Raw genomic sequence first — 48,347 nt, 5'->3', positions numbered from 1 at the left:
CCCCGCTCTCCACCACGACCTCGAAGCCAAGCCCGACAAGGCGTTTCACCGTCTCCGGCGAAGCCCCAACCCGGCTCTCAATCGCGTCAATCTCTCTCGGTATGAATATCGTCTGGCCCACCGCTAGATCCTTTCGGCTGGAACCTTACCAAACGTAAGGTGCCGGACGCAGATAAACGCGTCGGCGCCTTACCAACGAAAAATACTCTGGACACTAACGGAGGCTGAAACCGCCGACGCACCCGTCCCTTTGGCTATGCCAAAGCCTGCCCTTGCCAGACAAATGACCGGCAAGGCTGCTGCGTGCGGCGCGTTCGCGTCTGTATTATCTGAAGCGAAAATCACCGGTTCCAACTCCCCCTAGGCTGGAACTATGACGACCGCGAAGGCCTCGCTGCCGTAGAAATCAGAATCAGCTGATATGGGCAGGCAGGTCGCGGAGCAGGAAGCCGCCAACGGCGACGAGCACCAGGAACAGCACAGTCGAGGAGAAGAAGCCGGCCGGGGTAAAGAAGCCGAACGCCATGGCGACCATCAGCGCGACGCAAACGAGCGTGGCGTATTTGGAGAGTTTGATGAAAAGATTGTAGGTGCCTTCATGCTCGGCGTAGTCCATCTGCGCGCCAAGTTCGACCGGGCCGGTCGGCGTGTTGTCAGCCATGAGAGTCCCTCCGGAAAACAAGTTCAAGCGCACATAGCGAAATGCGCGCTGCAGGGCAATGGTAAGATTGCCCACAGGCTGCGACAAGATAATCAATCAAAAGAGAAATCGGCCGCGCCACCCCAATCCGTCATGGCGCGTCGACCGCACGGCATCGGCCTGTGTTTCGATTCGCTGCTTCCGTCCGGCCTCCCGCGTTCCCCGGAAGAGCGTTCCGCCTTACATCTTGCACTCTTCGTTCATCGCCCACGGCGCGTGGGCCTCGGCGTACTTCCTTGCCTCCAGATCGGCCAGCGGCGCGATCATCTCGCGATCTGCGGTCAGCGGGTCGGACGCCTTGACGAATTTTGCGCCATCCCACGACAGCATCCATGCGGAGGCATGGCCGGCATGGTCGCCGCATGAGGTCGAGAACGTCCCGACCATCCCTTCCACGCCGATCGAGGCGAGCCTGTCGGCGTCGAGCTTCAGGTTTTCCAGCCCCCAGCGCAGCTGCTCGGCAGTGATGATCCTGGCGTCGAAGTGCTCCTGGGCCGCCTTGATCGCCTCGACCGACAGCATCGAGATCAGCACGCCGCGCTGGTAGAACAGTTGGTCGAGCTGTTCCGGCGGCGTCGGCGACTTGCCGGCCTCGACGACATATTTGCGGATGTCCTGCATGGCCCCGGCGTTCGGCGCCGGCAGGTTCCATGACAGCGTGCGATACCCCTTGCCGGCGTCGCCGATCGCCTTCAGGTCCTCGTCATGGCCCGCCCACCAGATGCCGACCAGCCTATCCATCGAAAAGCCGGTCTTGATCGCCTCGGCGAAGGCACCGGCATTCATCGCGCCCCAGCCCCACAACAGCACGAAATCCGGACGCTCGCTTTCGATCTTCTGCCATTGGGCCGACTGGCTCTGCATCTCCTTCACGCCGACCGGGATCGGCAGCAGGGTGAAGCCGAACGTGTCGGAATATTCCTGCAGCAACGGGATCGGCTCTTCGCCATAGGAGGCATCGAGGTGGAGAAGCACGATCTTCTTGCCGCGCAGACTGTCGAGATCGCCCCCCGAAATGCTCTTCAGCATCATCGAAGCGCCGTCCCAATAGGTGACCGGCGGGTTGAACGCCCAGGGAAACACCTTGCCCTCGGACAACGCCGAAAAGCCGTAGCCGGGGGCGAGCAGCGGCCGCTTGTCGGCGGCTGCCTTCGGCAGGATCGCCAGCGTGGCGCCGGGCGACGAGGGCTGGGTGAGGATGCTGGCAGCCTTGGTGCGCTCGTAGCACTCGGCTGCCTTGTCGGTGTTGAAGCCGGTCTCGCACTCGCTGTAGTCCAGCCTGATGCCGTTGACGCCGCCGTCGCGCTCGTTGAGCATCAGCATGTAGTCGCGCTGGCCGTCAGCCAGCGGCGTGCCTGCGGCGGCGTACGGGCCGGTGCGGAAGGCAAGGTTGGCGATGCCGATGGCGTCCTCGGCGAATGCCGGCGCTGCCAGCCCCGCCGCCAGCAGGATCGCGGGAAGAAGGGACCTGTGTCTCGACGTCGTCATTCTTCCCTGCTGTCGGTCTCGCCTGCCCGGCGACCTTACGCGAAGCTCAGGCGGCTTCGCGAAAATATTTCGCCGTCGGCAGGATGGTCAGCGGCGCCAGTTCGCCCAGCGGTGGCTTGCCGAACATCAGCCGCTGCTCCATCGGCGTCGACTTGAAGAAGGGGAAGCGCTGGAACGAGCGTTCGCGGATGGCGTTCACGTCGGCTCGATACAGAACCACCTTGTTGAACACGCCCGGATACGAGCGCGGCTCACTGATCCGCTCGGAATAATAGATGCGCTTGTAGAAGCCGGCGTGATCTTCACGAACTGTCGACAGGCAATAAGGCGCGTTGAAGTGGAAACACGCCATGCCTGCGAGGCGAAGCGTGATGTAGGGGATCTGAGGGTAGACGCGCGACCATTCGGGGTCGGATGCGAAACGGCTGGGGCAGATGAACGTCAGCCCCTTGGCCAGCATCGGCATGACAATGTCGCCGAATGCCTTGGTCGACGGTGACAAGGGCGTCGCCAGGGTGACGTGATGGATGCGTAGTGTGCTTACCAGGTGCTGGTCGACATAGACTCCGAAACGATACGCGTTGGGGGTCTCGTCCAACTCATCGTTGATCGTATGGCTCTCGTTGTCCGGGACCATATCGTTGGACCGGTACGATTTGTACCTCAGACGGTAGATGTCTTCGAGATCCTCGCCCTTGTCGCAACGGCGGTACTCGGTGCGCTCGAGCAAGCTCGAAACGTGCCGTGCAAATGACGACCCCGGTTCGGACGCACTGCTACTCTTGACGTCAGCGTCGCCGCCGGACGTCGCCTGATGAATGGTCATGGTATTCCCCGTAATTCCGCCCGACTTAAGGGTAGCGGAGGCCGGAGTTATGTAAAGATGAAAATCAAACTGTTCCTGTTTACCTTCCGTTAAGGTTAATAATTAACGGAAAATTAAGAAGTTTCGCGATTTCGGCGATGTATCCGCAGCCATTTTAGCGAGTGGCGGTGATCCGGGCGAGACCGATATCCTTGGCGAAGGGCCAGACGGTGTTCGACATCGTCTCGATACCGGACGAGGACAGCGCCGATCCGAACAGGAAACCCTGCACGAGGTCCGGCTGCACCTCGACGGCCAGGATCTTGAGCTGCTCGAAGGTCTCGACCCCTTCCACGGTGACGGTCAGCCCGAGCGGGCGCGACAGGTCGACGATGCCCTTCAGCAACTGCAGCGAGCGCGGGTTCTGACCGACGTCGGCGAGGAAGCTGCGGTCGATCTTGACCTTGTCGAGCGGCAGCTTGTGCAGATAGCTCAGGCTGGAATAGCCGGTGCCGAAATCGTCGAGCGCGATGCGCACGCCGATGCTCTTCAGTTCCTCGACATAGCTGCGCGTCAGCGACTTGTCGTCGAGCAGCGCGGTCTCGGTGACCTCGATCTCCAGCCGATGCGGCGCAAGGCCCGAGGCCGCCAGCGCGTCCCTCACCTTGTCGATGACGTCGCGGCTGCGGAAGTCCTTGGCAGACAGATTGACCGAGACGCTGATCTTGGCCGGCCATTTGGCGCATTCCGCACATGCCGCATGCAGCACGAACGTGCTGATGTCGGAGATGATGCCCATCTCTTCGGCGAGCGGAATGAAGGTGGCCGGCGAAACCGGCCCGAGCTCGGGGTGATCCCAGCGGCACAACGCCTCGCAGCTGGCGATCCGCATCGTGGCCATGGAAACGATCGGCTGGTAGACGACGCGCAGCGCGCCGGCCTCGACGGCGTTGCGCAGATCGGCCTTCATCAGCTGGCGGCTGCGGAAGGCAGCGTCCATCACCGCCTCGAACAGGTGCCAGCTGTTCTTGCCAAGGTCCTTGGCCTTGTAGAGCGCGAGATCCGCCTTGACGATCATCCCGTCGACCTCGGAGTCGCGCACCTGTCCCAGGACGGCGCCACCGCTCGCCTGGATGCGCAGGGCATGGCCGGCGACGTCGACCTCGCCCTGCATCTCGGCGAAGATCCGGTCGAGCTCCGCCGTTAGGTGCGCCTCGTCGTCGACCCTGTCGAAATAGATCATGAATTCGTCGCCGCCGAAGCGACTGACCTTGATATTGTCGCTGGCAAACGCTGCAAGCCGTTCCGCCACGGCATAGATCAATCCATCGCCGACGGGATGGCCGAGCGTGTCGTTGACGCTCTTGAAGTCGTCGAGGTCGAGGACGGCAAGGGCGCAGAGCCGGTCGCGGTCGCCGGCATGGATGCATTCCGCGACGACCTCGTGGAAATAGGCCCGGTTGGGCAGGCCGGTCAGGCTGTCGTAGCGCGCCATGAACCGGATCTTCTCCTCCGCCGCGACGCGGGAGGTCACGTCCTCGAAGGTGATGACGCCGAGCTCCTGGCTGCCTTCGCGGGCGGAAAACTCCAGGCATTGGCCATTGGCTAGAGCAACCAGGACCTTGCGGTCCTTGCCTTCGCGCAGCGCCCTCGTCAGCTGGGCCTCGATGTAGCGGCAATCCTTCAGCGCAAGCTGGCCGCCGGCCACGCCGCGCATCAGCAGGCCATGTATCGAGCGGCCGAGCAGCGCCTCCGGCGACTTGACCGACATCAGATGCGCGGCCTCGGCATTGGCGACCGCCACGCGTCCGTCCGGGCCAAGCATGACCAGCCCATGCGACATGGTGTTGAGCGCACGGTTGAAGCGCTGCGCCAGGCGATTGGCCTTCTTCTCTTCCGAAACGGCGGTGAACAGCACGTCTCGGACCGTATTGGCGAATTTTCGGATCGCAAAGAGGAACGGCGCCGACAGCAGGCCCAGGAAGACATGGTAAGCGTCGCCGCGCAGCAGGAACCCGAGCGAGATTGGCCACGTCAGGGCGATGATCAGGATGATCACCATACGCGGTGAGCCGTAGTTGCGACCGGCGATGGACGTAGCCGTGGCGAGCGTCACGCAAACTGAGGCGATTTCGGCAAATGTGTCATACGCAAAGTAAATGCCCGCAAGACAAAATGCGCCCAGCGTTGCGCCGTGAAGCGAGCCGTAAAGAATGTAGTCGTTCTCGCGCTGGTGCGCTTCTTCCCACGTCGTTGGAGACGGCAGCCTGTTGTATTTGCGGAAGTTTCGCAGCCGCAGGGTGGCAACCAGCACCATCAGCAGCGCCACCACGAGATAGAGCGGATGAGCGGTCTTCCACCACACGACGCCGATCAGCAGCGTCTGCGCAACCATACCGATAGCCAGCGTCGAGCCGTCGCGGAAAAGCGTTTCCACGAATGGTATGTAGACGTCGACCGGTATCTCGTTGTTTCTTCTGCGCATCCGAGGCCTGCCTAGGAGGCCAAGGACTGCCACATCCGCCTTAAGAAAGGCTTAGAAACCCCGCGCTGCCAGCGTCTGCTTGCGCATCGGGCGCCGAATAGAGCTGCTACCTTAGGTTCAGGTAAACAAGTGGTATCAACTATTCGGCGGCTTGAAGCTCAGTTCTTGCCGGCGGCGTGTTCAATCTTGCGACCAGACGCTCGCGCTCGCCCGCAGCCTTTTCGACGCTGGCGTGCTTGACGTGGCCATAGCCGCGGATCAGTTGCGGCACCGACGCGAGGCCCGTTGCCGCCTCGATGTTGTCGCCCGTCAGCGCGCCCCGGATCATCTCCAGATCGGCTTCGTAGCGGTCGAGCAGCTGCCGCTCCATGCGGCGCTCGGCGGTGTAGCCGAAGATGTCGAACGCGGTGCCGCGCAGCCACTTCAGCGCCGAAAGCAGCCTGAAGCCCTTCATCATCCACGCACCGAAATTCGACTTGCGCGGCACGCCGTCCGCCCCCTTGCGGCCAAGGATCGGGGGCGCGAGATGGAACTCGAGCCGGTCGTAATCCTGGAACTGCCTGGCCAGTTCGCGCTTGAACGAGCCGTCGGTATAGAGCCGCGCGACCTCGTATTCGTCCTTGATCGCCATCAGCTTGAACAAGGAGCGCGCTGCCGCTTCCGCGACAACGGTCGATCCGGGTCTGGCCCTGTCCTCGGCAGCGCGGAGCGACGCGATGCGCCCGACATAGCGTTCGGCGTAGGCGGCGTTCTGATAGGCTGTCAGGAATTCGGCGCGGCGCGCAATCACCTGGTCGAGGGTTTGCGCCACCGCAGGTTCCGCGCCACGGCCGGAACGGTCGATCATCGCGCGGACGAACTCCGGCTCATGCGCAGCACGTCGGCCCCAGCGGAAGGCGGCAACGTTCATCGCCACCGCTTCGCCGTTGAGCCCGATCGCCTTTTCGATCGCCTCGGACGACAGCGGCAAACCGCCATGCTGGAAGGCGAAGCCGAGCATGAACATGTTGGCGCCGAGCGAATTGCCGAACAGGGCGGCGGCCGTGCGGGTGGCGTCAAAGAAGTGCGCCCTGGTATCCCCTGCCGCCTCCTTGATGGTCTTCTTGAGCCGCTCGGTGGGCAGCGAGAAATCGGCCGACCGGGTGAACTCCCCGGGCATGATCTCGGCGGTATTGGCAACGAAGATGGTGTGATTTTCGCGGACCGCCGCCAGCACCTTCTTGGCGCCCGAAACGACGAGGTCGCAGCCCAGGATCAGGTCTGCCTTGCCGGCCGAAACGCGGATGGCGTTGATGTCTTCAGGCGTGCGCGCGATGCGGACATGGGTGAACACCGAGCCGCCCTTCTGGGCGAGGCCGGCCATGTCGATCATGCCGCAGCCCTTGCCTTCGAGATGGGCGGCCATGCCGAGCACGGCACCCACGGTCACGACGCCGGTGCCGCCGACGCCATCGATGATCGCCGCCCAGCCGTCGCGGTCGAGCGTGAACTCCCTCGCCGCCGGCACTCCCTCGAGCGGGTCGCTGGTGCCGGCGATGCCGTCGGCCTTGCGGATCTTGGCACCATGGACCGTCACGAAGGACGGGCAGAAGCCGTTGACGCAGGAAAAATCCTTGTTGCAGCTCGACTGGTCGATCTTGCGCTTGCGGCCGAACTCGGTCTCGACGGGCTGGATGGAGACGCAGCTCGACTTGACGCCGCAGTCGCCGCAGCCTTCGCAGACCAGTTCGTTGATGAACACGCGCTTGTCGGGATCGGGGAAGGTGCCGCGCTTGCGCCGGCGCCGTTTTTCCGCGGCGCAAGTCTGGTCGTAGAGCAGGACGGTGACGCCCTTGATGTCGCGCAGTTCGCGCTGGACGAGGTCGAGATCGTCGCGGTGATGGAAGGTGGCACCGACGGGAAACTGCGAACGCCCGTCATATTTACCCGGCTCGTCGGTGACCACCGCGATGCGCTCGACGCCCTCGGCGCGCACCTGGCGGGCGATCATGTCGACGGTCAGGCTGCCCTCGTGCGGCTGGCCGCCGGTCATGGCGACGGCATCGTTGTAGAGGATCTTGTAGGTGATGTTGGCATCCGACGCGAGCGCGAAGCGGATCGCCAGCGTGCCCGAATGGTTGTAGGTGCCGTCGCCGAGATTCTGGAAGATGTGCCCGCGCTTGGTGAACGGCGCCTGGCCGACCCACTGCGCGCCCTCCCCACCCATGGCGGTGAAGCCGATGGTGCTGCGGTCCATCCACAAGGACATGAAGTGGCAGCCGATGCCGGCGCCAGCGATCGAGCCCTCCGGCACTTTGGTCGACGTGTTGTGCGGGCAGCCCGAGCAGAAGAACGGCGTCCGCGAGGCCACGTCCTTGGTGTCGGCAAGCATCGCCTGGTACTGGCGCAGCCGGCTGACGTGGGCGGCAATCTCTTCCGACGGGCCTATAACCTTGAGGATGCGCTCGCCCAGCGCGATGGCGATGTCGTTGGGGTCGAGCGCGCCCTTGGCCGGAAACAGCCAGTCGCCGCGCTCGTCGCGCTTGCCGACCACCTTCGGCTGCATCGAGGTGCCATACAGCTCCTCGCGCACCTGGGTCTCGAGCAGCGAGCGCTTTTCCTCGACGACGACGATCATCTCGAGGCCGCTGGCGAAGTCCCTGATGTGCTCGATGTCGAGCGGCCAGGGACAGCCGACCTTGAACAGCCGGATGCCGAGCTGGTTGGCCCGCGCCTCGTCGATGCCGAGGTCGTCGAGCGCCTGGCGCACGTCGAGGAAGCTCTTGCCGACGGTCATGATGCCGATCTTCGGCTTGCGGCCGCCGGAATAGACGAGGCGGTTGATGCCGTTGGCGCGGATGAAGGCAGCGGCGGCGGCCCGCTTGTATTCGTGCAACCGCGCTTCCTGGCCGAGCTGGTCGAGCTCGTGGCGGATGTTGAGCCCGCCGGGCGGCATGTCGAATTCAGGGATGACGATGTTGAGGCGACCGAGCGAGGCGTCGACGGAAGCTGTCGATTCGATGTTGTCCTTGACGCATTTGATCGCCGCCCAGGTGCCTGCGAAACGCGACAGCGCAAAGCCGTAGAGGCCGTAGTCGATGAGTTCCTGCACCCCGCCCGGATTGAGGATCGGGATCATCGTGTCGACGAACAGGAACTCGGTAGCATGCGCGTTGGTCGAGGATTCGGCGGTGTGGTCGTCGCCCATCAGCGCCAGCACGCCGCCCTTCTTCGACGATCCCGCAAGGTTGGCGTGGCGGAACACGTCGCCCGAACGGTCGACGCCCGGGCCCTTGCCGTACCAGATCGAAAAGACGCCGTCATGCTTGCCCTCGCCGAGCAGTTCGGTCTGCTGCGAGCCCCACACGGCAGTCGCCGCCAGCTCCTCATTGAGGCCGGGCTGGAAGACGATGTTGGACTGGGCAAGCTGCTTCTTGGCCTTCCACAGCTGCAGGTCGAGGCCACCGAGCGGCGAACCGCGATACCCTGAGACGAAACCCGCCGTGTCGAGGCCGGCAAGCCGGTCGCGCTCTCGCTGCATCAGCAGCATCCGGATGACCGCCTGCGCGCCGGAGAGGAAGATCCGCTCCTTGCCGAGATCGAACTTGTCATCGAGAGCGACGTCGTGAAGCGTCATCAGCATTTCCTGTGCCCGAACCGGCCCCCGATTCGGGCGGCTGACCTTGGGTAGCTTAGGGATAGCTTTTCCGGGCACGGCTGTCGCGTCAAACGAATTTCTTTGCACGGGGAAAAGAACAATCAAAGATGCTTTTGGCGGCTTGCCGCGAAGCAATCTGAACGCAACGGGCTACCGCGCGCGAATATTAGAGCTGCCGCCCCGGCTCAGGCCGGAGGTGGGCAGTTCACGCCGCGCCCCTGTGGCAGGCGACCGTCCGGATGTCCCTTGACCTCGGGATTGAGATCGTAGAACGGGCCGACGACCAGCGGCTTGTCGGGCACCATCGACTGGTCCTGAGACGAGACCATCGTCGTCTCGATCAGTTGCATCTGCTCGCCCTTCGCGCCCTCGATGACGATCGACACCTTGTAGGGCCGGTCCTTGACCACGCATTCGAGCGGCGGGCTTTCGATCGTCACCTTCTCGCTCAGCGGCCAGATCTTCTGGCGCACGGCGATCGCCTGGCCGCCTGCGGGGTTTTCGAAACTCGCCACCGCGACTTCGCCCTCGCCGGCCGGTTTGAGTGGCCTCAACGTCACCATGTAGCGCACGGTGGCGACACGGTAGTTGAACACGAACAGGCGGCCGGACAGTTCGAAATGTTCGCCCTCGCCGCCGCTGTCACGGCAACCGGCCAGCGCCAAAAGTGCCAATCCGGCAAGCGCTGCGGCACTGCGCAAGAATTTTCGCTCAGACATTCTCCACCTCCTCCTTGCGCCGGCTGTAGTGACGCCTGGCCTTCTGGCGGTTGCCGCAGACGGCCATGTCGCACCACAGCCGGCTGCCGTTGCGACTGCGGTCGACGAACAGCCAGTTGCAGTTCGGACATATCCTGAGCCGGGAAAGCGCATCGGACGACATCAGCGACAGCGCCGAAACGGCAATTGCGGCCTCGAAGGCAAGCGGTTCCGCAGCGAGGCCAAAGGGCGCAGCGGAACTCAGGATCTCATGCGATCCGGCGAGCCCTTGGGCACAAGCGTCGAGGAACGCGGGCAAATCGGCTGATGCCAGCGTGCCCGCCGCGGCAGCGCCGCGGAAAAGCCGGTCGGTTGTCTCGCGGATGGCGATGACCTTGCCGGCGATCGCGTGCGGGTCGACTGCGGCAAGCGCCCTGCCCTTCAGTTCGTCGGCGCGAAACGTCGTCGCCGCGACTGCGAAGCGGGCGATCTCGACCGGATCGTCGAAGCGATCGAAGCCGCGCTCGGCGTCGCCGCGCAGCACGACCGTGTTGGCGGTATCGAGCGCAAGCACGCCGCCGGAAAACCGATGTCGGGTCCAGGAAACTGACATGCCTCAAATCTAACTGGTAAAGCCAGTTTGACAAGTTAGATTCGAGAGCGCAACGTCTGGCCGGTGCGGAACCTACCGCCCGGCCGGACAGCGCATGCTCTATTTCCTGCAGCAACTCCTCAACGGCGTGCATTCGGCAGCGATCTACGCCTTGCTGGCCTTCGGCTATGCGCTCGGCAACGGCCTGCTCCGGCGCACCAACCTCGCTTATGGCGGCATCTTTGCCTTCTGCGGCCAGACCATGATCCTCGCCGCCGTCTATGGCTGGCAGGTACTGTGGCTGACCCTGCCGGCGACAATCGCATTCGGCACCCTGGTGGCAATTGCCTATGCCGGTTTCGTCACCCGGCTGCTGTCGCGTTCCGTGCTTGCCCCCCTTGCCAACCGTTCGCCCAATGCGGTCGTCGCCGCCACGCTCGGCCTGCTCATCGTCCTGATGGAGGTCAGCCGCATCGCCGCCGACACCCACGACTACTGGCTGCCGCCGATGCTGGCGACGCCGGTTGTCTTCGCCGCCCAGGGCGGGTTCCTGGCGACCCTGACGGTCATTCAGCTGGTCAACACGGCGATTGCAGCCACGATCGTCACCGGCGGCGCGATCCATCTGGCGCGTTCGCGCTTCGGCCGCCACTGGCGCGCGGTATCGGACGATCCGCTCGCTGCCGAGCTTTGCGGCATCCACACCGGCCGCATCTTCCATCGCGCGCTACTCTATGGCGGGTTCTGCGCCGGCGCGGCCGGCATCCTGGCCGCGCTCTATTATGGCAATATCGGTTTCGGCGCCGGCCTCGTCTACGGCCTGAAGATCCTGTTCATCACAGCCGTCGGCGGCTACTACGCACCCGGCAAGGCAGCACTCGGTGCCGCCGCCTTCGGCATGGTCGAGGCGCTGTGGGCCGGCTATTTCCCGATCGAATGGCGCGACGCCTGGATGTATGGCCTGCTGGCCGCCATGCTGGTGCTGGCCGGCGATCGCCGGGACGCGCCCGGCACGGTCTGAAAGCGCCGGATTTCGCCTGCGACTTTGGTTGTATGCCGCAGCGTCACGGAAGCTTTTCCCCTGTTTTCACGCCTTCGCGGCGGTTGACGCCATAGCGCTGTTATGTTGACGCGGCCCCCATGACCGGCATACCCATGGACAACGGGAACGCCGGAAAAAGAACGTCGGGGGACAACGGCTGCCCCATCAAAAATCAGGGAGGAATGCATGGCAGGGCTGCTCGCTCTATCCAGAGCCATTGACCGCATAAACGAGGCGATCGGCAAGATGGTCGCCTGGGCGATCCTGGTCGCCATCCTCGTCAGTGCGGGTAACGCAATCGTCCGCAAGGCGTTCAACATGTCGTCCAACTCCTGGCTGGAGCTGCAGTGGTACCTGTTCGGCGCCGCCTTCATGCTGGCCGCCGCCTACACGCTCAAACAGAACGAGCACATTCGCATCGACGTCGTCTACGGCATGTTCTCGCGCCGCGTGCAGCACTGGATCGACCTGCTCGGCCACCTGCTATTCCTGATGCCCTTCGTGCTGCTGATGATCTTCTACTTCGTCCCCTATGTCAGCCTGTCGTTCCGCTCCGGCGAGGTGTCGTCGAGCGCCGGCGGCCTGATCCTGTGGCCGGCCAAGGCGCTGCTGCTGATCGGCTTCGTGCAGCTCGGCTTCCAGGGCATTTCGGAGATCATCAAGAAGATCGCCATCATGCGCGGCGACATGGAAGATCCCAACCCCTTCATCTCCGCCCACGAGGCCGCCGAGCTCGAAGGCAAGGCGCTCGCCGACGAGGTGCGCTCATGATCGAATTCATCGCCCAGAACATGGCGCCGATCATGTTCTTCTCGCTGATCATCTTCATGCTGCTCGGCTATCCCGTCACCTTCTCGCTTGCCGCCAACGGGTTGCTGTTCTTCCTCATCGGCGTCGAGCTGGCGCCGATCTCCAACGGCACCATCAACCTGTCCTGGCCGCTGCTCTACGCCCTGCCGGAACGTTTCTGGGGGGTGATGTCGAACGAGACGCTGCTGGCGATCCCGTTCTTCACCTTCATGGGCATCGTGCTCGAACGTTCCGGCATGGCCGAGGACCTGCTTGACACCATCGGCCAGCTGTTCGGACCGATCCGCGGCGGCCTGGCCTATGCGGTGATCTTCGTCGGCGCCCTGCTCGCCGCGACCACCGGCGTGGTTGCCGCCTCGGTCATCGCCATGGGCCTGATCTCGCTGCCGATCATGCTGCGCTACGGCTATGACCGTCGCCTCGCCTCGGGCGTCATTGCCGCGTCGGGCACGTTGGCACAGATCATCCCGCCCTCGCTCGTGCTCATCGTGCTCGCCGACCAGCTCGGCCGCTCCGTCGGCGACATGTACAAGGGCGCGCTGATCCCCGGCCTGGTGCTGACCGGCCTCTACATGCTCTATATCCTGATCATGTCGATCGTCCGGCCGAAGTCGATGCCGGCCCTGCCGCTGGAGGCCCGCACGCTCGGCCATGGCGTGATGTCGCTGTTCGTGGCCCTGGCGGTCGCTGCCGTCATCGCCTATGCGGCGCACGTCTATCTGTCGCCCACCCACGGCGCCAACGCCGACATCCTCGGTGCCTGCGTCGGCGTCATCTTCATCTATGTCGTCGCCATCGCCGACCGCGGCCTGAAGTTCAACATGATGTCGCGGCTGGCCCAGCAGGTCATCATCGTGCTGATCCCGCCGCTGGCGCTGATCTTCCTGGTTCTGGGCACCATCTTCCTCGGCATCGCCACCCCAACGGAAGGCGGCGCCATGGGTTCGGTCGGCGCGCTCATCATGGCCGCCGTCAAGGGCCGGCTCAACTTCGACGTCGTCAAGCAGGCGCTGGCCTCGACCACGCGGCTGTCGTCCTTCGTCATCTTCATCCTGATCGGCGCCCGCGTCTTCTCGCTCACCTTCTACGGCGTCAACGGCCATCTCTGGGTCGAGCACCTCTTGGTGTCGCTGCCCGGCGGCGAAGTCGGCTTCCTCATCGCCGTCAACGTGCTGGTCTTCCTGCTCGCTTTCTTCCTCGACTTCTTCGAACTGGCCTTCATCGTCGTGCCGCTGCTGGCACCGGCCGCCGACAAGCTCGGCATTGACCTGATCTGGTTCGGCGTGCTGCTCGGCGTCAACATGCAGACCAGTTTCATGCACCCGCCCTTCGGCTTCGCGCTGTTCTACCTGCGTTCGGTCGCGGCGCGCGTGCCCTATCTCGACAAGATCACCGGCAAGAACATCCAGCCGGTGACGACGGGGCAGATCTACTGGGGCGCCGTTCCCTTCGTCTGCATCCAGGTCATCATGATCGGCCTGACCATCGCCTTCCCGCAGATGGTGATGCACTACAAGGGCCCGACGGTCGATCCGGGCAGCATCGAGATCAAGATGCCCGACATGCCGAGCCTCGACGGCGGATTCGGCCTGCCGCCGCTCGGCGCACCCGCCCAGCCGGGAACGGCACCGGGCACGGCACCCGCCCCGGCCCAGCCGGCGGCTCCGGACCTGTCCAAGCCGCCAAGCTTTAACTGACCAGGCAGACAAGCAGAAAGGGCGCCCCGATGGGCGCCCTTTCCTGTTTCGGCCTTGGCTGCGGACAAAGAAAAACCCCGGGTCGAAGCCCGAGGTTTCCTCAATGGATGCGGGTCAGCTCAGAGCTTGCCGCCGCGCTGCTGGACCATCATGAAGGTGTCGTAGTTGTATTCGGCGACCTGCATGTTGAGGTAGTAGTCCTTGCGGAAGGCCTTGATCGATTCCCAGGTCTTCTTGAAGGTCGGATTGCCTGCCTCGATCTCGGCATAGGTCTGGTTCGCCGCGTCGAACGATGCCGACATGATCTCGGGGCTGAATGGCCTGAGCTGCGCGCCGGCAGCGACCAGGCGCTTCAGGGCCGCGGTGTTGAGCCAGTCGTAGGCGGACAGCATGTTGGCGTCAGCCGCCTGGGCCGCCACCTTGAGCACCGACTGGTACTGCTTCGGCAGCTCGTCGAACTTGGCCTTGTTGAACAGGGCGTGCACGGTCGGGCCGCCTTCCCACCAGCCGGGGTAGTAGTAGAACGGAGCAACCTTGACGAAGCCGAGCTTCTCGTCGTCGAACGGTCCGACGAACTCGGCAGCATCGATCGTGCCCTTTTCGAGCGCCGGGTAGATGTCGCCGCCGGCGAGCTGCTGGGGAACGACGCCGAGGCGTTCGAGAACCTTGCCGGCAAAGCCGCCGACGCGGAACTTCAGGCCCTGGAGGTCGGCGACGGTGTTGATCTCCTTGCGGAACCAGCCGCCCATCTGGACGCCGGTATTGCCGGCCGGGAAGCCGACGATGCCCTGGGTTCCGAGGAACTCATTGAACAGGTCGATGCCGCCGCCCTGGTAGTGCCAGGCATTGATGCCACGCGCGTTGAGCGAGAAGGGCACCGCCGAGCCGAGCGCCCAGGTCGGGTCCTTGCCCCAGAAATAGTAGCAGACCGTGTGCGCGGCTTCGATGGTGCCGGCGGTGACGGCGTCCGCCACCTGCAGCGCGGGAACGATTTCGCCTGCCGCGAAAACCTGTATCTGGAAATTGCCGTCCGTGACGTCGGACACATATTTCGAAAGCGTCAGTGCGCCGCCGAAGATCGTGTCGGAGAGCGACTTCGGGAACGACGACGCCAGGCGCCACGTGACCTTTGGATTGGACTGGGCAATTGCCGGTGCGGCAAGCGTCGCGGCAGCCGCCGCTGCCCCCACGCCGGTCGCGCCAGCTTTTCTGATAAATGAACGGCGATCCATCAAAATCCTCCCATGCTGGACCGAAAGAACCTATGCGACGCTGGGGAAATTTTGGCCTCCCACCACTACGCCGCCCGCGACAATACACGGCGAAGGGTGCGAGTAAAGCGCGCCCGGCGGTGCGCCCGGAGTTTGGCCTAGGAAAACGCTGCGGCAGCCCAAGCATCTAAAACTATAGTCTAATCCCGATTTCCGGCCGCATGCGTGGCCCACAAACTTGTGTTGGAAAACAGCCATCCGATCGCCTATTTTACGGGCAAGGAAACAGCTCGCTTCCCACAAGGGTTTGAACCTCATCATGCACCAGCCGCTCGTCGCCGTGTCGTCAGACGTCAAGCAGTTCGAGAACTACACCTGGCATGCGGTGCCCCAGCAATATCTCGAGGCAGCGATCACCGGGGCAGGCGTGCTGCCGGTGCTGGTGCCGTCCTTCGGCGACCGGCTCGACCTCGACGAGCTTCTGTCGTCCGTCGACGGCGTCATGCTGACCGGCTCCAAGTCGAACGTCGACCCGCGCCTTTATGGCGAGGAGGCGACCGAGGCCAACGGCCCTTACGACTTCGCCCGCGACTCCACCACCATGCCGCTGATCCGCAAGGCGATCGAGCGCGGCGTGCCGCTGCTCGCCATCTGCCGCGGCATCCAGGAACTCAACGTCGCGCTCGGCGGCTCGCTCGGCACCGAGATCCAAGAGCGTGAGGGCATTGCCGACCATCGCGCGCCGGTCAGCGACAACCAGGACGAACGCTTCGCCATCCGCCAGGTGGCGACGATCAAGCCGGGCAGTTGCCTGGCAGGCGTATTCGGACCCGGCGATATCATGGTCAACTCGGTCCACCGCCAGGCCATCGAGCGGCTTGGCCCCAAGCTCCAGGTCGAGGCCGTCGCCCCCGACGGCACGGTGGAGGCGGTGTCGGTGCGCGATTCCAGGGCCTTCGCCGTCGGCGTGCAATGGCATCCCGAATACTGGGTGAAGTCCGACGACGTCTCGCAGCGCATCTTCAAGGCGTTCGGCGATGCCGCCCGCGCCCATGCCGTCGCCCGCCAGGCGGCGAGGGCGGCGGCGGAGTAGGCTCGCAAGGCGCAGCGCTTTGGGAGCGTGGCAGGCGCGCCCGGCGCGCCCTCGTGGTTCGACAGGCTCACCATGAGGGATACGGAGGCGTGGCGCCTACATCGTGCGACTTCAGTATCTTGAAGCTGGCCCGCACCCACCCTGACCTTGGTCCAGGTGATGCCCTCCCAAACCCTCATGGTGAGCCTGTCGAACCATGAAACTTGAGCCGGCGCTCCGATCCCCTTCGCAGCCAATTGCACTCGGCCGCGCCTCCCGATGCGGCTCCGTCCCCCAGCTATCGCACGACCGGACTAGCCGCGTTCCTTCGGCCTGCCGGTCGACTGCCGGACATGCAACTCGGGCTTGATCAGTTCCTGCGACGGCCGCACCGACTGGCCGTTGAGCTTGTCGAGCAGCGCGCTCGCGGCGCGGCGGCCGACCTCGCGCTGGCCGTTCCACACCGTGGTCAGGGCCGGCGTCGCGATCTGCGCTTCCTCGAGGTCGTCATAGCCGGTGACCGACACGTCGATGCCTGGCACGAGGCCGGCGCGGGCGATGCCATTCATCAGGCCGATGGCGACGAGGTCGTTCCAGCAGCAGGCTGCGGTCGGCTTGTCCTTGAGCGCCAGGAACTGCCCGGCCGCCTCGAAGCCGCCCTGCTTGGTGCGTGGGCCGGCGATGCGCCACGACGGCAGCACTTCGAGCCCGGCCGCCTCCATGGCGTTGACATAGCCCTGGTAGCGGTGGCGGCCGGTCGAGGTCTGGTCGGTGCCGCCGATCATGGCGATGCGCTTGTGCCCGAGCGAAATCAGGTGGTTGGTGGCAAGTGCCGTGCCATAGGCGTCGTCGCCGCGGAACACCGGCACTTCCGCGCCCTCGACCGAGCGCGCGATCAGCACCGCCGGCAGGCCGTTTTCCTCGGCCATGATGATGTCCTCGGCCGGCGTGCCGATGGCCGGCGACATGATCACGCCGTCGGCGCCGAGTTGCAGCAGCGTGTCGACGAAGGTGCGCTGCTTCTCCAGGTCGTCATAGTGGTTGGACAGGATGAAGGTCTGCCGGCTGCGGTCGAGTTCGCTCTCGATGGAGCGCAGGATCTCGGCGTAGAACGGGTTCATGATGTCGTGCACGACGACACCGACGATGCCCGAGCGCGACGTGCGCAGGCTGGCCGCACGGCGATTGTAGATGTAACCGATCTCGCGAGCGTGCTGCTTGATGCGGTCGCGTGTGGAATCGGCGACGAGCGGACTGTCACGCAGCGCAAGCGACACGGTGGCGGTCGAAACGCCGAGCGCGTCGGCAATCGTCGAAAGCTTGATCTTCTGAGCCAGCGGGCCCTCCATCCGCAAGCGTGAACGGACGGTCTTTTAAACCGTTTAAAGCCGTATGCCATTGTTCAACGGCAAATCAAAGCTTTTTTGCCAGCTCCTCGGCTTCCGCATTCGGCGCGGCGCGGTTCCTGACCCGCAGCTTGTGCTCGCGGTGGATGATGTAGAGGCCGCTGCCGACGATGATCGCAGCGCCGGCGAGCGTGTAGCGGTCGGGCAACTGGTCGAAGACCAGCCAGCCGAGGATGATCATCCAGACCATCTGCAGATAGGGGTATGGCGCAAGTGCGGTGGCGGTGGCGCGCTGGTAGGCCTTGATCAGCAGCCAGTGACCGAAACCGCCGAACACGCCGAGGCCGAACAGCACCAGCCAGTCGTAGAGATGGGCAGGCATCGAGCCGGCGAGCGGCACGGCGGGCAGCATGAAGACCGCCGGAACGACAGCCGAATAGAGGATCAGGCTCTCGGCCGTTTCGCGGCTGCCCATCTGCCTCGTCATGATGGTGTAGAGCGACGAACTCAGCATCGCGCAGATCGAAAACAGGTGGCCGATGCCGAAACCGCCGAAGCCCGGCCGGGTGATGACGATCACGCCGATGAAGCCGACAGAGACGGCGAGCCAGCGCCGCCAGCCGGCCCATTCGCCGAGCAGCGGCCCGGCGAGCGCGGTGATCACCATCGGGCTGGCGAAGTTGATCGACACCGTCTCGGCGAGTTGCAGCGTCTGCAGCGCCATGAAGTTGAAGATGGTCGAGCCGAACATGAACACGGCGCGCAGGATCTGCAGCCATATGCTCTGCGGCACCAGGCGCTCGGGCCGCCTCCAGGCCCTGAACAGCACCATGACGAGAACCGCATGGACCGCGAAACGCACCCAGGTGACGAAGGGAGCGGCCATGCCGGACGTCACCAGGTGCTTGGCGCTGGTGTCGAGGAAGGAAAAGACCAGGCCGGAAGCGAATATCAGCAGGATCGCCGATGACGGCGTTGCAGTCTCTGCTGGTTTTTGAGGAGTCACGCTGGCAGGCCGGATAGGACGGAGAATCCCTCGCTATTGCGCCAATAGGCGCCGCCCGGCAAGGCAAAATTCGCGGGTACGGCGCATGAAGCGCCTATTCCGCCGCTTCGGCTTCTGCTTCGGGCTCCACCTCGGCAGCGCCCTCGACGTCGGCAGCCGCCTCTTCGTCGATGAGCGTCAGGTCCGACAGGTTGGCCTCGATGCGCAGGAGAAGCTTGGACAGCTGCTTCAGGTCCTTCTTGTCGAAACCCTTGAGAGCCTGCTTTTCGGTCTTCTTGACCGATTTCTCGACGGCGCGGATGGCATCGTGGCCGGATTCGGTGAGGAAGATGTGGGCCTGGCGGGCATCGGTATCCGAGGCGCGCTTCTCAAGGAATCCCTGCGCCTGCAGCCGGTTGATGGTCTTGGTGATCGTCGGCGGGCGCACGCCGAGCCGCGAGGCGAGTTGGCCGGGTGTCTGGCCGTCCTCGTCGTGCAGCGACAGCATGATCTGGTCCTGGCCGGCATAGAAGCCGTGGGCAAGCAGCCGTGCGGCAAGCGAGGTGCGCGCCAGCCGGGCCACCTGGTGAAGCCGGCTCATCGCCGCGCCTTTGTTGGACTTGGACATCCGCCCTCTCCTGCGCCACGCCCCCGTGCCGTAGTGGCCGAGAATAGTTGCTGCGTAGCCCTTGGCAATCGACCCTGCGGGAGATTGTTGCCGTCACGCTTTGCCGGCAACCCATCCGCATGAGCGCTATTGCCAGACGGATGTTACAGTTCGATGACAGATACCCTTCGCCGGCAAATTTCCGGGCGCGGCCCTTACCCCGCCCGTTTCACCGCGACGATCATCAGCGCCTCGTAGGCCGCCGCAACCTCCCGGACCGCGCTTTGCACGCCCTCGCCGGCGCGACGCAGGATGCCGTCGTCGGCGTTCGTCGTGTCGCGTGCCCCGCTGCGCTGGTTGTAGGGCGCGACGGTGGTGAAGATATGCTCGCTGAGGTCGTCGGGAAAGAACATCTGGCCGGTCATCGCGCTGCCCTCCATCGGGAACGCCTTGAAATGGATATGCGTGGTGCGGCCGCGATACCAGCCGGGATAGATTGTCTTGAAGGCGGCGATGCCGTCCTTGCCGGTGCGCTGCCAGCCACGCAGGAATTTTTCGCCGGTAGTGTCGACGTCGCGGCCGTCGCCCTGGCCGGGATAGCCGGAGTAGTGGCCGGTCGCGTCGCAATGCCAGAGGTCGACGCGCGCACCCTCGATCGGCACGCAGGCCTCGTCGACGACCTGCAGGCGCACCGTCAGAGCCACGCCCTCGCGTCCTTCGGTGATCTCGCCGCGCTCCAGCGCCGGATCGAAATAATAGGGCCCCTCGGTCGTTTCCGGCGTGATCGCGCACACCCCGGCCTCGGGCATGAGCAACGAGGCGCCGCCTGCCGGCGAAGCCTGCTGGGCGAACAGCTGGACCGGCACCAGCGCGCCGCCACCGGCGGTCACTGCGATCAGGCCGAGCGCCCGGCGGCGGCTCAGTGTGCTGGAAAAAGATGCTTTCGGCATCGTCGTCTGTCTCCGAAAATGGGTCGGCAAGCCCCTTGCCCGGCCATCAATCTAGGCACTGCCCGGCCGCCATCCCAATGAAACTTCCGTAATGTGCGCAACGCGCTGCCGTGATGCCGTTTGAGACGTGCAAAAGCCTTTCCGGCATCCTATATGGAGCCTCTATTCGATCCCGAGGACGACCATGACCGAAGCTCAGACCCAAATCCCCGTCACCGTGCTGACCGGCTATCTCGGCTCCGGCAAGACGACCCTGCTCAACCGCATCCTGTCGGAGAACCACGGCAAGCGTTATGCGGTCATCGTCAACGAGTTCGGCGAGATCGGCATCGACAACGACCTGATCGTGGAATCCGACGAGGAAATCTACGAGATGAACAATGGCTGCGTCTGCTGCACCGTGCGCGGCGACCTGATCCGCGTCGTCGAGGGCCTGATGCGCCGTCCCGGCCGCTTCGACGCCATCGTCGTCGAGACCACCGGCCTTGCCGACCCGGTGCCGGTCGCCCAGACCTTCTTCATGGACGAGGACGTGCGCGCCAAGACCAAGCTCGACGCCGTCGTCGCCCTGGTCGACGCCAAGCACCTGCCGCTGCGCCTCAAGGACAGCCGCGAGGCCGAGGACCAGATCGCCTTTGCCGACGTCGTCGTCCTGAACAAGACCGACCTGGTCAACGCCGATGAGCTGCGCGACGTCGAAGCCGCCGTCCGCGCCATCAACCCTTCGGCCAGGATCCATCGCACCACCCGCGCCGGCGTTGCCCTCGACCAGGTGCTCGACCGCGGCGCCTTCGATTTGAAGCGCGTGCTGGCCGACGATCCGCATTTCCTCGACGCCCATGATCATGACCACGACCATGAATGCGGCCCGAACTGCGACCACGACCACCATCATCACCACCACGATCATGATCACGATCACCACCACCATGACCATCACGATCACGACCATGGCGCCGTGTCGCCGATCCATGACGTGACGGTGCAGTCGGTGTCGCTGCGCGGCGGCGAGATGGATTCCAAGAAGTTCTTCCCCTGGATCGAGAAGATCACCCAGATGGAAGGCCCGAACATTCTGCGCCTGAAGGGCATCATCGCCATCAAGGACGATCCGGACCGCTACGTCATCCAGGGCGTGCACATGATCATCGAGGGCGACCACCAGCGCGCCTGGAAGGACGACGAGAAGCACGAAAGCCGGCTGGTGTTCATCGGCCGCGAACTCGACGCCGAGCGCCTCAAGCGCAGCTTCGAGGCCTGCCAGGCGGCGTAAGGCCGCCAAACTAGTTACCGGATATTCTGCCCCTCATCCGACCCTGAGCTTGTCGAAGGGCCGGCACCTTCTCCCCGTAAATGACGGGGAGAAGGAAGATGGCCGCAATGCCGACGCCCCCCTCGCCCCGCTTGCGGGGAGAGGGTAAGGGTGAGGGGCAAAGATACATCGAAGACGGAACCAGCCTTTCTCATGCCCACAGTCGCCCCGTTTGATCTCGAAGGCCATTGCATCGCTGCTGCCTTCATCGACAACATCCCCTTCTTCGCACTCGCCGACGGCATGGTGCACTGGCTCGACCACGGCCAGAAATCGGTCAAGCTGCATGACGGCCTGCTGTCGGCGACGACCAGCGCCGGCAACGACCTGCTGATCACGGGCGGCGAGGACGGCAAGGTGATGTCGCTGGGATCGTCGGGCACCGCCCAGGAACTCGCCAGCGCCGGCAAGAAGTGGGTCACCGCTGTCGCCTCGGGCCCGCAGGGCGCCGTCGCCTATGCCAGCGGTCGCAATGCCTGGGTGCGCTTCGCCGACGGCAAGACCAAGGAATTCGTTCACCCGCGCTCTGTCGAGGGCGTCGCCTTTTCGCCCAAGGGCATGCGCATCGGCATTGCCCGCTACAATGGCGCGACGCTGCATTTCCCCGCCGCCGAGGGCAAGCCGGTGGAACTGGAATGGGCGGGCGCCCATACCGGAATCACGTTTTCGCCCGACGGCGCCTTCCTCGTCACCACGATGCAGGAAAACGCGCTGCACGGCTGGAAGCTGGTCGATGGCAAACACATGCGCATGACCGGCTACCCCGCCAAGGTGAAGAGCCTGTCATGGAGCGCCAAGGGCAAGTGGCTGGCAAGCTCCGGCGCGCCCGCCGCCATCGTCTGGCCGTTCAGCGGCAAGGACGGCCCGATGGGCAAGGCGCCGCTCGAACTCGGCACCCGCGGCAATTCCATGGTGACGTCGGTCTGCTGCCATCCCAGCGAAGACATCGTCGCCATCGGCTATGACGACGGCATGGTGATGGCAGTACGTTTCGCCGACTCCAAGGAGGTGCTGTTGCGCCGCCCCGGCAAGGGCGCCATTACCGCAATGGCCTGGGACAAGGACGAGCGCCGCCTCGCCTTCGGCAGTGCCACCGGCGACTGCGGCGTCATCGACATCGCCGGCTAGAAACTCCAGGGAGACCGTGAAACGTCTTCCGTTCGAAGCAACGTCACCCCTCAATTCAGCCGGCGCGGACAACCCTCGCCGGCTTGCGCCGGAGCGCCAGGCCGTCGCGCATGTTGAGCGACAGAAGCGTAATGTTGATCGCACCCGCGATCAGTTCCAGCCCCTGCACGACGACGAAACCCGCATCGAAGCGGCCGGCTTCGGCCCAGCCGGCGAGCACATAGGCCGAGGGCAGCAGCACCAGAAGCCCGTTGGCGGCAACGATGCGCATGCGGCGCTTCTTCTGCTGCACGATCGGGCTCCTCCAACCTTTGCCGAGCGAGAAGCCCGAGGCGCCGGCGATCATCATGGCCGGGATCAGCACCACCATGCCGGCAAGGATGGCTGCCTTGACCATGGCTATGGTTTCGGCGTTGCCGCTGAGTTCGGCCGCGGCCGTGGAAATCCAGAAACAGGTGACCGTGATCAAGGCGACCGTCCCGGCCGCCGCATGGAGCTTCGCTTTCATTGTCGAGCCTCCGATTTGGATAGCAAGCTATATATCATTGCATAGCATGCTATTCAAGCTCTATCTCTCGGCCATGGCTTTCCAGAAAGAACGCTCCGCCGGCTACCTCGCCAACCAGATGGCGCGCCTCTTCGCCAAGGGCCTGCACGAGCGCATCCGGCCCCTCGGGCTGGCGCCGGCGCAGTTCATGACGCTGCTGCCGCTGTGGGACGAGGACGGGATTTCCCAGAGCGAACTGGTGCGGCGTCTCGATGTCGAGCAGGCGACGATGGCCAACACGCTGACGAGGATGGAGCGCGACGGGCTGATCGAGCGGCGCGCCAATCCCGGCGATGGCCGCTCCCAGGCCATCCACCTGACGCCAAAAGCGAAAGCGCTGCGCGATCCCGCGACCGTTGCGGCCCGCGCGCAGAACGAGGCGGCGCTGGCCGACTTCTCCGAGGACGAACGCCAGGCATTCCTGGCGCTCATGCGACGCGCGATCGCCTCCATGCACAAGGATTGACGCGCGTACTCAACGTGTTCGATGGCTACTCGACCAGGCAGGTCGCCCGGCCGGTGAAATTGTAGGTCCTGCCGTCGCCGCCGGCAGCACCCGTCATGTCGAACACCGTGACGGAATACTGGCCGATGTAGTCGCCCTCTTCGCCCGACTTGGTCCTGATCGTGACCTCGACATAGCCATGCGGCTTGTCGCCGTCGCGCTCGCGGTAGACCACCATGCGCAGCTCTTCGCCGTCGAGCCAGTATTGCGCCAGGTGCTCGCGCCCGAAGGTGATCTTGCGCAGGTCCGCCTCGATGGCCTTGTTGGCAATCTCGATCTCGCCGCGAAAATCGAACACCGGACTGCCCATGCCGCGAGTGACGCCACTCTCGATGGTCAGTTTCACTGCCTCATCCTTGGCACCGCATGACAGCCCGCCAGAGGCAACGGCCGGGCCCGCCGCAAGCAGGATCGACATAAGCACCATCATAACACGCATCGGCATCCATCCCCAAAGCACAGTGTCATGATCGCCGATGCCCGGGGATGGTCAAGTGCCCCAGGGCTGAGCCAATCGACGCCGCAAGCACGGCCAATTGCGGTTTCGCATCCGCTCTGGCTAGAGTGCCCCGGTATCAGTCGGGAGCCATGATGAACCGCATCGAACGTCCGGAAGCCACCGAAGGCGGCGTGGCGCTGTCGCGCATCGCCGAGCTTGCAGCCGCCGAGGCCGAAATCTTCACCAGGGCGCGGCCGAAATCGCAGGCCTCCCTCGGCAACGGCATGGCAGGTTTCTTCAACGGCGTTCCGATGCACTGGATGAAGGACTGGCCGACGCCGTTCCCCATCCTGGTCGACAAGGCCAGCGGCGCCACCATCACCGACGTCGACGGCAACAGGCTCGCCGATTTCTGCCTCGGCGACACCGGCTCGATGTTCGGCCATTCGCCTGCCCCGGTCGCCCGCGCCATCCGCCGCCAGGCGGGCCGGGGCCTGACCTACATGCTGCCGTCGGAGGACTCGCTCACCCTCGGGCTGCTGCTTGCCGAGCGCTTCGGCCTGCCGCACTGGCAGATTGCTACCACCGCGACCGACGCCAACCGCTTCGCCCTCCGCGTCGCCCGCGCCGTCACCGGCCGCGACAAGATCCTCGTCTTCAACGGCTGCTATCACGGCGCCGTCGACGAGACGATGGTGCGGCTGGAAGGTGGCAAGCCGATCAACCGGCCCGGCCTCGCCGGCGAGTTCCGCGACCTCACCGAGCGCACCCGCATCGTCGAGTTCAACGACCTGCCGGCGCTGGAAGAAGCGCTGAGCCATGACGACGTCGCCTGCGTCATCACCGAACCGGTGCTGACCAATTCCTGCATGGTGCTGCCCGAACCCGGCTTCCTCGAAGGCGTGCGTGCGCTGACCCGCAAGGCCGGCACGCTGCTGCTCATCGACGAGACCCACACCATCTCGACCGGCCCAGGCGGCTACACCAAAAAGCACGATCTCGAGCCCGACCTTTTCGTGCTCGGCAAGCCCGTCGCCGGCGGCGTGCCGGCGAGCGTCTGGGGCATGAGCGAAGAGCTCGCCGCCCGCTACACCGCCTACAACGCCACCAAGGAGCCGGGCTATTCCGGCATGGGCACGACTTTGTCGGCCAATCCCCTCCAGTTCGCGGCGATGCGGGCGACGCTTGAAGAGGTGATGACGGAAGCGAACTACGCCCACATGGAAAAGCTGGCAGAACGGCTGGCCACCGGCCTCGACAAGGCGATCCGAAAACGCAGGCTGCCCTGGCACGTGATGCGTGTCGGCGCCCGTGTCGAGTTCATCTGCGCGCCAGGCCCGCTGCGCAATGGCGGCGAGGCCGAGCACGCGCATGCCTCGCGGCTCGAGGCTGCCGTGCACGTGGCGCTGGTCAATCGCGGCGTGCTGATCGCGCCGTTCCACAACATGATGCTGGTCTCGCCGGTGACGACCGCGCGGCAGGTCGACAGGCTGGTCGCAGCTTTCGGCGATATTGCCGCCCGTCTTGCGGCATGAGACAAGGCACAAGGACAATCGAGTGACATCATGACATCACCTTCCGGCTCGACCGTCGACGAGGCCAGGGCCTTCCTCGACGCGAACCCAGACGTCGAAGCCTTCGACATCGTGCTGACCGACGCCAATGGCGTCGGCCGCGGCAAGATCATCCGCCGCCACGAGCTGATGGGCCTCTACGAAGGCGGACGCCACCTGCCGATCTCCATCCTCGGCCTCGACATCACCGGCGAGGACGTGCACGAGACCGGCCTGATCTGGGATTCCGGCGACGGCGACCTGCGCGCCTGGCCGATCCCCGGCACGCTGAAGCCGATGCATGCCACCAGCCCCGCCCGCGGCCAGCTTTTGATGTCGATGTACCATCTCGACGGCGCGCCGATGACTTCGGACCCGAGGCTGGCGCTGCAGCGCCAGGTCGACAAGCTGGCGGCAAAGGGCATGCATCCGGCGGGCGCCTTCGAGCTCGAATTCTTCCTGCTGGCCAACGAACGCGACGGCGACGGCAAGGTGCAGCCGGCCCGCGCCGTGCTCGACGGCCGCGCCTCGGGCAAGACCGAGGTCTATTCGGTCGACCACCTGCACGGCATGGAGCCGCTGTTCTCCGACATCTATGCCGCCGCCAAGCTGCAGGGCATCCCGGCGGAAACCGTCATCTCGGAATACGCCCCGGGCCAGTACGAGCTCACACTGCGCTACCGCAAGGACGTGATGCAGGCCGCCGACGACCTGATCATGCTGAAGCGCATCGTCCGCATGCAGGCGCGCCGCCATGGCGTCACCGCCTGCTTCATGGCCAAGCCGATCGAGAAATATGCCGGCTCGGGCATGCACTTCCACGCCTCGCTGCTCGACAGCAACGGCACCAACGTCTTCGCCGAAGCGAGGGAAGGCATCTGGGAGCCGAAGCTGCTGCACGCGCTCGGCGGCCTCGCCGACACCATGGCGGAATCGATGCTGGTGTTTGCCCCGCATGCCAATTCCTGGCGCCGCTTCGTCTCGCAGTCCTACGCACCGGTGGCGCCGACCTGGGGCGTCAACAACCGCTCGGTGGCGCTGCGCGTGCCGGCGGGCGACGCCAGAAACCGCCGCATCGAGCACCGCCCCTCGGGCGTCGACGCCAACCCCTATCTGGTCGCCGCGACCATCCTCGCCGGCATCTCGAAAGGGCTGGAGGAACAGCTCGATCCCGGCCCCGAGACCTCGGGCAATGGCTACGAACAGGCCGAAGGCACCGAAAGCGTCATGCCGCCGGACTGGCGCACTGCGATCGAGGTGGCCAAGCAATCGGAATTCCTGCGCGAAGCGCTCGGCCACGACCTGCACCGCACGTTTACGGCAATCAAGGAAGCCGAATACCTGCGTGTTGCCCGCACGGTCAGCGAACTCGACTACCACCTCTACCTGCACGAGGTGTGAGGACGGCAGAAGCTTGCTAAGACTTGGGCGCCGGCTGCACCGTCACAGTCAGGCCGAGACTCCTGACGACGCCGAGCAGCGTCGTCAACCGCGGATCGCCGTCGGCGCTGAGGGCCTTGTAAAGGCCCTCACGCGTTACTCCGGCATCCTTGGCGATCTGGCTCATGCCTCGCGCGCGCGCCACGACTCCGAGCGCATGCGTAATGTAGGCAGCATCACCTGTTTCAAAGGCGTCGGAAATCAGCTCGGCCTGGGACTCAGGCGTATCGAGATACGCCGCAGCATCGAATGGAGTTGTCTTGAGAACCATGCTTACACCTCCTTGGCCAGTTCCAAGGCCCGCTTGATGTCGCGGCCTTGGCTCGACTTGTCTCCGCCGCACAGCAGGATGACCAGAATTCGTCCGCGCTGTACGAAGTAGACGCGGTAGCCGGGACCAAAGTCCACGCGCAGTTCGCCGATGCCGTCGAAGAATTTGACATCGCCAAACAGACCGGCCTCAAGCCGAACCACGCGTTGGGCGATCTTGCGCCGGGCTGCCACGTCCCGAAGCCCATCAATCCATTCCCGAAAAATGTCGGTCTGACGGACCTCGAACATATGTGAACCATAGTTCACAGACATCCAGAAGTCAACGCCGACGTGAACTATGGTTTACACCTGCACCTGTTTGCTGGGCTAGGATCGAGCCTACTGGATTGTGACCCGATCACATTTCTTCATCACGCAGTTGAGGCTCTGGATTTTTATCCTGCAAGAACATACCATGAACAGATGCCAGTTCTTTCGACCCGCGAGAAACTCGCGATCCTCTCCGACGCCGCGAAATATGACGCTTCCTGCGCCTCTTCGGGCGCCGGTGGGCGCAACTCGCTGAAGTCTGGCGGCATCGGCTCGACCGAGGGCATGGGCATCTGCCACTCCTACGCGCCCGACGGCCGCTGCATCTCGCTGCTCAAGATCCTGCTGACCAATTTCTGCATCTACGACTGCAGCTACTGCATCAACCGCTCGTCCTCCAATGTCCGCCGCGCCCGCTTCACCGTCGACGAGGTGGTGCGGCTGACCATGGATTTCTACAAACGCAATTACATCGAGGGGCTGTTTCTGTCGTCAGGTGTCATTCGCTCGCCCGACGAGACCATGGGCGAGATGGTGGAGGTGGCGCGGCGGCTGCGGCTCGACGAGAAATTCGGCGGCTACATCCATCTCAAGACCATTCCCGAGGCATCGGCCGAGCTGATCGAGAAGGCCGGCCTCTATGCCGACCGCCTGTCGATCAATGTCGAGCTGCCGACCGACGAGGGCGTGAAGCGGCTGGCACCGGAGAAGAGACCCGAGACGATCCGTGTCTCGATGGCAAAACTGCGCTCGAAAATCGAGGAGAAGGCGGAGCCGACGCTGAGGACGAAGACGCGCGAACGCTTCGCGCCTGGTGGCCAGTCGACGCAGATGATCGTCGGCGCCGACGCCACGCCAGATGCCCGCATCCTCAAGACCAGCGCCCGGCTCTATGGCAGCTACCAGTTGCGCCGCGTCTACTACTCGGCCTTCAGCCCGATCCCCGATGCCTCCTCAGCCCTGCCCCTGAAAAGGCCGCCGCTGATGCGCGAGCACCGGCTTTACCAAGCCGACTGGCTGATGCGTTTCTACGGCTTCGACCAGGGCGAGATCCTCGACGGCCAGCCTGATGGCATGCTCGAACTGGAGATCGATCCCAAGCTTGCCTGGGCACTGCGCAATCGCGCCTCGTTTCCACTCGACATCAACCGCGCCGACAGGGAGATGCTGCTGCGCATCCCGGGTTTTGGCACGCGCGCCGTCGAACGCATCATCGAGACCCGCCGCTTCAGGCGGCTGCGCCTCGAAGACATCGGCCGGCTGTGCCAGTCCGTCGCCAAGGTGCGGCCGTTCATCATCGCCGAAGGCTGGTCACCAGGTGCTGCAACCGACGCCGCCCGCCTGCGCGAGACAATCGCGCCGAAGCCGCGCCAGATCGAGCTGTTCTAATGGCCGGCCAACGGGCTTTTTCACTGGCCGCATACGCCGTGCAACTGGCCAACCCGACCGACTTCGACGGCTGGCGCGATGCCGCGCGGCGGCTGATCACAAACGAGGTGAAGCCCGAGGACATCGAGTGGCATGTCGGCGGCGATGCGACCGAATTGCCAGCCCCGACCCCAGGTGTCGAGCTCAGGGTCTCGAGAGAATTCATCGACCGCGCGGCCATCGTCGCCTGCCACTCCAACGGCGAACGTTTCGCCCTGCTCTACCGCCTGCTGTGGCGGCAGCGCAGCGAGCCCCATCTGTTTCGGATTGCCTCGGACCCGGACGTGCGCCGTTTCGAGGCGATGGAGAAGGCGGTCCGGCGCGACGAGCACAACATGCATGCCTTCGTCCGCTTCCGGAAGATCGGCGACGGCGACGGCGAACGTTTCGTCGCCTGGTTCGAGCCCGACCACTTCATCCTCGAACTTGCCGCGCCCTTCTTCGTGCGCCGCTTCACCGGCATGCACTGGGCGATCCTGACGCCGCACGGCTCGGCCCAGTGGGACCGCGAAAAGCTGGCCTTCGGACCGGCGGCATCGAAAGAGGATGCACCCGCTTCCGACCAGTCCGAGGAGATGTGGCGGACCTATTTCGCCAACATCTTCAACCCGGCGCGCCTGAAGGTGAAGGCGATGCAATCGGAGATGCCCAAGAAATACTGGCGGAACCTTCCCGAGGCCTCGCTTATTCCGGGACTGATCGCTGGCGCCGACCAGGCCGCCAGGGAAATGATCGCAAGGATGCCGACAATGCCCGCACCGCATCACCAGGCCATACAGGCGAAGCACTGGCCCGCAGCCGAAGCTGCTGCCGAGACGGAGGCCCAAAGCATCGACGCTTTGCGCCAGCAGGCAAGTCAGTGCCGGCGCTGCGCGCTGTGGAGCGAGGCGACCCAGACGGTGTTCGGCGAAGGTCCTGATGATGCCGAACTGGTGTTCGTCGGCGAGCAGCCCGGCGACCAGGAGGATCTGCAGGGCCGGCCCTTCGTAGGCCCCGCCGGCAAGATCTTCGACGCCGTGATCGGCGAAGCCGGCATCGACCGCTCATCGGTCTACGTCACCAATGCCGTCAAGCACTTCAAGTTCGAGCCGCGCGGCAAGCGCCGTATCCACAGCAAGCCGAATGCCGGCGAGGTGCAGGCCTGTCGCTGGTGGCTGGTAAAGGAACTCAAGCTGCTGAAGCCGAAGCTGGTGGTGGCGCTCGGCGCGACCGCGGCCCAGTCGCTGCTGGAAGCGCCTGTGGCGATCACCAGACAGCGCGGCCAGGCCATCACCCGCGACGACGGCCTCGCCGTGTTTCTGACGATCCATCCGTCCTACATCCTGCGCATTCGCGACCCGCAACAGGCAGCGGCGGAGCGCGCCCGCTTCGCCGAGGACATCAGGACGGTGCGCCAGATGATGGCTGGCTAGCGAGCCAGGATCGCCCGGAGATCGTTGACGTTCGTGCCGGTCGGCCCAGGGACGAAGAGATCGCCGACCGAATTGAACGCGGTCCAGGCGTTGTTGCCGGCAAGCATCGCCTTGGCATCGACGCCGGCGCCATGCATCCGCGCGACGGTCGAGCCGTCGGCGAAGGCGCCGGCATTGTCCTCCGAACCGTCGATGCCGTCGGTGTCGGCGGCCAGCGCGTCGATGCCTGTCAGGCCGTCGATGCCGATGGCAAACGCCAGCAGGAATTCGCTGTTGCGGCCGCCCTTGCCCTTGGCGCGAAGCGTGACCGTGGTTTCGCCGCCGGACAGGATCAGCACCGGCTTTTTGAACGGACGGTTGCGCACGGCGACCTCGCGGGCGATCGCGGCATGCACGCCGCCAACCTCGCGCGCCTCGCCCTCGATGGCGTCCGACAGGATCACCGTCTCGACGCCCTGCTTGCGTGCCGCCTCGGCCGCCGCGTCGAGCGACACGGCGGCGGAGGCAATGACATGCACCTCGTTGCGGGCGAAGCGCGGGTCGGAAGGCTGCGGCGCGTCGGCAGCGGCCGAATTGATGTGCGCCATGACATTTTCCGGCAAGGCGATCCGGTAGGTCTCGATCAGCCGGAGCGCGTCGGCGCGAGACGCTTCATCAGGCACCGTCGGACCGGAAGCGACCAGCGCCGGGTTGTCGCCGGGGATGTCGGACACGACGAGCGAAACGACGCGGGCAGGATGCGCCGCTGCAGCCAGCCGGCCGCCCTTGATGCCGGAAATGTGCTTGCGAATGGTGTTCATCGCCGAGATCGGCGCGCCAGAAGCGAGCAATGCCTCGTTGACGGCGATCTCGTCGGCCAGCGTCAGGCTGCCTGCCGGCGATGGCAGCAGGGCCGAACCGCCACCAGAGACCAGCGCCACGACGAGGTCGTCCTCGGTCAGGCCCGAAACAGTCTGGAGCAGCAGCTTCGAGGCTTCGAGGCCATTGGCGTCGGGCACTGGGTGCGACGCCTCGACGATCCTGATGCGCTCGCACGGTGCGGCAAAGCCGTAGCGGGTGACGACGACGCCTTCCAGCGGGCCCTCCCAGGCTTTTTCGAAGGCGGCCGCCATCTGCGCCGAGCCCTTGCCGGCGCCGATGACGATGGTCCGACCCTTGGGCTTTTCCGGCAGATGGCGGCGGATCGTGAGTTCCGGATCGGCGGCCGCGACGGCAGCCTCGAAAATCTTGGTCAAAAACTGCTTCGGGTCGGTCATGGCCATCGGTACTCTCACTATCAGTCGCTTCGTCTGTTCATGCAGCATGGCCCCTCATCCCACCTGCCGGGACCTTCTCCCCGTAACGGGGCGAAGGAGGCTGGCCGCAACGTTGCCGCTTGTCCCTTCTCCCGTTTCTGCGGGGAGAAGGTCCCGGTAGGGGGATGAGGGGCGGCGCAAAGTTCCAAATCATGCCGGCCCGAGCGCAAGCTCCGATCTGGGAATGCCGAGATGGTCGCAGATGGCCGCCACCACGACTTCGTGGTCCTGGCGCTCGGGCAGGCCCGAAACGGCGATGGCGCCGACGACGCCGACACCCTTGACGCGGATTGGAAAGCCGCCGCCGGCCAGCACGTAGTCGTCGATCGGCAGAGCCTCGCCGACGGCAAAGGTGCGGTCCGGCCGCGCCTTCTGCAGCACCATGCGGTAGCTGCTGCGGTGGAAGGTCCTGACGACGTTGATCTTGCGCCGCGCCCACTCGGTGTTGTTGACGGTCGAGCCGGGCAGCGCGCAGTAGAACAGCGCACGGTCCCAAAGCCGGATGTCGATGATGACGGGGAAGTTTTCCGACAGCCCGCGCGCACGGATGGCCGAGCCGATGTCGAAGGCGACCGCCTCGTCGAAGCGGTCGAAGACCAGTCGGTCCTCCTGCTCGGCGATCTTGCTCAGATCCTCGGCTGCTGCCATCGTCCGTTCCTCCATCAGACACGGCTCACATGGCAGACCCGGGCCAATGACGCAAGGTCAGGCGGCGCGATCCATGGTCGTCTTGGCGGCTTTGCCTGCGACATAAACCTCCACCACGGCGCGGTCGTCGCCGAGCGTCTGCAACAGGAACAGCTCTTCGGCCAGCGTTGCAGTGCGTTCCATCCGGAGCCGCATGCCCGGCGTTGCGCGGGCGTCGAGCACCACGATGTCGGCGTCGGTGCCGACATCCAGCGTGCCCACCTTGTCCGAAATCGACAGCGATTCGGCGTTGCCGCGCGTCAGCTGCCAGTAGGAGGCCAGCGGGTTGAGCTTCTCGCCATTGAGCGCGATGACCTTGTAGGCCTCGTCCATGGTGCGCAGCATCGAATAGTTGGTGCCGCCGCCAACGTCGGTCGCAGTCGCGATGCGCAGCGGCTTGTCGCGCTTGCGATAGCGCTGGTAGTCGAACAGGCCCGAGCCGAGGAACAGGTTGGAGGTCGGGCAGAACACCGCGATCGAGCCATGCTCGGAGATCGCGTCGGACTCACGCTCGCTAAGATGGATGCAATGGCCCAGAAGCGTGCGCTTGCCGAGCAGGCCGTAGTGCTCGTAGACGTCGGTGTAATCGCGCGACCAGGGATAGAGCTCCTGGGTAAAGGCGATCTCGGCGTGGTTCTCCGACAGATGCGTCTGGATGTGCAGGTCGGGGTGCTCGCGCGCCAGTTGGCCGGCCATTTCCATCTGCTCGGGCGAGGACGTGATGGCGAAGCGCGGGGTGATCGCGACGTGCTGGCGGCCCCTGCCGTGCCATTCGGCGATCAGCGCCTTGGTGTCGTCATAGCTCGTCTGCGGCGTGTCGAGCACGCCGTCCGGCGCGTTGCGGTCCATCATCACCTTGCCGGCGATGTTGAGCATGTTGCGGTCGTGCGACTCGGCGAAGAAAGCCTCGGCCGACTGCTTGTGCACCGAGCAATAGGCGGCGACCGTCGTCGTTCCGTGACGCACCATCTCGTCGAGGAACAGCCGCGAGATGCGACGGCCGTGCTGGGCGTCGATGAAGCGCGTTTCCTCGGGAAACGTATACTTGTTCAGCCATTCCAGCAGCTCGGCGCCATAGGCGGCGATGATCTGCATCTGTGGAATGTGGACATGCGCATCGATGAAACCCGGCAGGATCAGGTGCGGGCGATGGTCGACGACCTTGGCGCCGCCGGCCTGGGCCGCGACCTGGGCATAAGCGCCGACGGCGGCAATCTTGCCGTCGCGCATCAGCACGGCGCCGTCTTCCTCATACGCGTACGACCCATGGTCGTCGGCGCTGTCGGGCCAGCGCAGGAAGGACAAGGTACGGCCGCGAAGAAGAGTGGTGGTCATGATCGGACTCTACAAGCTTTCTGGCGTGGCGAAACCACGGCTGTCGCCGCGCGTCGAAATGGGTGCAACGAGCTGCGCCCTGAACCTCTGCGTGTCGCTGTCTTTTGGCCGGAGCGTGCTCTTGCCCGCCCCGTTTCAGCATCATGCTGCAGGCGCTACTTTCGTGCCTGCTCGTACCAGGCGACCAGCAACGCCCGCTCTTCCGGCGTTATCTGGGTGACGTTGGCCGGCGGCATGGCATGGCTGCGGCCGGCCTGCAGGTAGATCTCGCGGGCGTGCTCGGCGATCGCATTGTCGGTCTCCAGCACGACGCCCTTGGGCGCATAATAGACACCTTCGTAGGACGGCTCGTTGGCATGGCACATGGCGCAGCGGCCAAGCACGGTGTCGCGCACCTTCTCGAACTGTGCCGCGGCGATGTAGGGCTGGGTGGTGACCGAGGCGTTCTTGTCTTCACCGGTCAGCACCTTCGGCACGGTCGACAGCCACATGATGACGATGAACAGCAGCGCGGCGGCGAGCCAGGTCCAGTGCGGATTGCCTTCGCGCTTGTGGATGGTGTTGAAGTAGTGGCGGATCAGCACGCCGATGATGAAGATCAGCGCGGCGATGACCCAGTTGAACTCGGTGCCGAACGCCAGCGGATAGTGGTTCGACAGCATCAGGAACACGACCGGCAGGGTCAGGTAGTTGTTGTGCGTCGAGCGTGTCTTGGCGATCTTGCCGTACTTCGGATCGGGCTTACGGCCGGCGATGAGATCGGCGACGACGATCTTCTGGTTCGGGATGATGGTCATGAAGACGTTCGCCGACATGATCGTCGCCGTGAAGGCGCCAAGGTGCAGGAAGGCGGCGCGACCGGTGAACAACTGCGTGTAGCCCCAGCTCATGAACACCACGATGACATAGAGGATGATCATCAGCAGCGTGTCGTGGTCGCCGAGCTTTGACTTGCACAGTTGGTCGTAGATCACCCAGCCGATGCCGATCGAGGCGAGCGAAATGGCGATCGCCACCGGCGCCGAGACGTCGAGCACGTTGCGGTCGATGAGGAACAGTTCGGCGCCGCCGTAATAGACCAGGCTGAGCAGCGCGAAGCCCGACAGCCAGGTGGCATAGGATTCCCACTTGAACCAGGTCAGGTGCTCCGGCATCTGCGCCGGCGCCACCAGGTATTTCTGGATGTGGTAGAAGCCGCCACCATGGACCTGCCATTCTTCGCCATGGGCGCCGGCAGGCAGTCCATCATGCTTCCTCAGCCCGAGGTCGAGGGCGATGAAGTAGAAGGACGAGCCGATCCACGCCATCGCGGTGATGACATGCAGCCACCGCACGGCGAAGCTTGCCCAGTCCATGAAAAACGCCAAGTCGTACATCCGCCGTCCCTTTTCCGCAGCAGCAGCAATCTTACGATGCCCGATGCATGTGGGAAGTGAAAGGATTCGCGATGACTTTCAAAAAAATCTGGAAAATACTAGCGTAGCGCGGCGCGGCAAAAGCCGGCTATGGAACCTCGGCATCGCATGGCATATCTCGACAACATCGCCGTTTTCGTTCGCGTCGTGGAACTCGGCAATCTCTCTGCCGCGGGCCGCGACATGCGCATTTCGCCTGCCGTCGCCTCCAACAGAATCAAGGAGTTGGAGAAGCATCTCGGCGTGCGCCTGTTCAACCGCACGACGCGCCAGCTGATGCCGACCGAGCATGGCAACGTCTTCTACGCCGGTGCCAAGCAGGTGCTGGAGGCAATCACCGAGGCCGAGGCCGCGGTCTCGGCGCTCTCCGGCCAGCCCCGCGGCACCATTCGCGTCACTGCCCCGCTCGGCCTCGGCCGCCGGCTGCTGGCTTCGGGCATTCCCGAATTCCATGACAAATACCCCGACATCGAGGTCCGGCTGCGCCTGTCCGACCACAATGTCGACATCCTCAAGGAAGGCATCGACGTCGCCTTCCGGCTCGGTGTCATCGAGGATTCGAGCCTCAGGATGCGCGGCATCATGGAATGCGAGCGCGTGCTGGTCGCCGCGCCGAAATATCTCGAAAAGCGTGGCGAACCCGAGAGCGCCAACGACCTGATCGGCAGGAAGCATGACTGCCTGATGCTGCGCTATCCCGGCTCGCGCGAATTCTACTGGATGCTGGAGACGCCGGCCGGGCCGACCAAGTTCGAGGTCCACGGGCCGTTCGATTCCGACGACGGCGACGTGCTGACCGGCTGGGCACTGGCCGGACGCGGCATCATCAACAAGCCGCGCTTCGAGGTCGAACCCTTCATCCGCGACGGGCGGCTGCAGGTGATCCTGCCGCAGACGCCGCCGACGCCGGTGCAGTTCGCTGCGGTCTATCCGCACAAGAAGCTGCAGGACCCAAAGGTCCGGCTGCTGCTCGACTTCATGGCCGACCGCTGCCACAAGCTGATCAAGGAAATCCTGGCCGGCAAGTAGCCCGCTCGCACCAGCTCCTAGACGATGGCTTGGTAGGCCGAAGTCCAGAAGTCGGTGTAATGCGCCGGCGCCTGCGGCGAATCCATCAGCCGCTGGGACAACAGGATACCGGCAAGGTCGTTTTCGGGATCGGCATATCCAGAGGTGCCGTAGCCGCCATCCCAGCCGAAGCGGCCGGGTACCTGCCAGAGATTGTCGCGCTTGAGTGCCACCGACATGCCGAAGCCCCAGCCCGAATTGCCGTTGAAGAACATCGGCGCGCTCGCCTTCTGCTCCTCTGTAAGCTGGTCCGTCGTCATCAACTCGACCGAGGCGCGCGACAGGATGCGCTCGCTGCCGAGCCTGCCCTTGCCGAGCAGCATCCGCTGGAAGGCAAGATAGTCGTCGGCCGTCGACACCAGACCGCCGCCGCCGGCTTCGAAGCTCGGCGACGAGGCGAACAATCCGCCTTTCGCCTCGTCGTAGACGCCGAGCTTGCCGGTCTGGAAATCCCTGGAATAGGCGGTCGCGAGCCGGCCGACCTTGTCTGCGGGCACATGGAAGCCGGTGTCCTTCATGCCAAGCGGGCCGAAGATGCGCTCCTGCATGAAGACCGACAGCGGCTGGCCGGCCGCGCGGGCGACAAGCACCCCGGAGACGTCGAGGCCGGTGTGGTAGAGCCAGCCCTCGCCCGGCTGATGGGCGAGCGGCAGGGAGCCGACAGCTTTCATGAAGGCGTCTGCCGAGCCACGGAACAGGTCGGCGCTCGGCACGATGCCAGCCTCCGCCATAGCATGCTGCACCGGATAAGCGAAGGGATAGACCATGATCGCGCCGAGCCCGAAACGCAGGGTCAGCAGGTCGCGCAAGGTGATCGCCCGACTGGCGGGAGCCGTGTCGGTGAGCTGAGCGTCGACGGACTTGAGAACCTTGCGGTTGGCAAGTTCGGGCAGCCATTTGTCGACCGGATCGTCGAGCCGGAGCCGCGACTCCTCGACGAGTATCATCGCCGCGACTGCCGTAACCGGTTTGGTCAGCGAGGCGATGCGGAAGATGCTGTCGCGCCGCATCGGCATCGAGCCGTTCAGCGCCAGCGCTCCTATGGCCTCGACATGGGTCTCGCCGACGCGACTGACGGCCCAGACGAGCCCAGGCAACGCGCCGCGCTCGACATGGCCGGCCATCACCTTGCGCATCCGCTCAAGCCTGTCGGGTATGAAATTGCCGGTGCTCATCGTCGTGCTCCCTGGCCTTGCGCCCGTTTCCGTTCGCCCTGCTGCGCCGCTGCCCCTGCCGGGGCAAGCACGGCTGCAAGCACTGCGCCCTTCATGATTGTACGCGGTCCATTCCCGAGATCGTCCCCATTCGAGCGTCCTCCGCGCCGGCGGCAGTCCGTCAGCCCGCCGTCTCGTCCAGATGCCTGGCAAGCGCTTCGAGCAGTTCGGCCCAGCCCGCCTTGCGGTCGGCCGTCTGGGCGTCGGTGTTGTCGCTGTCGAGATAGGCCGCCTGCTCCGAATAGACCAGGCGCGTGCCCTTGCCTTCCGCCACGAATTCGATGGTTGCCAGCGAGGCGGAGAACCGCTTGCCCTCCGTTGCCATGACATATGCGAAGACAATCCGCTTGTCGGGGACGATGTCGAGATAGGTCGTGTCGTTGGAATACGAGGCCCCGCCCCCGAAGCGGAAGCTGCTGCGCTCGGAGCCGCCGGGCCTGAAGTCGGCTGCGAATTCGTCGACCTGCCAGCCCTCGCCCTCGACGAACCAGCGGCGCTTGCGCTCGGCCTGTGAGAATGCCGAAAACAGCTCCGCCGGTGCCACCGGGTAGATGCGGTCGCTGCTGAAGGTCGAATGCGATGTGCCTGACATGTCGTTCCTCCTCCGTGGGTATGGCAACCAGATTTAAAACCAGTTGCATTTACTAACCAGTTGCAGGCTAGCGCAACTGATTTTATGTTGCAACCAGTTTTTGGAGACACGGCATGAACCAGCATCAACGGTCGGGCTGCCCGATCAACCTCACCCTCGAGGTGGTCGGCGACAAATGGAGCCTGATCGTCCTGCGCGACATGATGTTCGGCAACCGCCGGCATTTTCGCGAACTGCTGACGAACTCCGAGGAAGGCATCGCCTCCAACATCCTCGCCGACCGGCTGAAGCGGCTTGTCGAGGACGGGCTGATCACCAAGGCCGACGATCCCAGCCACAAGCAGAAGGCGATCTATTCGCTGACGGAGATGGCGATCGAGTTGCTGCCGGTTTTCGCCAGTATCGGCGCCTGGGGCCGCAAGTGGCTGCCGGTCAGCGAGGAACTCAGCATCCGCGCCGAGCTTCTGGAAAAAGGCGGCCCCGAGATGTGGCAGCGCTTCATGGAGGAGTTGCGTGCCTCCCATCTCGGCGAACCGCTGTCGGACGCCGCGCAAAAGCGCCTGCCGGTGCGTGAGCAATTGCAGGCCGCCTATCTCGAAGTCGTCGCTCGCAACGCCGCCGCTCGCTGATTTTCGACTGGTCCAGCCCGGAACCGAACCGTCATGTGGCTGTTGTAGGCTGCGTGTGCCTTCCGGCCCGGCCGGGCGGCACGACCCGAGGATCAAGGAGCAGCCGATGATTTCCCACCCGACACGCAACGACCTCAAGTCCAATGCCAAGAAGGTCTCGATCGAACTGCTCAACTCCAGGCTGGCCGATGCCATCGACCTTGCCCTGCTGACCAAGCAGGCGCACTGGAACGTCAAGGGACCGCATTTCATCGCCATCCATGAAATGCTCGACGGCTTCCGCAAGGAGCTGGATGTTCATGTCGACACCATCGCCGAGCGCGCGGCACAGCTCGGCGGCGCGGCCCTGGGCACGACGCAGGTCGTGGCCGAGACCAGCAAGCAGAAGCCTTATCCGACCGACATCTCGAAGACCAAGGACCACATCGCCGCGCTGATCGACCGCTATGCCGATGCGGCGAAGAGCGTGCGTTCGGCCATCGACGAGGCCGACGAAGCCGGCGATGCCGACACCACGGACATCTTCACCGCCTATTCGCGCGCCCTCGACAAGTCGCTGTGGTTCCTCGAGGCCCACATCCAGGAAAGCGAATAGCTCAGGGCGTTTCGTTCAGGCTGGCCTGTTCGCAAGAGCAGTCATGATCTCGGCTGCGGCAAGGGCGGCGATGACTGCGGGTCGCTTGTCCTTCACCGCATCGCCGCCGATCGGGCAGACCAGCCGCGCAAACTGCGCCTCGCTGCCGCCGGCGGTCTTGAGGAACCAGCTCTTGAACGTCGCCTTCTTGGTCTTCGAGCCGATCATGCCGACATAGCCGGTGTCGTCGCGCTTCAGCGCCTCGGCGACGATCAGGAAGTCGAGCGCGTGGTCGTGGGTCAGCACGACGTAAGCCGAACCTCCCGGCGCCTCGCGCACCATCTCCTCCGGTACCGGGGTCAGCCTGGTGTCGATCTCCCCGGGCATGCCGTCGAGCGCATCGGCGCGAGTCTCGACGACAACGACGTTCAGCGGCAGCAACGCGAAGGCCGATGCCAGCGCATGCCCGACATGGCCGCCGCCGAAGACCAGCACCTGCGGCAGGGCCGCGTCCGACGCCTCGGCCGATGCCACCAGGTCGGCCGCCATCGCCGCGTAGACAGGGCGGATGGCAACCTCAACCCGCCCGCCGCAGCACTGGCCGATCTCGGGGCCGAGCGGGATGTCGAGGGTGAGGTTTTCCCTCCTCGAGGGGAGGGTGGCGGCGAAACCGTCGGGTGGGGTCGTTGCGACCGGGCTCGACACCCCTTGGGCGCCTGAGGTTACCCCCTCTGCTGCCCGCTTTGCGGGCATCTCCCCCCCAAGGGGGGAGAGCGCCGGCGCAGACAGCATCGCGCGCGCCGCGTCGATCGCCATGAATTCCAGTTGCCCGCCGCCGATGGTGCCGAAGATGCGTTCCGGCGACACCAGCATCCACGCGCCCTTTTCGCGCGGGGTTGAGCCCTTCGCCTCGGCCACCTCGACCAGCGCCGCTGAGGGCGCCGTGTCAAGGAATGCGCGCAGGCTCCTGACGGTCTTGCTCACTTGGCCTGGGCCGCCTCGGCCCGGAGGCGTTCGATCGCCATCAGCACCCGCTCCGGCGTTGCCGGCGCGTCGAGGCGCGGGCAGACCTTGTGGTCGGCGACGCTGGCGACCGCATCCGAAAGCGCCTGCAGCACCGAGATGCCGAGCGGCAGCGGCGGCTCGCCGACGGCCTTCGAACGGTGGATGGTCGGCTCGTAGGCCTCGGACCAGTCGGTCAGTGCCACGTTGAAGATCTTCGGCCGGTCGGAAGCCAGCGGGATCTTGTAGGTCGACGGCGCATGCGTGCGCAACCGGCCCTTGCCATCCCACCACAGCTCTTCCGTAGTCAGCCAGCCCGTGCCCTGGACGAAGCCGCCCTCGACCTGGCCGATGTCGATGGCCCGGTTCAGCGAGCGGCCGGTGTCGTGCAGGATATCGGCCCGCTCGATGACGTATTCGCCGGTCAGCGTGTCGATCGACACCTCCGAGCAGGCCGCGCCATAGGAGTAGTAATAGAAGGCGTGGCCCCTGCCCTTGCTCCGGTCCCAGTGGATCTTCGGCGTTTTGTAGTGGCCGGCGGCCGACAACTGGATACGGTTGAGATAGGCCTGCTTGACCAGGTCGTTGAACGAAATCTCCTGGTTGCCGACGCGCACCCTGTTGGGCAGGAACACCACCTGGTCGCCCGGCACCTGGTACTTCTCGGCGGCGAAGTCGGTCAGCCGCTTGCGGATCTGCCGCGCCGCGTCCTGTGCCGCCATGCCGTTGAGGTCGGCGCCCGAGGACGCCGCCGTCGGCGCTGTGTTGGGCACCTTGGCCGTGGTCGTCGCCGTGATCTTCACCCGGTCGAGGTCGATCTGGAACTCTTCCGCCACCACCTGCGCCACCTTGAGATGCAGGCCCTGGCCCATCTCGGTGCCGCCATGGTTCATGTGCACCGAGCCGTCGGCATAGACATGCACCAGCGCGCCGGCCTGGTTGGACTCGGTCTTGGTGAAGGAAATGCCGAACTTGACCGGCGTCAGCGAAAGTCCGCGCTTGACGAAGCGGCTGTTGGCGTTGAACGCCGCGATCTCGCGCCGGCGGCGCGCATAGGACGCGCTCTCCTCCAGTTCCGCCACGATGCGGTGGATGATGTTGTCCTCGACCTTTTGGTGATAGGGCGTCAGGTTGCGTTCGCCGGCAACGCCGATGGCGTCGTAGAAGTTCAGCTTGCGGATCTCGAGCGGATCCTTGCCGAGCGCAAACGCCACCTCCTCGATGACGCGCTCGGCGCCGACCATGCCCTGCGGCCCGCCGAAGCCACGGAACGCCGTGTTCGACACCGTGTTGGTGTAGAGCGGCGCCGACTTCGCATGCACGTTCGGATAGAAATAGGCGTTGTCGCAATGGAACAGCGCCCGGTCGCCCACCGGCCCCGACAGATCGGCCGAAAAGCCGGCATTGAGCGCGAACATGTAGTCGACGCCGAGGATGTTGCCCGCGTCGTCGAAGCCGACCTCGTAGTCGATGGCGAAGTCGTGGCGCTTGCCGGTGGCGGTCATGTCCTCGTCGCGGTCGAGGCGGACCTTCACAGCGCGCTTGTGCTTCTTGGCCGCGATGGCGGCAATCGCCGCGCACTGGTTGGCCTGTGTTTCCTTGCCGCCGAAGCCGCCGCCCATGCGCCGAACCTCGACCGTCACCGCGTGGCTTGGCACGCCGAGCACATGCGAAACGAGGTGCTGGGTCTCGCTCGGGCCTTGAGTCGAGCAATAGACGATGACCTCGTCGTCCTCGCCGGGCACCGCCAGCGACACCTGGCCTTCGAGATAGAAATGGTCCTGGCCGCCGAGCTTCATCCGCCCCTTCACCCGGCGTGGAGCCGCGGCTATAGCCGCCGCGGCATCGCCTCGGCTGAGCGTCAGCGGCGACGTCACCTGCTTGTCCGTCTCCGGGTCGAGGTCCCAGATGCTGATGACGGCCGGCAGCTCGTCATATTCGATCTTGGCCAGGCGCGCGGCGCGGCGGGCCTGCTCGCGGGTGTTGGCCACGACGGCGAAGATCGGCTGGCCGTGGAACTCCACCTTGCCCTCGGCGAAGACCGGGTCGTCATGCATGCCGCTCGGCGAAATGTCGTTTTCGCCCGGCACGTCGGCATGGGTCAGCACGTCAACGACGCCGGGTGCGGCACGGACGGCGGACAGGTCGACCGACTTCAGCGTGCCATGGGTGACGTTGGACAGGCCGAGGCCGACATGCAGCGTGCCCGCAGGTTCCGGCATGTCGTCGATATAGACGGCCTCGCCGGCAACGTGCTTGTGCGCGGAATCGTGGCGCTGGTCGGTGTGCACGCCACCGGTGATCTTCGCCGCCTTGAGGTTAGGTTGGTGCTGGGTCATGTCACGCAGCCTCGTATCGCGACACCGTGAACGGTGCCTTGGTGCCGGTGGTTTCCGTGTAGAAACGCAGCAGCAGGTTTTTCGCTGCCAACGCGCGGTATTCGGCGGTGGCGCGCATGTCGGTCAGAGGGGTGAAGTCCTCGGCATATCTTGCCATTGCCGCCTCCACCGTAGCCTCGCTCCAAGGCTGGCCGACAAGCGCCTTTTCCACCACGCTGGCACGCTTCGGCGTCGCCGCCATGCCGCCATAGGCGATGCGCACACCCGCCACCGTGCCATCCTTGGCGACCTTCAGCCAGAAGGCGCCGAGCGTGGCGGTGATGTCCTCGTCGCGGCGCTTGGTGACCTTGTAGACGGCGAAGTGATCGCCCTTGTCGGGCACCGGCACATGCACCGCCTCGACGAATTCGCCAGGGGCACGGTCCTGCTTGCCATAGGCAATGAAGAAATCCTCGAGCGATATCGTCCGCCGCGCCTTGCCCTTGCGCAGCGTGAGCCGAGCGCCGAGCGCGATCAGCGGCGGCGGCGTGTCGCCGATGGGCGAGCCATTGGCGATGTTCCCGCCAATGGTGCCCATGTTGCGCACCTGCTGGCCGCCGATGCGGTCGATCAGCGGCCCGAGTGCGGGGATGCGCTTCGACAGCATCTCGAACGCCTCGGTGTAGGTGACGCCTGCGCCGATTGTTATGACGCCCTTGTCCTCGTCGAGGGAATGCAGGCCATCGATGTTGGCGATGAACACGGCCGGCGAGATGTTGCGCATGTGCTTGGTGACCCACAGGCCGACATCGGTCGAGCCGGCAACCACGGTTGCGGTCGGTTCTGCCTCGAGCACGTCGGCGAGGTCATCTACTGTGGCCGGGATGACGAAGCGGTCCTTGCCCTCGCCGACCTCGACGCGAGTGCCGTCCTTGAACGCTTCGAGGCGGGCGGTGATCGCCTTGCGCTCGACCAGCAGCGGATCCTTGGCCACCTTGCCGTAGTCGGAGATGGCGCGCGCCGCGCGCATGATCGCCTCGTAGCCGGTGCAGCGGCACAGATTGCCCTGCAGCGCTTTCTCGATCGCCTCGTCCGACGGCACGGGCGAACCCATCCACAGGCCATAGAGCGACATCACGAAGCCCGGCGTGCAGAAGCCGCATTGCGAGCCATGGAAGTCGACCATCGCCTGCTGCACCGGGTGCAGCTTGCCGGCCTCCCCGGCCAGATGCTCGACGGTAACGACATGGCAGCCGTCGAGCGACGCCACGAAGCGAATGCAGGCGTTGACGCTTTCATAGACCAGCTTGCCGGCGGAAAGCCGGCCGACGAGCACCGTGCAGGCTCCGCAGTCGCCTTCGGCGCAACCTTCCTTGGTGCCGCGCAGCGTCCGGCGCAGGCGCAGATGGTCGAGCAGCGTCTCGTCGGGCGCGACCTCCGACAGCCTCACGTCCTCGCCGTTGAGGATGAAGCGAATATGGTTGCGTGTCTTGACCGTCGCCATGGCTCAGCTGCCCCTGTAGGTGGAATAGCTGTAGGGAGAGATCAACAGCGGCACATGATAGTGCGTCCGCTCGGCCATGCCAAAGCGGATCGGCACGATGTCGAGGAAAGCCGGCTTCGCCAGCTCTGTGCCCTGGCGGCGTAGATAGTCGCCGGCCGCGAAGACGAGTTCGTATTCGCCGGTCAGGAATTCATCGCCGGCGAGCAGCGGCGCGTCGCAGCGGCCGTCGGAATTGGTCACGACCTTCTTCAGCAGCGTCCGCACATCGCCCTCGATACGGAACAGCGAAATCGACAGCCCCTCGGCAGGCTTGCCGGATGCAGTGTCAAGGACATGGGTGGTGAGGCGTCCGCCTTCGGCCTTTGTCATTCGCTCTCCCTACTGGCGACATGCGCCATCATCTTGGATTTTGCGCCATTTAAGGCCATTGCATAAGGTGCGGTCGAGAACACCGCTACAAAAAGACTTTCAAAATTTTTCGAGGGAATGTCTGCCGCTCCTTTCGCTATCCTGCTCAAGTGGCAGTAATCGACCGCTTTCGAGGGATCATGCGTTACGTAAGAGACATGCGCGGCTATGGCGCGAACCCACCAGACCCGAAATGGCCGGGCGGCGCCAACGTCTGCGTTCAATTCGTGGTCAACTACGAAGAGGGCGGCGAAAACAACGTCCTGCACGGCGATGCCGCTTCGGAAGCCTTCCTGTCCGAGGTCGTGGGCGCGGCCCCATGGCCGGGCAAGCGTCACTGGAACATGGAATCGATCTACGAATACGGCGCCCGCGCCGGCTTCTGGCGGCTCCACCGCATGTTCACCGAAGCCAATGCGCCGGTGACCGTCTATGGCGTCGCCTCGGCCCTCGCCCGCTCACCCGACCATGTCGCGGCGATGCAGGACGCCGGCTGGGAAGTCGCCTCGCACGGCCTGCGCTGGATCGACTACCGCGATCACGCGGAAGCTGACGAACGCGCTGACCTTGTCGAAGCGATCCGCCTGCACACCGAAGTCGTCGGCGAGCGCCCCACCGGCCTCTATCTCGGCCGCACCTCGGTCTATTCGGTGCGCCTCGCGGCGGCCGAAGGCGGTTTCGACTGGATCTCCGACACCTATGACGACGAGTTGCCCTACTGGCTCGACCATGACGGCCACGGCAACGCGATACCACCGCAACTGGTCATCCCCTACACGCTCGACGCCAACGACATGCGTTTTGCGACCGCCCAAGGGTTCAACTCGGGCGACCAGTTCTACGCCTATCTCAAGGACAGCTTCGACACGCTCTACCGCGAGGGTGCTGCCGGCCGGCCGCGCATGATGAGCATCGGCCTGCACTGCCGCCTCGTCGGCCGCCCCGGCCGCGCCGAGGCGCTGCGCCGCTTCATCGAATATGTCCAGGGCCACGACAAGGTCTGGATCGCCCGCCGCGCTGACATCGCCAGGCACTGGCGCGACAACCATCCATACCAGCCGCAGGCGCTGCGCCCCTCGCGCATGGAGCGCCAGGAGTTCGTCCAGCGCTTCGGCTCGATCTTCGAGCATTCGCCGTGGATCGCCGAACGCGCCTTCGAATTCGAGCTCGGACCGGCGCATGACAGCGCCGGCGGCCTGCACAACGCGCTGTGCCGCGCCTTCCGCTCGGCCAGCGAAACAGAGCGGCTCGGCGTGCTGACCGCCCACCCCGACCTCGCCGGCAAGCTGGCCCAGGCCAAGCGCCTGACCGAAGAGTCGACCAGGGAACAGGCCTCTGCCGGCCTCGACGCGCTGACCGACGCCGAGCGCGCCCGCTTCACCGAGCTCAATGCCACCTATGTCGAGAAATTCGGCTTCCCCTTCATCATCGCCGTGCGCGACAATGACAAGGCAAGCATCTTCAAGGCATTCGAGACCCGCATCGCCAACAGCCGCGACCAGGAATTCGCCACCGCCTGCAAGCAGGTGGAACGCATCGCCTGGTATCGCCTCAACGACCTCCTGCCCCGTTAAGAACAATGACAAAACGCTCCTACTACGCGCCGAAAGGCGGCCTGCCTCCCCAGACGGACCTGATCACCGATCGCGCCGTCTTCACCGAAGCCTATGCGGTGATTCCGAAGCGCGAGTTCTCGGACATCGTCACCAGCTTCCTGCCGCACTGGGACAAGACGCGGCTGTGGGTCATCGCCCGCCCGCTGTCGGGCTTCGCCGAGACCTTCTCGCAATACATCATGGAAGTGCAGCCGGGCGGCGGCAGCGAGCGGCCTGAGCCGGACGCCGGCGCCGAAGGCGTGTTCTTCGTCGTCGAAGGCGAAGTGACCGTGACGATCGCCGGCAAGAGCCATGTGCTGACCCCGGGCGGCTATGCCTACCTGCCGCCGGCCAGCGGCTGGACGATGCGCAATGCAGGCTCGGAGACCGCGCGTTTCCACTGGGTCCGCAAGGCCTATGAATATGTCGACGGCCTCGACGCGCCCGATCCGCTGTTCCTCAACGACAACGACATCGAGCCGAACGCGATGCCGGACACGGACGGCAGGTGGGCGACCACCCGCTTCGTCGACCCCAACGACCTGCGCCACGACATGCATGTCACCGTCGTCACCTTCGAGCCCGGCGGCATCATCCCGTTCCCGGAAACCCACGTCATGGAGCACGGCCTCTACGTGCTCGAAGGCAAGGCGGTCTACCGGCTGAACAACGACTGGGTCGAGGTCGAGGCCGGCGACTTCATGTGGTTGCGCGCCTTCTGCCCGCAGGCCTGCTATGCCGGCGGTCCCGGCAAGTTCCGCTACCTGCTCTACAAGGACGTCAACCGCCACATGCAGCTCGGCGCCTTCAACGCCACGCACCGTCGCTGAGGACAAGCCATGTCGGGTGAAATGAAACGGATCGTCGCCAGGCCCCTGACGCGCGAGAACTTCGCCGAATTCGGCGAGGTGATCGACACCAACTGCGACACCCACTACCCGATCAACGCAGGCAAATGCGAGCGCTACCATGCGCTCGCCCGCGCCGAGGCGGCAGGCCCCGACGGCCACGTCATCATCAACATCTTCAAGGGCACGCCCTATCCGTTCCCGCTGAAGCTCTCGATGGTCGAGCGCCACCCCTTCGGCAGCCAGGCCTTCATTCCGCTGTCGCCGCGGCCCTATCTCGTCGTCGTCTGCCACGACATCGGCGATGGACCGGGCGAGCCGCACGCCTTCGTCACCGCGCCCGGCCAGGGCGTCAACTATCCACGCAATCTCTGGCACGGCGTGCTGACGCCTATCGGCGAGGACCAGGATTTCGTCGTCGTCGACCGCGGCGGCACCGGCCCCAATCTCGAAGAATTCCACTTCTCGCACCCATACGAAATCGTCCTCCCGGAAGGCTGCTGAGCGAATGGCCGAACTCTCCCTGATCGAACGCCTGTTCGACGTCATCGAACACGACATCGTGCCCAAGACGGCCGAAGGCGTGACCAGGGGCAACAAGCTGTTCGGCGCGGCACTGCTCGCCAAGGACGACCGTTCGCTGGTGCTGGCCGAGACCAACAACGAGCTCGAAAACCCGCTCTGGCATGGCGAGATGCATTGCCTGAAGCGCTTCTACGAGATGCCCAAGGCAACCCGTGCGGATACGAAGGACCTGATCTTCCTGTCGACCCACGAGCCCTGCTCGCTGTGCCTGTCGGCCATCACCTGGGCCGGCTTCGACAATTTCTACTATCTCTTCAGCCACGAGGATTCGCGCGACAGCTTCGCCATCCCGCACGACCTCAAGATCCTGAAGGAGGTCTTCACGCTGGAGCCCGGCGGCTACAACGCCGAGAACGCCTACTGGAAGAGCTTTTCCCTGCGCAAGCTGGTGCGCGACCTGCCTGAGGCCGACCGCAAGCGGCTGGAAGAGCGCCTGGCGAAAATCTCCAAGCTCTACGACGACATGTCCGGCACCTACCAGGCCAGCAAGGGCGACAACGACATCCCGTTGAACTAGTTCAGCGCCTGGCCGCCTTGGCATAGACCTCAAGGCGGTCCCGCCGGCCCACGGCGATGACCAATATCACAAGCCGGCCGTCCTCTACCTCATAGACGAGGCGATAGCCGGCACTGCGCAGCTTGATCTTGTAGCGATCCTTGGCGCCGTGCAGCTTGGCTGAGGGAACGCGCGGCGTGTCGCAACGCTCCTTCAGCTTCTTACGGAACTGCTCGCGCGTGTTGGCGTCGAGCGCCTTCCATTCCTTCAGTGCAGTTTCGAGGAACTCGACCTCATAAGGCATCGAGATC

The 48,347-nt window shown here is 64.7% G+C and carries 47 protein-coding genes (1 of these 47 only partly in view); 18 read left to right on the top strand and 29 right to left on the bottom strand.

The window, feature by feature from the left end:
* The 8 genes from GGR00_RS23115 to GGR00_RS23080 all read right to left on the bottom strand — a co-directional run.
* Positions 1-121 (bottom strand): hypothetical protein (locus GGR00_RS23115; RefSeq protein WP_184701395.1); only part of this gene is annotated, 121 nt, incomplete at its 3' end.
* Between the two features lie 291 nt (positions 122-412).
* Positions 413-661: an aa3-type cytochrome c oxidase subunit IV gene (locus GGR00_RS23110; RefSeq protein WP_055979903.1), complete on the bottom strand. Its 249-nt coding sequence runs from the start codon at positions 659-661 to the stop codon at positions 413-415.
* Between the two features lie 219 nt (positions 662-880).
* The gene (locus GGR00_RS23105; protein WP_184701393.1) at positions 881-2,188 is read right to left on the bottom strand and encodes an ABC transporter substrate-binding protein; all 1,308 of its coding nucleotides are present in this window, start codon (positions 2,186-2,188) and stop codon (positions 881-883) included.
* A gap of 46 nt (positions 2,189-2,234) precedes the next feature.
* Complete coding sequence (locus tag GGR00_RS23100) at positions 2,235-3,014, bottom strand: N-acyl amino acid synthase FeeM domain-containing protein (RefSeq protein WP_055979909.1); 780 nt, start codon at positions 3,012-3,014, stop codon at positions 2,235-2,237.
* Between the two features lie 154 nt (positions 3,015-3,168).
* Positions 3,169-5,478 carry a putative bifunctional diguanylate cyclase/phosphodiesterase gene (locus tag GGR00_RS23095; RefSeq protein ID WP_055979912.1) on the bottom strand — a complete coding sequence of 770 codons (2,310 nt, stop codon included), beginning with the start codon at positions 5,476-5,478 and terminating at the stop codon, positions 3,169-3,171.
* A gap of 139 nt (positions 5,479-5,617) precedes the next feature.
* A complete protein-coding gene (locus tag GGR00_RS23090) occupies positions 5,618-9,094 on the bottom strand; it encodes an indolepyruvate ferredoxin oxidoreductase family protein (protein ID WP_184701391.1) in 3,477 nt (1,158 codons plus the stop codon).
* A gap of 206 nt (positions 9,095-9,300) precedes the next feature.
* Entirely contained in the window at positions 9,301-9,834 is a 534-nt protein-coding gene (locus tag GGR00_RS23085) for a hypothetical protein (protein ID WP_055979914.1), read from the bottom strand.
* Entirely contained in the window at positions 9,827-10,426 is a 600-nt protein-coding gene (locus tag GGR00_RS23080; RefSeq protein ID WP_055979917.1) for a CGNR zinc finger domain-containing protein, read from the bottom strand. Before GGR00_RS23080 ends, GGR00_RS23085 begins: the two co-directional genes overlap by 8 nt.
* Positions 10,427-10,520: 94 nt before the next feature.
* Between GGR00_RS23080 and GGR00_RS23075 the strand changes: the two genes are divergently transcribed.
* The 3 genes from GGR00_RS23075 to GGR00_RS23065 all read left to right on the top strand — a co-directional run bounded on the left by GGR00_RS23075 (position 10,521) and on the right by GGR00_RS23065 (position 13,954).
* On the top strand, positions 10,521-11,426 hold the full coding sequence (locus tag GGR00_RS23075; protein ID WP_184701389.1) for a branched-chain amino acid ABC transporter permease: 906 nt from the start codon (positions 10,521-10,523) through the stop codon (positions 11,424-11,426).
* Between the two features lie 207 nt (positions 11,427-11,633).
* The gene (locus GGR00_RS23070) at positions 11,634-12,218 is read left to right on the top strand and encodes a TRAP transporter small permease subunit (RefSeq protein WP_055979923.1); all 585 of its coding nucleotides are present in this window, start codon (positions 11,634-11,636) and stop codon (positions 12,216-12,218) included.
* On the top strand, positions 12,215-13,954 hold the full coding sequence (locus GGR00_RS23065; protein WP_210315114.1) for a TRAP transporter large permease: 1,740 nt from the start codon (positions 12,215-12,217) through the stop codon (positions 13,952-13,954). Before GGR00_RS23070 ends, GGR00_RS23065 begins: the two co-directional genes overlap by 4 nt.
* 119 nt (positions 13,955-14,073) lie before the next feature.
* Here GGR00_RS23065 and GGR00_RS23060 read toward each other — a convergent pair whose 3' ends face one another.
* Positions 14,074-15,186, bottom strand: coding sequence for a TRAP transporter substrate-binding protein (locus GGR00_RS23060; RefSeq protein WP_055979929.1), 1,113 nt, complete (start codon positions 15,184-15,186; stop codon positions 14,074-14,076).
* A 298-nt stretch (positions 15,187-15,484) separates the two neighbouring features.
* On the opposite strand from GGR00_RS23060, the gene GGR00_RS23055 reads away from it, so the two are divergent.
* Positions 15,485-16,258 (top strand): gamma-glutamyl-gamma-aminobutyrate hydrolase family protein, encoded by a 774-nt coding sequence (locus GGR00_RS23055; RefSeq protein WP_184701387.1) that lies wholly within the window; start codon positions 15,485-15,487, stop codon positions 16,256-16,258.
* Between the two features lie 293 nt (positions 16,259-16,551).
* Here GGR00_RS23055 and GGR00_RS23050 read toward each other — a convergent pair whose 3' ends face one another.
* The 4 genes from GGR00_RS23050 to GGR00_RS23035 all read right to left on the bottom strand — a co-directional run bounded on the left by GGR00_RS23050 (position 16,552) and on the right by GGR00_RS23035 (position 20,125).
* A complete protein-coding gene (locus GGR00_RS23050; RefSeq protein WP_055979932.1) occupies positions 16,552-17,586 on the bottom strand; it encodes a LacI family DNA-binding transcriptional regulator in 1,035 nt (344 codons plus the stop codon).
* Between the two features lie 64 nt (positions 17,587-17,650).
* Positions 17,651-18,589, bottom strand: a complete 939-nt coding sequence (locus GGR00_RS23045) for an EamA family transporter (protein ID WP_184701385.1) — start codon at positions 18,587-18,589, stop codon at positions 17,651-17,653.
* Positions 18,590-18,683: 94 nt separating this feature from the next.
* A complete protein-coding gene (locus GGR00_RS23040; RefSeq protein ID WP_184701383.1) occupies positions 18,684-19,196 on the bottom strand; it encodes a MarR family winged helix-turn-helix transcriptional regulator in 513 nt (170 codons plus the stop codon).
* 194 nt (positions 19,197-19,390) lie between these two features.
* A complete protein-coding gene (locus tag GGR00_RS23035; protein WP_184701382.1) occupies positions 19,391-20,125 on the bottom strand; it encodes an intradiol ring-cleavage dioxygenase in 735 nt (244 codons plus the stop codon).
* Between the two features lie 184 nt (positions 20,126-20,309).
* Here GGR00_RS23035 and GGR00_RS23030 point away from each other — a divergent pair, with 184 nt between their 5' ends.
* Together GGR00_RS23030 and GGR00_RS23025 are read left to right on the top strand one after the other, a co-directional pair.
* Complete coding sequence (locus GGR00_RS23030) at positions 20,310-21,398, top strand: CobW family GTP-binding protein (protein WP_184701380.1); 1,089 nt, start codon at positions 20,310-20,312, stop codon at positions 21,396-21,398.
* Positions 21,399-21,590: 192 nt separating this feature from the next.
* Positions 21,591-22,565 carry a WD40 repeat domain-containing protein gene (locus tag GGR00_RS23025; RefSeq protein ID WP_055979944.1) on the top strand — a complete coding sequence of 325 codons (975 nt, stop codon included), beginning with the start codon at positions 21,591-21,593 and terminating at the stop codon, positions 22,563-22,565.
* 55 nt (positions 22,566-22,620) lie between these two features.
* Here the strand turns inward: GGR00_RS23025 and GGR00_RS23020 are convergent, their stop codons facing one another.
* Complete coding sequence (locus GGR00_RS23020) at positions 22,621-23,073, bottom strand: hypothetical protein (protein WP_184701378.1); 453 nt, start codon at positions 23,071-23,073, stop codon at positions 22,621-22,623.
* A gap of 46 nt (positions 23,074-23,119) precedes the next feature.
* On the opposite strand from GGR00_RS23020, the gene GGR00_RS23015 reads away from it, so the two are divergent.
* Positions 23,120-23,578, top strand: a complete 459-nt coding sequence (locus GGR00_RS23015) for a MarR family winged helix-turn-helix transcriptional regulator (protein WP_244487900.1) — start codon at positions 23,120-23,122, stop codon at positions 23,576-23,578.
* Between the two features lie 25 nt (positions 23,579-23,603).
* On the opposite strand, the gene GGR00_RS23010 is transcribed toward GGR00_RS23015, so the two are convergent.
* Entirely contained in the window at positions 23,604-24,056 is a 453-nt protein-coding gene (locus GGR00_RS23010) for a hypothetical protein (RefSeq protein ID WP_156381342.1), read from the bottom strand.
* Positions 24,057-24,205: 149 nt separating this feature from the next.
* Between GGR00_RS23010 and GGR00_RS23005 the strand changes: the two genes are divergently transcribed.
* Positions 24,206-25,591: an aspartate aminotransferase family protein gene (locus GGR00_RS23005; RefSeq protein WP_377865436.1), complete on the top strand. Its 1,386-nt coding sequence runs from the start codon at positions 24,206-24,208 to the stop codon at positions 25,589-25,591.
* 30 nt (positions 25,592-25,621) lie between these two features.
* Positions 25,622-27,010 (top strand): glutamine synthetase family protein, encoded by a 1,389-nt coding sequence (locus GGR00_RS23000; protein ID WP_184701375.1) that lies wholly within the window; start codon positions 25,622-25,624, stop codon positions 27,008-27,010.
* Positions 27,011-27,026: 16 nt separating this feature from the next.
* On the opposite strand, the gene GGR00_RS22995 is transcribed toward GGR00_RS23000, so the two are convergent.
* Together GGR00_RS22995 and GGR00_RS22990 are read right to left on the bottom strand one after the other, a co-directional pair.
* The gene (locus GGR00_RS22995) at positions 27,027-27,320 is read right to left on the bottom strand and encodes an addiction module antidote protein (protein WP_184701373.1); all 294 of its coding nucleotides are present in this window, start codon (positions 27,318-27,320) and stop codon (positions 27,027-27,029) included.
* Positions 27,321-27,322: 2 nt separating this feature from the next.
* A complete protein-coding gene (locus tag GGR00_RS22990; protein WP_055979959.1) occupies positions 27,323-27,610 on the bottom strand; it encodes a type II toxin-antitoxin system RelE/ParE family toxin in 288 nt (95 codons plus the stop codon).
* A gap of 174 nt (positions 27,611-27,784) precedes the next feature.
* On the opposite strand from GGR00_RS22990, the gene GGR00_RS22985 reads away from it, so the two are divergent.
* Positions 27,785-29,020 (top strand): putative DNA modification/repair radical SAM protein, encoded by a 1,236-nt coding sequence (locus GGR00_RS22985; RefSeq protein ID WP_184701371.1) that lies wholly within the window; start codon positions 27,785-27,787, stop codon positions 29,018-29,020.
* The gene (locus tag GGR00_RS22980) at positions 29,020-30,471 is read left to right on the top strand and encodes a UdgX family uracil-DNA binding protein (protein ID WP_184701369.1); all 1,452 of its coding nucleotides are present in this window, start codon (positions 29,020-29,022) and stop codon (positions 30,469-30,471) included. The genes GGR00_RS22985 and GGR00_RS22980 overlap by 1 nt, the downstream gene beginning before the upstream one ends.
* Here GGR00_RS22980 and GGR00_RS22975 read toward each other — a convergent pair.
* The 4 genes from GGR00_RS22975 to GGR00_RS22960 all read right to left on the bottom strand — a co-directional run bounded on the left by GGR00_RS22975 (position 30,468) and on the right by GGR00_RS22960 (position 35,164).
* Positions 30,468-31,733 (bottom strand): glycerate kinase type-2 family protein, encoded by a 1,266-nt coding sequence (locus tag GGR00_RS22975; RefSeq protein ID WP_184701367.1) that lies wholly within the window; start codon positions 31,731-31,733, stop codon positions 30,468-30,470. The two genes, GGR00_RS22980 and GGR00_RS22975, sit on opposite strands and share 4 nt — an antisense overlap.
* A 183-nt stretch (positions 31,734-31,916) precedes the next feature.
* Positions 31,917-32,414 (bottom strand): heme-degrading domain-containing protein, encoded by a 498-nt coding sequence (locus GGR00_RS22970; RefSeq protein WP_055980315.1) that lies wholly within the window; start codon positions 32,412-32,414, stop codon positions 31,917-31,919.
* Positions 32,415-32,471: 57 nt separating this feature from the next.
* Entirely contained in the window at positions 32,472-33,788 is a 1,317-nt protein-coding gene (gene guaD, locus GGR00_RS22965; protein ID WP_055979972.1) for a guanine deaminase, read from the bottom strand.
* Between the two features lie 155 nt (positions 33,789-33,943).
* Positions 33,944-35,164 carry a urate hydroxylase PuuD gene (locus tag GGR00_RS22960; RefSeq protein WP_184701365.1) on the bottom strand — a complete coding sequence of 407 codons (1,221 nt, stop codon included), beginning with the start codon at positions 35,162-35,164 and terminating at the stop codon, positions 33,944-33,946.
* A 147-nt stretch (positions 35,165-35,311) separates the two neighbouring features.
* Here GGR00_RS22960 and GGR00_RS22955 point away from each other — a divergent pair, with 147 nt between their 5' ends.
* Positions 35,312-36,232 carry a LysR family transcriptional regulator gene (locus GGR00_RS22955; RefSeq protein WP_055979979.1) on the top strand — a complete coding sequence of 307 codons (921 nt, stop codon included), beginning with the start codon at positions 35,312-35,314 and terminating at the stop codon, positions 36,230-36,232.
* 17 nt (positions 36,233-36,249) lie between these two features.
* Here the strand turns inward: GGR00_RS22955 and GGR00_RS22950 are convergent, their stop codons facing one another.
* Positions 36,250-37,446, bottom strand: coding sequence for a serine hydrolase domain-containing protein (locus GGR00_RS22950; protein WP_184701363.1), 1,197 nt, complete (start codon positions 37,444-37,446; stop codon positions 36,250-36,252).
* A gap of 160 nt (positions 37,447-37,606) precedes the next feature.
* Entirely contained in the window at positions 37,607-38,077 is a 471-nt protein-coding gene (locus tag GGR00_RS22945; protein ID WP_184701361.1) for an SRPBCC family protein, read from the bottom strand.
* A gap of 113 nt (positions 38,078-38,190) precedes the next feature.
* On the opposite strand from GGR00_RS22945, the gene GGR00_RS22940 reads away from it, so the two are divergent.
* Together GGR00_RS22940 and dps are read left to right on the top strand one after the other, a co-directional pair.
* The gene (locus GGR00_RS22940; protein ID WP_184701359.1) at positions 38,191-38,706 is read left to right on the top strand and encodes a winged helix-turn-helix transcriptional regulator; all 516 of its coding nucleotides are present in this window, start codon (positions 38,191-38,193) and stop codon (positions 38,704-38,706) included.
* A 106-nt stretch (positions 38,707-38,812) separates the two neighbouring features.
* Positions 38,813-39,301 (top strand): DNA starvation/stationary phase protection protein Dps, encoded by a 489-nt coding sequence (gene dps / locus GGR00_RS22935; RefSeq protein WP_184701357.1) that lies wholly within the window; start codon positions 38,813-38,815, stop codon positions 39,299-39,301.
* 15 nt (positions 39,302-39,316) lie between these two features.
* Here dps and xdhC read toward each other — a convergent pair whose 3' ends face one another.
* The 4 genes from xdhC to uraH are packed head-to-tail and all read right to left on the bottom strand — an operon-like array spanning position 39,317 to position 44,473.
* Positions 39,317-40,264 carry a xanthine dehydrogenase accessory protein XdhC gene (xdhC, locus tag GGR00_RS22930; protein WP_184701356.1) on the bottom strand — a complete coding sequence of 316 codons (948 nt, stop codon included), beginning with the start codon at positions 40,262-40,264 and terminating at the stop codon, positions 39,317-39,319.
* Positions 40,261-42,621, bottom strand: a complete 2,361-nt coding sequence (gene xdhB, locus GGR00_RS22925; RefSeq protein ID WP_184701354.1) for a xanthine dehydrogenase molybdopterin binding subunit — start codon at positions 42,619-42,621, stop codon at positions 40,261-40,263. The genes xdhC and xdhB overlap by 4 nt, the downstream gene beginning before the upstream one ends.
* Before the next feature lies 1 nt (position 42,622).
* Complete coding sequence (gene xdhA / locus GGR00_RS22920) at positions 42,623-44,104, bottom strand: xanthine dehydrogenase small subunit (RefSeq protein ID WP_184701352.1); 1,482 nt, start codon at positions 44,102-44,104, stop codon at positions 42,623-42,625.
* 3 nt (positions 44,105-44,107) lie between these two features.
* Positions 44,108-44,473 (bottom strand): hydroxyisourate hydrolase, encoded by a 366-nt coding sequence (gene uraH / locus GGR00_RS22915; protein WP_184701350.1) that lies wholly within the window; start codon positions 44,471-44,473, stop codon positions 44,108-44,110.
* A gap of 179 nt (positions 44,474-44,652) precedes the next feature.
* Between uraH and puuE the strand changes: the two genes are divergently transcribed.
* The 4 genes from puuE to GGR00_RS22895 are packed head-to-tail and all read left to right on the top strand — an operon-like array spanning position 44,653 to position 48,057.
* The gene (gene puuE, locus GGR00_RS22910) at positions 44,653-46,086 is read left to right on the top strand and encodes an allantoinase PuuE (RefSeq protein WP_055980011.1); all 1,434 of its coding nucleotides are present in this window, start codon (positions 44,653-44,655) and stop codon (positions 46,084-46,086) included.
* A gap of 5 nt (positions 46,087-46,091) precedes the next feature.
* The gene (locus tag GGR00_RS22905) at positions 46,092-46,937 is read left to right on the top strand and encodes a bifunctional allantoicase/(S)-ureidoglycine aminohydrolase (protein ID WP_055980014.1); all 846 of its coding nucleotides are present in this window, start codon (positions 46,092-46,094) and stop codon (positions 46,935-46,937) included.
* A 21-nt stretch (positions 46,938-46,958) separates the two neighbouring features.
* Positions 46,959-47,459 (top strand): ureidoglycolate lyase, encoded by a 501-nt coding sequence (locus GGR00_RS22900; RefSeq protein ID WP_055980318.1) that lies wholly within the window; start codon positions 46,959-46,961, stop codon positions 47,457-47,459.
* Positions 47,460-47,463: 4 nt separating this feature from the next.
* The gene (locus GGR00_RS22895; RefSeq protein ID WP_184701348.1) at positions 47,464-48,057 is read left to right on the top strand and encodes a nucleoside deaminase; all 594 of its coding nucleotides are present in this window, start codon (positions 47,464-47,466) and stop codon (positions 48,055-48,057) included.
* Position 48,058: 1 nt separating this feature from the next.
* On the opposite strand, the gene GGR00_RS22890 is transcribed toward GGR00_RS22895, so the two are convergent.
* Both GGR00_RS22890 and GGR00_RS22885 read right to left on the bottom strand, forming a co-directional pair.
* On the bottom strand, positions 48,059-48,340 hold the full coding sequence (locus GGR00_RS22890) for a type II toxin-antitoxin system RelE family toxin (RefSeq protein WP_055980020.1): 282 nt from the start codon (positions 48,338-48,340) through the stop codon (positions 48,059-48,061).
* Positions 48,330-48,347 carry the 3' portion of a type II toxin-antitoxin system Phd/YefM family antitoxin gene (locus tag GGR00_RS22885; RefSeq protein WP_055980024.1) on the bottom strand. The gene runs 231 nt beyond the window's last position, so 18 of the gene's 249 nt are visible here — the last part of the coding sequence; its start codon lies beyond the right edge, outside the window — the gene reads right to left on this strand; it ends in the stop codon at positions 48,330-48,332. Before GGR00_RS22885 ends, GGR00_RS22890 begins: the two co-directional genes overlap by 11 nt.

Source organism: Aminobacter aganoensis, assembly GCF_014206975.1.
In the GTDB taxonomy this organism is placed as follows: domain Bacteria; phylum Pseudomonadota; class Alphaproteobacteria; order Rhizobiales; family Rhizobiaceae; genus Aminobacter; species Aminobacter aganoensis.
Note: the sequence above shows the minus strand (reverse complement) of the source record. Positions and strands in the feature narration are given on the sequence as shown.

What these genes read in the sequence shown, in the direction of transcription:
- GGR00_RS22895 (WP_184701348.1), top strand. Translation starts at nt 47,464, where the DNA reads ATGGCCGAACTCTCCCTGATCGAACGCCTGTTCGACGTCATCGAACAC.
- GGR00_RS23005 (WP_377865436.1), top strand. Translation starts at nt 24,206, where the DNA reads ATGATGAACCGCATCGAACGTCCGGAAGCCACCGAAGGCGGCGTGGCG.
- GGR00_RS22960 (WP_184701365.1), bottom strand. Translation starts at nt 35,164, where the DNA reads ATGTACGACTTGGCGTTTTTCATGGACTGGGCAAGCTTCGCCGTGCGG.
- dps (WP_184701357.1), top strand. Translation starts at nt 38,813, where the DNA reads ATGATTTCCCACCCGACACGCAACGACCTCAAGTCCAATGCCAAGAAG.
- GGR00_RS23040 (WP_184701383.1), bottom strand. Translation starts at nt 19,196, where the DNA reads ATGTCCAAGTCCAACAAAGGCGCGGCGATGAGCCGGCTTCACCAGGTG.
- GGR00_RS22955 (WP_055979979.1), top strand. Translation starts at nt 35,312, where the DNA reads ATGGCATATCTCGACAACATCGCCGTTTTCGTTCGCGTCGTGGAACTC.
- GGR00_RS22940 (WP_184701359.1), top strand. Translation starts at nt 38,191, where the DNA reads ATGAACCAGCATCAACGGTCGGGCTGCCCGATCAACCTCACCCTCGAG.
- GGR00_RS22995 (WP_184701373.1), bottom strand. Translation starts at nt 27,320, where the DNA reads ATGGTTCTCAAGACAACTCCATTCGATGCTGCGGCGTATCTCGATACG.
- GGR00_RS23110 (WP_055979903.1), bottom strand. Translation starts at nt 661, where the DNA reads ATGGCTGACAACACGCCGACCGGCCCGGTCGAACTTGGCGCGCAGATG.
- GGR00_RS23015 (WP_244487900.1), top strand. Translation starts at nt 23,120, where the DNA reads ATGCTATTCAAGCTCTATCTCTCGGCCATGGCTTTCCAGAAAGAACGC.
- GGR00_RS22970 (WP_055980315.1), bottom strand. Translation starts at nt 32,414, where the DNA reads ATGGCAGCAGCCGAGGATCTGAGCAAGATCGCCGAGCAGGAGGACCGA.
- GGR00_RS23065 (WP_210315114.1), top strand. Translation starts at nt 12,215, where the DNA reads ATGATCGAATTCATCGCCCAGAACATGGCGCCGATCATGTTCTTCTCG.
- uraH (WP_184701350.1), bottom strand. Translation starts at nt 44,473, where the DNA reads ATGACAAAGGCCGAAGGCGGACGCCTCACCACCCATGTCCTTGACACT.
- GGR00_RS22905 (WP_055980014.1), top strand. Translation starts at nt 46,092, where the DNA reads ATGACAAAACGCTCCTACTACGCGCCGAAAGGCGGCCTGCCTCCCCAG.
- GGR00_RS23030 (WP_184701380.1), top strand. Translation starts at nt 20,310, where the DNA reads ATGACCGAAGCTCAGACCCAAATCCCCGTCACCGTGCTGACCGGCTAT.
- GGR00_RS22990 (WP_055979959.1), bottom strand. Translation starts at nt 27,610, where the DNA reads ATGTTCGAGGTCCGTCAGACCGACATTTTTCGGGAATGGATTGATGGG.
- puuE (WP_055980011.1), top strand. Translation starts at nt 44,653, where the DNA reads ATGCGTTACGTAAGAGACATGCGCGGCTATGGCGCGAACCCACCAGAC.
- GGR00_RS23080 (WP_055979917.1), bottom strand. Translation starts at nt 10,426, where the DNA reads ATGTCAGTTTCCTGGACCCGACATCGGTTTTCCGGCGGCGTGCTTGCG.
- xdhB (WP_184701354.1), bottom strand. Translation starts at nt 42,621, where the DNA reads ATGACCCAGCACCAACCTAACCTCAAGGCGGCGAAGATCACCGGTGGC.
- GGR00_RS23060 (WP_055979929.1), bottom strand. Translation starts at nt 15,186, where the DNA reads ATGGATCGCCGTTCATTTATCAGAAAAGCTGGCGCGACCGGCGTGGGG.
- GGR00_RS22900 (WP_055980318.1), top strand. Translation starts at nt 46,959, where the DNA reads ATGAAACGGATCGTCGCCAGGCCCCTGACGCGCGAGAACTTCGCCGAA.
- GGR00_RS22975 (WP_184701367.1), bottom strand. Translation starts at nt 31,733, where the DNA reads ATGGCCATGACCGACCCGAAGCAGTTTTTGACCAAGATTTTCGAGGCT.
- GGR00_RS23000 (WP_184701375.1), top strand. Translation starts at nt 25,622, where the DNA reads ATGACATCACCTTCCGGCTCGACCGTCGACGAGGCCAGGGCCTTCCTC.
- GGR00_RS23100 (WP_055979909.1), bottom strand. Translation starts at nt 3,014, where the DNA reads ATGACCATTCATCAGGCGACGTCCGGCGGCGACGCTGACGTCAAGAGT.
- xdhA (WP_184701352.1), bottom strand. Translation starts at nt 44,104, where the DNA reads ATGGCGACGGTCAAGACACGCAACCATATTCGCTTCATCCTCAACGGC.
- GGR00_RS22985 (WP_184701371.1), top strand. Translation starts at nt 27,785, where the DNA reads ATGCCAGTTCTTTCGACCCGCGAGAAACTCGCGATCCTCTCCGACGCC.
- GGR00_RS23095 (WP_055979912.1), bottom strand. Translation starts at nt 5,478, where the DNA reads ATGCGCAGAAGAAACAACGAGATACCGGTCGACGTCTACATACCATTC.
- GGR00_RS23020 (WP_184701378.1), bottom strand. Translation starts at nt 23,073, where the DNA reads ATGAAAGCGAAGCTCCATGCGGCGGCCGGGACGGTCGCCTTGATCACG.
- GGR00_RS23085 (WP_055979914.1), bottom strand. Translation starts at nt 9,834, where the DNA reads ATGTCTGAGCGAAAATTCTTGCGCAGTGCCGCAGCGCTTGCCGGATTG.
- GGR00_RS23050 (WP_055979932.1), bottom strand. Translation starts at nt 17,586, where the DNA reads ATGGAGGGCCCGCTGGCTCAGAAGATCAAGCTTTCGACGATTGCCGAC.
- guaD (WP_055979972.1), bottom strand. Translation starts at nt 33,788, where the DNA reads ATGACCACCACTCTTCTTCGCGGCCGTACCTTGTCCTTCCTGCGCTGG.
- GGR00_RS23055 (WP_184701387.1), top strand. Translation starts at nt 15,485, where the DNA reads ATGCACCAGCCGCTCGTCGCCGTGTCGTCAGACGTCAAGCAGTTCGAG.
- GGR00_RS23075 (WP_184701389.1), top strand. Translation starts at nt 10,521, where the DNA reads ATGCTCTATTTCCTGCAGCAACTCCTCAACGGCGTGCATTCGGCAGCG.
- GGR00_RS23070 (WP_055979923.1), top strand. Translation starts at nt 11,634, where the DNA reads ATGGCAGGGCTGCTCGCTCTATCCAGAGCCATTGACCGCATAAACGAG.
- GGR00_RS22950 (WP_184701363.1), bottom strand. Translation starts at nt 37,446, where the DNA reads ATGAGCACCGGCAATTTCATACCCGACAGGCTTGAGCGGATGCGCAAG.
- GGR00_RS23025 (WP_055979944.1), top strand. Translation starts at nt 21,591, where the DNA reads ATGCCCACAGTCGCCCCGTTTGATCTCGAAGGCCATTGCATCGCTGCT.
- GGR00_RS23010 (WP_156381342.1), bottom strand. Translation starts at nt 24,056, where the DNA reads ATGCGTGTTATGATGGTGCTTATGTCGATCCTGCTTGCGGCGGGCCCG.
- GGR00_RS23090 (WP_184701391.1), bottom strand. Translation starts at nt 9,094, where the DNA reads ATGACGCTTCACGACGTCGCTCTCGATGACAAGTTCGATCTCGGCAAG.
- GGR00_RS22890 (WP_055980020.1), bottom strand. Translation starts at nt 48,340, where the DNA reads ATGCCTTATGAGGTCGAGTTCCTCGAAACTGCACTGAAGGAATGGAAG.
- GGR00_RS23105 (WP_184701393.1), bottom strand. Translation starts at nt 2,188, where the DNA reads ATGACGACGTCGAGACACAGGTCCCTTCTTCCCGCGATCCTGCTGGCG.
- GGR00_RS23035 (WP_184701382.1), bottom strand. Translation starts at nt 20,125, where the DNA reads ATGCCGAAAGCATCTTTTTCCAGCACACTGAGCCGCCGCCGGGCGCTC.
- GGR00_RS22980 (WP_184701369.1), top strand. Translation starts at nt 29,020, where the DNA reads ATGGCCGGCCAACGGGCTTTTTCACTGGCCGCATACGCCGTGCAACTG.
- GGR00_RS22945 (WP_184701361.1), bottom strand. Translation starts at nt 38,077, where the DNA reads ATGTCAGGCACATCGCATTCGACCTTCAGCAGCGACCGCATCTACCCG.